Consider the following 56,900-nt stretch of genomic DNA (forward strand, 5'->3'; position numbering starts at 1 on the left):
ATGGGCAGACCGAGGTCGACCCGGTCGGGGTGGTGATGCCGCTGACCGCGTGATTCGTAGCCCGACCCCGCTGCTTAATACCAAGTTAAAGGAACTACCGAAGAACACCACGAAAAGGGACTTGACCGTCGCGAGCTCTTTTGAGCTTGGGCAATGTGAATTTCACCGTTAGAGCAAAGATCGTTGGAGGAACTTGGGTATCAACTCCGATGCACAGCAGTGCGTCAGTGGTGAACCTCGCGGTGGTCCCGCTCCTTCTCGGGTGCAATTGACCAAGACTTTGAACAATCGTCGAGGTCTCGTCATGCAGATCGGCCCCCTCAAACCCCCACCACAGTCTCCGCCCCATCCGCCACAGTCAGCCGCATCGCCGTATTCTGCTCGATGAGGTTCCATCCCTTATGGTCCAGTCCTGAGGACGACACGATCATCGCGCCGTCAGCTAAGCGCTGCCAGCTCATCCGGTAGTAGTGGTCCTTATGGTCCAACGGCAGCTCACCGCCCGTGCCCGAGGTGTCGAAGCTCTGATACGGAATCGCCGTTCCCGCGGTCGCGTGGACGACGATCATCTCCTCGGCGCTGAGCACGAGCAGGTTGATCCCCGGATGGTCGAAGTCTGCGCGCAGCATCCGCACGGTCGCGACCGTCGCATCGAACAATGTCTCGCCCTCATCCACGCGTCGAAGTATGAGTGCAAAGATGATGGCACTGTCTGTGGTCCCGCCGATGCGCTCCACCTCGGCGGACGTGACATATTCGCGCAGTCGGTCGATCGGATGAACGGAGCCGTTGTGAGCAAGAGCAATGTCTGAAGTCAGGAACGGGTGAGTGTTCTCCTCGTGCACGTCCATGCCCGCCGTCGCCATCCGCAGGTGGAAGATTCGACCGATGCTCGTCTCCGCATCAAGTGCATCCGTCAGCTGCGGATCATCGGCACCTTCACGGGGCCTACGGAAGCGCTTGACCACCTCGGCGTCGGTGGGATCAGCACTGATCCACGCTGTGCCCCACCCGTCGTCGTGCAATCTGCCCAAATCCTGCCACTGCCGGCACTCGTCGGTGCCGATGAGGTCCGCTGCGCTCGCCGGAGTGGGGGAGATGTAGCCGAGAAGTCTGCACATGTCTCCAGGCTACGTCCGGTAGATACATCGACTGCGAAGTGTGAATTGGTTAGACTATAACTAACAGATAGTTTATTAAGTGTTAATAAGGAGCTCGCGCAATGACGGTTATCGAGGTCCCGGTACCCTCGCTGGATAGTGAGGAACTGAGTTGGTCACCAGTCAATCCGGACATGCTCAGCCGTCGGGAGGTTCAGCGCCAGCCTGGTATCTATCGTGCAGCCTTAGTGCCGGAGATCGCTGGGTGGGAGGTGCATCTTCCGGCTGAAATGCATGCTGACGTCGACGATGCCACCGGAGCTTTGGCGCGGGTCGACGGATTCGCAGCAGGAAAACTGGGTGCAGGTGATCGCATCGGCAGCCCTATGCCGGCAATTCTGCTGCGGACCGAGAGCGCATCCAGCTCTCAAATCGAGCAGCTGACAACATCGGCTCTTCAGCTTGCACTTGCCGCCATCGACGAGACGACGAAGGCTAATGCCACAACCGTTCTGGGCAACGTGCATGCCATGGAGACTGCGATCGGAGTGTCGGGTGAGATTTCGCTCCAGTCGATTCTCGACATGCACCGGGCTCTGCTGAAGAGTGATCGGATGATGGCTTCCGAAGCAGGACGGTTCCGTGAACAGCAAGTGTGGATCGGGCCGGGGGGAAGCGGGCCGTTGCTCGCCGATTTTGTACCGCCGGCGCACCGTCGGATTCCACCTGCCATGGAAGATCTCGTCGAATTCATCGCGCGAGAAGATCTTCCCGTGCTGGTACAAGCCGCCGTCGCACATGCGCAGTTCGAGACCATCCACCCGTTCGCCGACGGTAACGGCAAAACCGGCCGAGCTCTGGTGCACGCAATTCTCAAGGAGAAGGGGCTTGTCACCACTTCGGTGATACCGATCTCGGCGGGACTGCTCACGGACATCGGTGCGTACTTCGCCGCGCTCGGTGCATTTCGCTCCGGTGATGCAGGACCGATCATTGCTCAGTTCACTCGTGCTGCACGGTTTGCCAGCCATACGGGCAGACAGCTTATGGACGAGCTGCTCACCATGCTGCATGAGATGGAGCAGGCGCTGGCAGGGGTGAGGCGCGACTCGTCAACATGGACATTGCTGCCCACGCTGATTGCGCAGCCAGTGGTCAATCTCAGCTTCGTCGCCGCCGAACTGGGGACCAACCAGGTGACGGCGTTGCGTGCGATCGACACATTGGTCGATCGTGGCATTCTTCTCGAGGCAACCGGACGTAGAAGGAACCGCGTCTGGCGGCAGCCGGGTGTACTCAGTGTTCTCGACGCTTTCGCGGACAGTGCGCGACGAAGCGGGCGATGACTAGACTCGAACCATGAAGATCACGGTACTCGAGGGAGACATCACCGAGGCCTCCGTGGACGCGATCGTCAACGCCGCGAACTCAAGCCTGCTGGGCGGTGGCGGTGTCGACGGAGCCATCCACAAGGCAGCCGGACCCGAACTGCTCGAAGCCTGCCGCGAAGTCCGCCGCACCAGTCACCCGCGTGGACTTTCTGCCGGCCAAGCCGTCGCAACAGACGCCGGTGCACTCAAAGCCAGGTGGGTCATCCACACCGTCGGACCGAACCGTCATCAGGGTGAGGCCGATCCTGAGGTGCTCGAGTCCTGCTTCGAATCGAGCCTCAACTTAGCCGTTGAACTCGGCGCCGCCTCGGTGGCCTTCCCGGCTATCGGCGGGGGAGTCTACGGATGGTCGGCCAGGGACGTCGCCGAGGCGGCCCATTCCGTCATCGTCGACGGCCGGGAACATGGACGCTGGGAGTCGATTCGCGAGGTCAATTTCGTCCTCTTCAGCGATTCGATGACGAGCGTGTTCTGCCAGGTCTTCGACCACGACCAATGGTGATGGCTGTGGTTATCCTGGACGTATGGGTGCAAGCTATGAAGAGACGATGACCGTCCCCATCGCCGCGGCCGATGTCGGGCAGAGGGCATTCGAGGTGCTGAGGAACCTACAGGGTGCCGCCGGGTCGATTGCGACCACGCGGCCCGGGGTGCTCAGTGCCTCGTTCAGGGCGACGTGGAGGAGTTGGGGCGAGAAGATCACCGTCCACATCGATCAGGCGTCGGACGGCACCGTCGTGCGCATCCGCAGCGCCTGTGCCTTTCCCTTTCAGTTCTTCGACTGGGGAGTGAACAGGGGAAATGTGCAGCAGATCAGGGCCGGCCTCGAGCCTCCCCACGCACCGGAGGCAGGAAGACCATGAAGATCCGCGACGTCATCCCCGACATTCCGGTATCCGACATCGAGGCATCCCGAGGATTCTACGAAGACTTCCTCGGCCTGGGCACCGAGGAATTCAACTTGGGCTGGGTGGCCCGCTTCACCTCGGCGGAGACCGGAGCCCACGTCCAACTCGTCACGAAGGACGCTACCGCTCCCATCACGCCTGTCCTCTCGCTCAAGGTCGACGACATCGATGCCGCCTACGCCGAGGCTGTCGATCGTGGCCTCGACATCGTCCATCCGCTGACCACCGAGGAATGGGGTGTGACGCGCTTCTTCGTCCGCGACCCCGACGGCAACGCCATCAACATCACCCAACACCGGGCCACCGAAGATCGGGAATGAGGAATTCCGTGACAACGAAGTCATATACGCAGGCCGTCGCCGATGGGATCTGGGACGCCGGTGCTGACCTCATCGGCTACGTTCCCTCGGTCACCATCGCTCCTGTCATCGACCATCTGGTCTCCGCCGACGGTGGCAGTGCCGGAATCTCAGAGCGAGTGAAGCCGCTCTCCCGCGAGGAGGAAGCGATCGGAGTCCTCGGTGCCCTGCCCTTGGCCGGAAAGTTCGGGGCGATCGTCATGCAGGACAACGGCTTCGGCAACAGTCTCACGGCTCTGACGACGTTCTCGCTGTCCTATCATCTGCCGCTGCTCATCTTCGCCAATACCCGTGGCGGCCCGAGGGAGTACAACTCGATGATTCATTCGATCAGCCAGCCGATGCCTGCGATTCTGCGCACTGCGGGACTTCAGGTTCTCGAGCTCGATCGTCGTTCATCGTCCGAGGATTGGGAGCAGACCGTCGCCGAGGCGGGTGTTCACGCTCGTATGACCTATCGTCCCGTCGTTGTCCTCGGCTCCTTCTGGAACACCGATGGGAAGGTGGCCTGAGATGAAGCGCATCGAAGCACTCGAGGTCCTCAACGGCCTGACCGCCGAATTGGCGGTCGTCGTGACGTGCGCGGCGACGAGCCGTGAACTGGCCTCCGTGGAGAACCGGGACAACCACTTCTACGTCCTCGACTCGATGGGCCTCGTCGGTTCCATCACCACCGGTCTCGCCCTGGCAGCCAAGGACTCGGACCTGCCCAAGGTCATCGGGCTCGAAGGCGACGGATCCCTGCTGATGAACCCGAATGTGCTGCCCACCGGAGGATTCCTCGGAGCCGAGAAGCTGTTCCTCGTCCTCCTCGACAACCAGGTGTACGGATCGACTGCAGGCCTGCCGACCTATTCCTCACGCGTCGATCTGGGCAAACTCGCCGAAGCCGCGGGCTGGACGGTCGGCCGAGCCGAAGACACAGCTCAGCTGCGCGACGAATTCGATCGCCTGTTGACGACGACCGGGCCGACGCTGCTGCATGTGAGCATCGAGGCAGGCAATGCCGCCGATATCCCCAAGCTCCTCGTCGACCCGGTCGTCCTCGCCCACCGCTTCCAATCGTGGCTGACGGCGAGGTTAGAACCTCACACCGCCGTGTAGCTGCCGTCGCCTGCTCCGTCCCTTGTCACTGCCGTCCTCCGGTGGTTGAATGGGTAGAAAGTGATTGCCAAACGCAATCACTTGTGCTCAAGGAGGAGCGATGGCAAGAGTCACATGGGGTTTCACAGCATCACTCGACGGGTTCATCACCGGCCCGAATCACGATATGTCCTGGATGTCCGGTCTCGGGTCGCTCGCCGATGGAACCGTGGAGGATCTCGCCTCCCAGGTCGCCGTCATCATCTCCGGGCGCCGTGGCTATGACGCAGCGAAGGCACAGGCAGCCGAGCGCGACGAACTGACCTCCGAGGCCTACGGCGGAGCGTGGGACGGCACCGAGTTCATCCTCACCCACCGCCCCGAGGAGCTCGCCGAGGACACGACGATCACAGCCTTGAACTGCTCCATCGCCGAGGTGGTCGATCGGGCCCGGGCCATCGCCGGTGATCGAGACATCCAGATCATCAGCGCCGACATCGGTCGGCAGGCGCTCGAGGTCGATCTCATCGACGAGATGCAGGTCTTCGTCGCGCCCATCTTCCTCGGCGAAGGCACGAGGGTCTTCGACGTGCCCGGTGGCAGGCGCGTCTATTGGGAGCTGGCTGAGGAAGACGATGCGAACAAGGGTGCCTGGTTCCGCAGGTTCCGTCCGCGACGCCAGCAGGATCTCACGCCATAAGGCTCACTCGGACTGGTTGCTCAGCTCCCAGAGGATGCGCAGCGCCTCGTCATCGAAGTCTTCGCTGGCGGTGTTGGGCTCGCTGTCGTGGACCTCGGCGTGCAGCTGCTCCATCTTGCGATCGAGCTGGCCGGCCACCTCGGCGGCCTGAGTGAGTTCATCAACCAGCCGATCGGGGACTTCACCTGCGAACTTGTAGTGGATCTTGTGTTCCAGGCTGGCCCAGAAGTCCATGGCGATGGTGCGGATCTGAACCTCACAGATGACCGGGGTCCGTCCCTGGCTGAGGAAGACGGGCACCTCGAGGATCGCGTGCAGGCTCTTGTATCCGTTGGGCTTCGGATCGGCGATGTAGTCCTTGATCTCCACGACCCGAACATCGTCCTGCGCAGTCAGCATCTCCAGGACCTGGTAGGTGTCTGCGATGAAGCTGCAGGTGATGCGGATGCCCGCGATGTCGGTGATGTTCGCGCGGATGACCTCGATGTCGAGCGGGAGCCCTCGCCGATTGACCTTCTCGAGCAGACTCCGCGGCGACTTCACCCGTGAGGTGATGTGCTCGATCGGGTTGTAACTGTGAGCGTGCTCGGACTCCTCACGCAGAATGGAGATCTTGGTCAGCAGCTCGTTGATGACGAAGCGGTGCTCCATGATCAGCTGAGAGAAATCCTGCCGCAGGGCGCGCACGCTTGCCACCTGGCCAGGGGACAGCGCCAAGCTCGAGGGGTGCTGGTGTCGGCTCATGATCCTCCGTGAGTGGCGTGGGCGGTGCCCTGCAAGTTTATCCCCGCCCGTCCCGGCCCGTCCCCGCGGCGCTCGCCCTACCGTGTGTCAGTGCCTCGGCGTACCGTAAGACCATGTGCAGGAACATCAGAACCCTTCATAACTTCGAACCCCTCGCGACCTCGGACGAAGTGCACGCCGCAGCGCTGCAGTACGTGCGCAAGATCGCGGGCACAACGAAGCCCTCCCAAGCCAATGCCGCCGCATTCGAGGCAGCCGTTGAGGAGATCGCCCACACGACTCAGCATCTCCTCGACGCCTTGGTGACCACGGCACCACCGAAGAACCGTGAGGTCGAGGCTGAGAAGCGACGAGCCAGATATGAGGCCCGTGCATGACGATCCTCGGGCTCATCCTCGCCGGGCTGGCAGCGGCCCTGCGCGTCTTCATCTTCTATCTGGAGTCGATTGCCTGGACGGGCCCGCGTGCTCGTGCGACATTCGGAACCAGTGAAGAGGATGCTGCTGCCACGAAGTCCATGGCTTTCAATCAGGGCTTCTACAATCTCTTCCTCGCCCTCGCGGTCTTCATCGGCATCATCGTCTGCCTCGCCGGTGCACCGACGGTCGGCCTCACGCTCGTCTTCACCGGAGTCGGATCGATGCTCGCAGCGGCACTCGTGCTCGTGGCTTCGTCACCCGACCTTGCCTCCTCGGCGATCAAGCAGGGCCTGCTGCCTCTGCTGGCGGTCGTGTCTCTGCTCATCGGCATCGCCGTCTGACGAACGGGGAGCCTGACACGTGAGGAGCCCGGCCCGATCAATCCATCACTGATTTCCCCTGCGCCTCGAGGTCCTTCGTGATCCCCGCCGAGGCGGTGCGCAGGGCCTGCATGATCGCCGGCCCACCCACATGGTGTTCGGAGTCGACGACGACTCCGAGGCCCGCGATCGTCAGTCCGGTGCCGTCGAAGACGGGCACCGCGATTCCCGTGGTGCCGTCATCGATATGGCCGACGAGCTCCGCGTAGTGGTAGGTCCGGATCGTGGCGAGTATCTTGCGCAGCACGGCCGGATCGGTCGTCGTCTTCTCGGTGATCGCGGCCAGCGGGCCGCGCAGATAGGCCTCGCGCACATGTTTCGGAGCGTGAGCGAGGAGCACCAGCCCACATGAGGAGGCATGGGCGGGAAGTCTCCCGGCCGTCTTCGAACGGTGGACGACGGCGGTCGGCTTCGACATCCTCTCGATGATGAGGACCTCGCGTTCGCGCAGGATCCCCAGCTGGGTGTTCTCGCCGACGAAATCGTGGACGGCCATCATATGAGGTCGGGCGAGGGTGGCCAGGTCGACGGCGTCGGAGGCGCGATTCGACAGCTCCCACATTCCTACGCCGATGCGCAGCCGCCCATTGGGGTCACGCTGCAGCAGATTGTGCCGCATCATGTCGTTGATCAGCCGGTAGGCCGTGGACTTCGGCAAGGCTGCTCGCTCGGAGAGCTCCTCGGTGCTCAGGCTCTGATGATCGGGGTCGAAGGAGCCGAGGACCCGGACCAGCCGATCGATCATGGAATCGCCCGATTGAGAGTTCGCCATAACCGCAATCGTAGCCCCGGGCGACTCGAATTCTCAATGAATGGACCCGCGATGGCTTCTCGTGGTCCGCATCACTATTGTGGCCGATAGGCGTGACATCGCCGTGCATCAGCTGTGCCCGAATCGGTCGACCTCAAGGGAGCGGCAGCCAGCGGCCGGTGAGCGCGGGACGAGACGACCACAGTCACAACCCGACCAGCGAAGGAACAGGGACGAACGACATGAGCGAGAACAGTTTCCTCGGCACCCAGTGGCACGAGAAGATCTTCACCGGCACCTGGACGAACGGCGCCGACGAGTCCTATGACGTCATCGAACCGGCAACGGGGGAGACCCTGGGCCGCATGGGCGCTGCGAACGCCGAAGATGTGAATACGGCCGCCACTCGTGCTGCCGCCGCGCAGAAGGAATGGGCGAAGACGCCACCTGCCGAACGCGCCGCCGTCCTCCGCCGGGCCGGTGCGCTGTGGGCCGAGCACGCCGAGGAGCTCTCGGACTGGATCGTCCGCGAATCCGGTGGCATCCCCGCCAAGGCAGGTCTCGAAGTCAGCTCCGCAGAGCAGATCTGCTACGAATCCTCCGCCCTGCCCAGCCACCCCAAGGGGCAGGTCCTGACCTCGAACGAGCCTCGCTGGTCGTTCGCCCGCCGAGTGCCAGCCGGAGTCGTCTCCGTCATCGCACCGTTCAACTTCCCCCCTCATCCTCTCCATCCGTTCGGTCGCCCCGCGCTGGCCCTGGGCAATGCGGTCCTGCTCAAGCCGGACCCACGCACCGCGGTCTGCGGCGGTGTGAGCCTGGCCCGCATCTTCGCCGAGGCTGGCCTGCCCGAGGGACTCCTGCAGGTGCTGCCCGGTGGCCGGGAAGCCGGCGAAGCAGTCGTCGCAGCGCCCGAGGTCTCCGTCATCTCCTTCACCGGATCAACTGCCGCCGGGCGCAAGGTCGGCGAAGCCGCCGGACGCCTCCTCAAGCGCTGCCACCTGGAACTGGGTGGAAACAATGCACTCGTCGTCCTTCCGGGGGCAGAGGTCGGCCCGGCCACCTCGGCGGGGGCATTCGGTTCCTTCATGCACCAGGGACAGATCTGCATGACCACCGGCCGCCACCTCGTCCACGATTCCATCTACGACGAGTACGTCGAACAGCTGGCCGAACGTGCCCGGAACCTGCCTGTGGGCAATCCCGCCACCGAGGAGGTCGCGCTGGGGCCGATCATCGACGACAAACAGCGGACGAACATCCGCGACATCATCGACAAGTCCCAAGCCGATGGGGCACGACTCGTTGCCGGGGGCACCGGCGAGGGCGCCTTCGTGCCGCCGACGGTGCTCGCGGATCTGAGCCCGTCGAACCCGGCCTGGACGCAGGAGATCTTCGGACCGGTGGCGCCCGTGAGCCGCTTCTCGACTCTCGAGGAGGCCGCGGAACTGGTCAACGCCAGCGAATACGGGCTGTCCGTGGGCATCCTCGGCGATGTGGGCATGGCCATCGAATTGGCCGATCTCGTCGATTCCGGCAAGGTCCACATCAATGAGCAGACCGTCTCCGATGAGGCGAACGTGCCCTTCGGCGGCACGAAGGACTCCGGCAACGGATCCCGCTTCGGTGGGGCAGAGGCCAATATCGAGGCCTTCACCGAAACCCAGTGGGTCACGATGCGCTCGCAGATCGCCCCATACCCCTTCTGATTCCTCTACCTACCGACTACTCGAACACCTGAACGACCGGAGACACTGATGTCCACACCTGCCGCATCCACTGGGGCTGCCACCACAGCTCGCGCGACCGATACTCGTTGGCCCGCGATCCTGTGCTGGCTGGCCGTCGCCCTCGAGGGCTTCGACCTCGTCGTGCTCGGGGCCGTGATCCCCGAGCTCCTGGCGACCAACGCCATCGGCTTCACCCCCGAGGCCGCGACCCTTGTCGCGACTCTGAGCCTGGTGGGTGTGGGCCTCGGTGCTGCGGCAGTGGGGCCGATCGCCGATCGCTTCGGTCGCCGCTACACGATCATCTTCTGCGTGCTCTTCTTCTCCATCTTCACGATTCTCGTTGCGTTCTCTCCCAACGTCGCCCTGTTCACCACCTTCCGGTTCATCGCCGGATTGGCTCTGGGCGCCGTGATGCCCGGCTGCCTGGCCTACATCAGCGAGCACAACAAGTCAGGCAAGACCGGCAAGGCGACGACACTGACGATGACCGGCTACCACGCCGGTGCCGTGGCGATCTCCCTGCTCGCCGTCTTCTACTCCCACAACTGGCACCTGCTCTTCATCGCCGGCGGCGTCGCCGGACTCGTGCTCGTCCCACTGCTGTGGTGGAAGCTGCCGGAATCCCAGGAATTCGTCGAAGCCCAAAGCTCGACGACCGCGGCCCCGAAGACCGGCATGGCAGGACTGTTCGTCGGCCGGTTCAAACTGGTCACGATCGGCGTCTGGGCCGCCAGCTTCATGGGTCTGCTGCTCGTCTATGGACTCAATACCTGGCTGCCGAAGATCATGGCCGATGCGGGCTATGAGGTCTCCGACTCCCTCGTCATGCTCTTCGTGATGAACATCGGCGCTGTCGTCGGACTCGTTATCGCCGGCTGGTTGGCGGACAAGCACGGCACCAAACCGATCGTGCTCATGTGGTTCCTACTAGCGGCCGTGTTCCTCGCGGCGCTGAGCATCCCGATGACCAGCCAGATACTGCTCAACATCGCCGTCTTCATCACCGGTGTCTTCGTCTTCTCCGCCCAGGTCCTCGTCTACGCGTTCGTCTCAGCGATCTACCCGCCCACCGCACGCGGAACGGCACTGGGCATGGCCTCGGCCGTCGGTCGCCTCGGCGCCATCGTCGGTCCGTTCATCACCGGCACCCTGGTCACCGCGGGCATCGCCTACCCGTGGGGCTTCTACCTCTTCGCCGTCGTCGCCGTCCTCGGCTTCGCCGCGATGGTCATCGTTCCGAAGGCCGTGGACCACGCCGGCCGATGACTCACTGGATCGATGCCGCATTCGTTCGCGGAGGCACGAGCAAGGGACTCTACTTCCGTGCCGATGCCCTGCCCGAGCTGGACACTGCGCCGGCCCCGGGAACCGACGGGGACACCTCGGCGTGGGATGCGATCTTCTGTTCCGCGCTCGGCTCCCCGGATGCCTTCGGCCGTCAGCTTGATGGCATGGGCGGAGGGATCTCCTCGCTGTCGAAGGTGATGGTCGTGTCCGCATCAACGCGGGCAGGCGTCGACCTCGACTACACCTTCGGTCAGGTCTCCGTCGCCGAGGCGGTCGTGGACTACTCCGGCAACTGCGGAAATCTGTCCTCGGGTGTCGTGCCCTTCGCACTGCTGACCGAGATCATCTCCGCAGCCGACGGGTGGCACGTCTTCCGCCTCTACAACACGAACACCGGCAAGCTCGTCGACGTCGGCCTCACCGTCGTCGACGGTCAGGCTGCGGTCGCAGGAGACTTCGAACTCACCGGTGTCAGCGGGACTGGGGCACCGATCGAACTCATCTACCCCGATCCGGCAGGCAGCCGCACCTCGGGGGTTCTGCCCTCGGGAGTGGCGTCGGAATCGATCGATGTCGATGGACGCATGTTCAACGTCTCCATGGTCGATGCGGCGCTGCCCGTTGTCATCGTTCCCTCTTCGGCGATCAGTCTCAACGGTGATGAGTCTCCGGAGTCCATCGACGCCAATCGTCCCTCGATGCTGATGATCGAGGAGCTGCGGCGCAAAGCAGCGGTGCGGATGGGGTTGTGCGAGACGCCCGAGGCCGCTCCGCAGGTCGTGCCCAAGGTTGCGGTCGTGACCTCACAGAAGCCGACGACCTTGCTCGACGGCACCAGCTTGGGTGCGAGCGATTCCGATATCGTCGTCCGAATGATCTCGATGGGCCAGACACACAAAGCGGTACCGGGTACTGGAGCCATGTGCCTGGCCGCGGCCGCGCAGATCCCCGGCACCATCGTCCACGGCATCATCGCCCGTTCCGAACATTCGGTGCCCGGCCCCGAGGTCCGCCTCGGCACACCTTCGGGAGTCGTCACCGCCTCCGCGGTTTGGGATGAGAAGGCGAAGACCGTGACGGCGACCTCCCTGTTCCGCACCGCACGGGTGCTCATGGTCGGGAAGGTCGCCGTGGAGATCCGAAACTGAGGGAGGAGAATGTCGATTCTGATCGCAGAAACGACGTTCTCCTCCCTCACAATTGGTGACCCCGCTGGCAAACGGCCCGCTGACTCCGCAGACTAGCTGCGTCCTCCCAGCTTGCGTCGCCGCACGATGACTACGATGCTCGCGCCGATGACGAGCAGTCCGGCCGCAATCGACATCATCAGCGTCGGATCGACACCCGTACGAGGCAAGTCACCGCCAGCATTGCTGTCCGAGCCGGCGTCATCCTCAGAACCACCGGAACCTGCAGCCGAGTCCGAGGAACCGCCGGCGTCTGCGCCCGCAGTCGACGAGCTGTTCGAACCGCTCGACGAGTCACTCGAAGCGCTGTCAGAAGCGGCATCCGCATTCACTGCGTCGGCATTGCTCGACGAGTCAGCGGTGTCCGACGAGTCGGAATCCGCGCTCACAGAAGCATCCGAGTTAGCACCTGCGCCGGCCTCAGCGTCAGCCTCGGTTCCATCAGCCTCAGCCTCTCCACCATCAACCCCGGCCTCCTCGGTTCCATCCGTGTCTTCTGGTTCGAAGAGTCCAACGACCACAGGGTCGTGATCGGAGGCGCGGAACTGATCCGGGGCGTAGAAGTCGCCTGCGTTGTAGTTGAAGCGGCTGTATTCGAGTGCCAGTGCTTCGACCGAATTGATGTTCCAGACATCTGCGCCGGTGATAGCGTCGAAGGAGCTCGACGGCAGCTCGGCCTGAGCACCCGAACCGCCCGAGGAGTCCAGCGCCAGCACATGGTCGAGGCTGCCGGTGCGGGATTTGAACACGTAGGTCGACTTGTCCGTCTTCTCGGATGCGACATCCTTGAACCCGGCTTCGTAGAAGACCTGCATCGGGTCCTCCTGCGTGTAGGCGTTGAAGTCACCGAGCAGGTAGACGAAGTCGGAGTCCGCTGCCTCCTTCTGCTCCCCGGCGAAGTCCACGAGCGACGTCGCCTGCTTCACCCGGTCCGCATTCGAGGCACCCTGGCCGTCGCCGCTGTCCTCATTGCCCGGGCCTGAGCCCGAACCCTTGGACTTGAAGTGGTTCGAGATCGTCACGAAGGTCTTGTCCGTATCGGCCTCACCGAACTCGTCCTTCGGTGCGAAAGCCTGTGAAAGGGGTTCACGTGCGTTCGAGAACGCGGCCTCGTCGTCAAGGATCGTCGAATCCTTCTGCGGGGCCACCTCGGCGGGCTGATAGATCAAGGCCGTGCGGATGACGTCCTCATCCGCGGGAACATCGGCGGGGGAGGGAACGAAGTCCCACTTGTCGGTGCCGGCAGCCTCGTTGAGGCGCTCGACCAGAGTCTCAAGAGCGTCATCGCGGTCCTTGTCGAACGCGGCAGAGTTCTCGATCTCCATGAGGGAGACCACCGAGGTGTCGAGCTTGTTGATGGCCGAGACGATCTTCGTCTCCTGGCGCTTGAGGCTCTCTGCGTTGGCAGCTCCGCGGGCATCGCAGCCGCCGCGAACCGTGATCGGGTTGCCCCCGCGGTCCTCATAGTAGTCACAGCCGGAGAGCTGATCGCCGGTCGTCGTGAAGTAGTTGAGGACGTTGAAGCTGGCCATGCTGACCTGCCCGCCGACGGCCTCCGGAGCCTCTGTGCGGGTGTCGGAGAAACTCGCCGGCTGAATCGCGTCGGCGTTGTCCCCGGTCAGACGCGTCGTGGGCTGGAAGCGCCACTTCTCATGGTCGAAGCCCAACACCACGGGAGAGGTCATCGTGGCGCTCGCACCGACACGCACAGGGGCGTCGTTTGAGACGTAGGGCAGAGGAACGTCCTTGTCGTTCTGCAGGTAGTTCACCGTCGCACCGTCGTCGAGGACGACCTCGCGCTCGAGGTTCTCGGCCTCGACGGCTTTGGCCTCATCGCTGTCGGGGCGGGCGACGTCGGTGGGCTGGGGGAGGGTGCCCTCACCGGTGGCCAGGACGACCTCGCCGTAGGTGTTCGTGTTGTAGTTGTCGGTCACGGTCATCTCACCGCTGGGCTGCAGGAGCATGCCCTCGAGCGCCTCACGTGCGGCAGCCTCGGTGGGTAACGCGTCCTCGACGGGTTTGACCGCCTCGGCAGGCTCATCCAGGACTGTCATCCCTGTGCTGCTGACGGAGATCTGGGTCTGACCGTAGCGCTCTGAGACCGCGCCGGTGAGTTCGAGGTGATCGCCGATGCTGATGTCGTTGACCGAGTCGGGGGAGTAGACGAAGACACCGTCCGAGGCTCCGGGGGTCTCGTCCTCGGCTCCGCCGGTTCCCGGCGTCTGCACGTGGTAGCCGTTCAACCCGCCGGTCGGGTAAGCAGCGGTGACGACACCCTGTGTCTTGACGGTGGTGCCAGCCAGGGGGCTCTCCTCGCCGGTGCCCTGAATGTCGGCAATCGGGGTGACGTCCTCGGGGGCGGGATCATCGCCGCCGCCGTCACCGGGAAGCGCGTCGGGGGTCGGGGCTGCGGACGACCAGGTGCCGTTCACGAGCTGGATCGACTGCCCGCCTGCGGCAGTGGCACCCGTGGGTTCGGCATCCTCGCCGACAACAGCCTCGGGGGTGTTCGTGTTCGCCTTGCCGGTGACTCCCTTGCCTCCGACGACCCCGCCGATCTGGGCGAATGAGACGAGCGTGCCGTCATCGTCGATGGCATAGGCGCTCGAGCCGTAGTCGCCGTCAGCGGCGGACCCTGACTTCACGGAGTTCGTGATGGGAACCTCGACCGCCAGCGCGCCGGAGTCGCCGACGGTCGTGCCCACGGGAACAGTTGTCGTATTCTCTTCGGCCTGAACGCTGCCGCCGCGAGTCACAGATCCGAAGGTCCATCCCGAGACGTCGGTGCCCGGTTCGGCCGCGATCTCGATGAAGTCGGTGTCGAGCGTGTAGCCGATCTCGCTGATGTGGGGATCTTCGGCAGCGGCTGCCGGTGTTGCCGGAAGGGTGAGGCCGATCGCCGCGACGAGGCTGAGCGCCGCGCACGAGGAGGCCGTCTTGGAGACTGTCATGGGAGCCTTTCGGAGTTTGAGCACCGTGGGAGATGACGGCGCAGACGCATGCACACTATCCGTTGTCGGGGCGTCATCGGTGACGACCTTGTGAATACGATGTGAACTGACTGTACTATGCCTCACTGGCACTGAGGCCAGCACTGAGACTGAAAGATCTAGACTGATGGCGAACCATCAATCTGCAGGGAGGCAGAAGATGCGTGTGCTGATCGTCGGTGCCGGAATCGCCGGCTCCACGCTGGCTTACTGGCTGCAGCGAGCAGGACATGAGCTCACTCTTCTCGAGCGTTCACATGATCTGCGCCGAGGTGGGTACCTCATCGACTTCTGGGGCACTGGATTCGATGTGGCAGAGCGGATGGGCCTTGTGCCCAGGCTGCGCCGAGAGGGATACGACCTCACAGAGGTCCGCGACGTCGCATCAGACGGGCACTCGGTCGCGTCGCTTGATCCCCAGCGTATTGCCGCGGGAGCCAGCGGCCGATATGTCAGCATTCTTCGATCTGATCTCGCCGCCGCGATCTATGACAGCCTCGACGGCGGAGTCGAGACGATCTTCGGAGACACCGTCACCCGGCTGATGGAGGGCGAACGGAGCGTCAGCGTCGAGTTCGACCACGCCGCCCCACGCGAATTCGACCTCGTCGTCGGTGCCGACGGGCTGCACTCACAGGTTCGGAAGCTGGCCTTCGGTGCAGAGTCCAACTTCGAGCGCGACCTTGGGATCGCGGTCGCCGCATTCGACGTCACGGGCTACCGTCCACGAGACGAACTCGTCGCCGTCATGCATGCCGAGGTCGGATTTCAGGCGATCCGCGTCGCGCTGCGAGACGACATAACTATGTTCATGCTCACCTTCCGACATCACGGCCCGGTGCCCGTCGACGATGTCAGCGCCCAACAGGAGCTGCTGCGCACAAGTCTGGCCGACGCGGGGTGGGAGATCCCAGAGATCCTGCGCCAGTTGCCGCGGGCACGGACGCTCTACCTCGACCGGGCGAGCCAGATCAGGATGCCCACGTGGACCAGCGGCAGAGTCGCACTGATCGGCGATGCCGCAGCGAGCCCGTCATTGCTGGCGGGTCAGGGTTCGGCATTGGCGATGGTCGAAGCGTATGTGCTGGCGGCCGAATTGGCTGCCACACCGGGGGACCATCGCCGAGCCTTCGACGCATACGAACGTCGGCTGACGCCGATGATAGCCAGCAAGCAGGACGCGGCCCATGGGCTCGGAATCGTCTTCGCTCCAGCGAATCGCCGCGACCTGCTGCTGCTGCGCTCGGTCGGAATGAAACTCATGAACATCCGACCGCTGGCCGGTTTGATGCTGGGGCGCAGTCTGCGGGACCAGGCCGGCCTTCCCACGTGGCCGGGCCGCTGAGGCTTCAGCGTATGTACACGATCGACGGAGTGGCACGCGCCGATCGCGCAGGGAACCGCTCAGGCCGGGAAAGTGAACCGTGTTTCGACGAGCTGATGATCGGACGGGAAACGGTTCTGCCGCTGGTTCGGGATGAGTTCGCAGCGTCCGCCGACATCGACGAAGCCGTCTTCGATCAGACCTTCGGCGCTGCAGCCACGCATCACACTGTCGACGACGTCGAGGCCGCGCGAGAAGATGAAGTCGATCCGATCACGGGGCTCGGCACCGTCGGCGCGGCCCGGTTCGGGCTTCTCCTGATGACCGGCGTGGGTGAGCGGCTCGATCGGAGACCATGTATCGGCCGGAGAGGCGACAGGGTCAGAGTGCACCGCGCGGAAGGTGTCGGTGAACCCGGCCGCCAGCAGTGCGTCGGGCGAGCGCCACGCGATATCGGGTCGATCAGTGCGCGCCGACCAGTCCCCGGTGGACGGGGTATTGAAATCACCGCAGATGACGACGGGCAGATCGGCCTGACCGTCCTGGCCGCAGATACGGTCGGTCTCAGACAGGATCTCTTCGATCTGCTCGAGGCGTGGTGCCTCCTCGGCATCGGCGACGTCCTGTCCTTCCCCCTGCAGAGCTCGGTAGACCGCATAGGGGTACGGCGCGAGGTGGACGGACCAGACGAGTATCTGCGGCGAGTCCGGCAGCGGACGCACGAGTGCTGCCTGGGCATAGGGCAGCGTGCTGGTTTCCACCACCGTCAGCTGTCCGGAACTGAGCACAGCCGTGTCCCATCCCCGCTGCGCATGGTCTGCGAGGATCTTCGGTGCCAGGTTCTCTGCGGCGCTGCCCCAGCATTCCTGCAGCGCCAGAACGTCTGCTGGGAACTGCGCAGCGATCGCGTACTGCTTCTCTTGGCCGAAGTCGACTTCGCGGCCGCCGTACCAGACGTTCCACGTCTGCAGGGTGAATGTGGTCGAAGTGGGCATGGCATCTCCTCAATGCTCGGTGTCGATGAGCAGCGAACGGGTTCGGGGATCGAAACGCAGCTGCGCGAAGTGGCGCAATCGCACCTCGCCTGCCAGCTCGATGCTGGGATCGTTGTTGACTCCGATCACCGTGCATCCGGCCGTGTGCGCTGCTTGTGACCCGACCGGTGAGTCCTCGAAGGCGACCACCGTCGAGGCGGAGAGCCCGAGCCGTCGAGCAGCCAGAAGGTAGGGGTCCGGTGCCGGTTTGCCCTGGTCGACGTCGTCGATCGTGATGATGGCGTCGAAGAAGTCGAGCATTCCGGCACGTTCGAGGAGTCCGCGGACGTCCTCGCCTCGACCGTTGCTGGCCACAGCTATCGGAATGGTCCCTGACAATGAGGCCACGAGTTCGGGAGCGCCGGGCATGGGAGCGGCGACGTGCTCGAGGGCGGCGCTGTAGGCGCGGTCGACCTCGCCTGCCGTCGGCGGTCGGACATCGCCGGGCGAGCCGGGTGCCTCGTGAATGCGCTGAAGTCGGGCCACAGCCTCGTCCGAGGTGAGTCCGCGCAGGTCCTCGGGCGAGAGGCCACTGGCGGACATCGATGTCAGGTAACCGGCCATGAGGTCGATCCAGGGGGCTTCGGAGTCGACGAGGATGCCGTCGCAGTCGAAGACGGCACCGGAGAATCCGGTGATGGAGTCGCTCATGCGGGGACTCCTTCGGCGTCGGCGTCGTTCCGGTCCAGGCGCAGCGCGGGTTCAGCGGTGACCGAGGCATCGATGCGCATGCCGGGTTGCAAGTCATCGGCGTCGACCGAGGCCAGGGAGGCCGCCCACCGCGCCTTGTGGTCTCCGGGCAGCCCGAGGTGGACCATTGTGCGCTCGCCGGTGTAGGTGCTGTGCTTGACCTCGAGGAAGCCGTCCGCGGCAGAAGTGATCGACAGGTTCTCGGGACGGACGAAAACGGTGTGATCCGGTGCGGGCTCGATGGGAAGACGGTCGCGAATCGTCCAGTCTTGGCCCACGGCGAATTCGTTGATCGAGCCGACGAACCGGGCGACGAAGGCAGTGGCCGGAGACGAATACACCTCGTGCGGGGCGGAGTACTGCTCGATCCTGCCGTCGTTCATCACCGCCACGCGGTCGGCGATCGCCAGAGCCTCTCCCTGGTCATGGGTGATGAAGACCGTCGTCGTGCCCAGCGCCTGCTGCACTCGACGAATCTCATCACGCAGCGAGGAGCGGACCGAAGCGTCGAGTGCGGATAGCGGCTCGTCGAGCAGCAGGACCTTCGGCTGAGTGGCCAGCGCGCGGGCCAGAGCGACACGCTGCTGCTGCCCGCCAGAAAGCTGATGCGGGAAGCGGGCGCCCATTCCGGTCAGGCCGCAGATCTCGAGGAGCTCCTCGGTGCGTCGACGGCGTGCTCCGGCGTCGACCTTGCGGATCCGCAGGCCGTATTCGATGTTGTCGCTGACCCCGAGATTGGGGAACAGGCTGTAGCTCTGGAACACCATGCCCATGTCGCGGCTGTTGGGTGGCAGCTTGAGGACGGATTCGCCGCCGACGAGGACATCTCCTCCGTTGACCGGTTCGAAACCGGCGAGGATGCGCAAGGTTGTCGTCTTGCCGCAGCCGGACGGTCCGAGGAAGCTGACCATGCTGCCCGCTTCGATGTCGATGTTGAAGTCGTTGAGCACCTCGGTGCCGCCGTAGGACTTGTTGACGTGTTCGAAGCGCACGGCTTCGGGCTCATCTGTGTGTTCGATGCCCGATCGTGATGGGCGAGGGCGGTTATCCGCAGTGGTCATGGGGTCTCGTCGTCCTTTCGAAAAGCACCGGCGGCCTGGGAGACGGCCGGTTCATCGGCTTCGGGCTCATCGTGCTCGCTGACAGCGCTCGGTCGATGGCCGAAGCGCGAGGCGCTCACGGTGGCGGCAGCCAGCAGCAGCCATGTGGTGAGGTTGAGCAGCACGGACAGGGTGATCGAACCGCGGAAGTTCGTGCTTGAGAGTGTATTGAGGAATACCGGCAGGGTGTTGATCGACAGAGTCGCGGCCACCGTGTACTCCGCAATGGACAGGGCGAAGGTGAAGAAGACCGAGAACATCACCGGTCCTCGGATGTTGGGAATGATGACCCGCCGCAGTGTGGTCCCGAGCCCGGCGCCGAGGATCGATGAGGACTCGAAGAGCGTGCGCAGCGGCAGGGTGGACAGCCCCGCGTCGATCGATCGGAATGTGAAGGGCAGGCACAGGATGACGTAGGTGCCGACGAGCACGAGCGGCAGATCCTGCGACTGCAGCATCGTATTCAGCTGCATGCCGAGGCTGCCCCGGCCCTGAGCCGCCAGGCTGCGCAGCACTGCTGAGAGTCCGGCGACGATCGCGATGGCCGGCACGACCAGAGGCAGGGTGCACAGGATGCTGAGCACCGACCGCAGCCGAGGCGCCCAGAGGTGGACGGCGACAACTGCAGGAACCAGCGTGACCACGAGGATGACGGCAGCGAGCACGGACACGACGAGGCTGCGCATGAGCGGGGCCACGATCTTTCCGGAGTCGGCCAGGCCGGTGAGCCCGGACGTGGTGAAGCTGCCGTCGGCGCGGAAGAACGAATATATCAGCGAGCTCAGCAGCGGAGTAAGGATGAAGATCGCCAGCGCCGCGAGCGGCAGCCACGCCAAGAATCTCTTCATCCGCGGGGAGCTGTTCAGGTGTTCAGCCACTTGGCGCTCCTCTTCATCAATGCGTTGTAGGCGATGAGGACGATCACGGCGATCGCTCCCGTCGTCACGCCCAGGGCCATCGCCACTCCTTCTCCGCCGGTGGCCGCAGAACCGGCGAGCTGGCCGGCGATCTCGAGCGGGATGAGGGGGAAGCCTCCCGTGCCGATGAGCACTGCTGCCGAGGCGTGGGTGCCGAAGGCGGAACCGAACATGAGCAGCCAGGCACCCAGCAGGGCGGGAGTGATCACAGGCAGTCCGACACGGCGCCAGAAGGTCACGCTGGTGCCGCCCAACGACGTGTTGGCCTCACGCCACTGCTGTCTGAGCGAGACGAAGCTGGGAAGCGTGAGAAGGATCATCGTGGGGATGAGGAAGTACTGGTACATGAGGATCAGACCCTTGACGCTGTAGAGCGTGAAGGTCGAATCGACCGCCGTGATCAGCGCGGTGAAGTATCCGGTGTTGCCGACCGCGACGATGAAGGAGAACGCCAGAGGAACGCCTCCGTCGTTGGCCAGCACGCTGGAGATCACGGCGGTGATGGAGTCGACGATCTTCGACTTCACGGTCGAGATCGCCCAGGCGCAGAGACCGCCGAAGATCGCGGCCACGGTGGCGGCGGTGAACGACAGGAGGAGGCTGTTGCCCAGGGCCATCGAACGCGATCCCGAGCCCAGCGCGGTGAAGTTGTCGAGGCCGAAGGTCTTCGTGCCGGGTTCGCTGCCGGGAACGAGGAGCGAGGTCGCCACCATTCCGCCGATCGGGATCACGAAGAACAGCACGATGATGACCGCGATCGGTGCCAGGGCCGTCCAGGCCGGTGAGAGGGCTCGCCTGCGCCGTGGGCCGGCCGGAGCAGGTTCTGCTTCGGCCGGCCCAGCGGTGCGGGGCAGCGACTGTGGAACTGAGGTCATCCGATGGCTTTCGCCCAGTTGTCAGCCAGGACCTTCTGCTGCGAATCCCGCTGTTCCTGAGTCGGCTGCGGCGCCGTCTGGTCGACCGCATCATCGAGCAGCTTCGACAGTGCATCGTCGTCGACGGTGTGGGCTTCGACCATGGCGTCGAGGCGACCGGGCAAGACGTAGCCTTCGAGCAGCAGGTTCTGTCCCTCGTCGCTGAAGACGAATTCCTGCCACAGGCGTGCAACCGCTGGGTGTGGTGCATCATCGTTGATCGATGCCGCGTAGTAGGAGGCGACGGTGCCGTCGGACGGGATGGAGATCGACATGTCCACCCCACCGTCAGCAAGGTCGTCCGCCCACTGCAGGAGCAGGTAGTCCCAGTTGACGGCAATCGGCGTCTCACCGGTCTCGAACGTTCCGGCCTCGGCCTCTGTCGGTACGAGGTTGCCCTTGTCCGAGAGCTCGGCGAAGTAGTCGATGCCCGGCTGAATGTCGTCGAGCGAGCCGTCGTTGGCCAGGGACGCGGCGACGACGGCCATGAAGCCGGCTTCGCCAGTCGTCGGGTTGCCGCGCATGGCGACCTTGCCCTTGTACTCGGGCTCGAGTAGCTCGGCGAAGCTCTTCGGGCACTTCTTCACGGTTTCGGAGTCACAGCCGATGGCCATGGTCCCGCCGAGGTGGTTGAACCAGGTGCCGTCCGGTGCCTTCATGTTCTCGGGGATGTCATCGGCGGTCTCGGGATAGTATTCGGCGAGCAGGCCCTCCTCTGCGGCGTCGACGGCGAAGGATTCGCCGGTGTCGAGGTAGTCGAGAGAGGTTTCCTGCCCCTGCCTGTTCTTGACCGCGTTGATGAGGTCTTGGCTCGCGCCGGTCGAGGTGTCGTTGTCGATCTCGATGTCGTACTTCTCCGAGAACGCGTCGAGCAGCCCGCCGTAGTTGGCCCAGTCGGGGTAGAGGCCCATGACATTGAGTGATCCCTCCGCCTGAGCAGCCTCGACGAGAGCGTCCATGCCCCCGCCGTCTTCGACCGACGTCGCCGATCGCCAATTGGCCGATTCCTCGGACTCGGCGCTGTCACCGCAGCCGGACAGGGCGGCCAGAGCGCCCACTGCGAGGGCAGCCGTGAGCTTTCGTGTGTGTTTGAGCATCGTCGTACTCGCCTTTCGGACTTGTGCGCAAGCGCATTGTGTTCTCATTCGAAGTGCTTCGATCCATCCCCACGATAGGGGACAGATGGAAGATAGACAACCTAGATCACTAGTGAGGTTCTAAGAGTAGAATAATCCTCACTAGTGAGCCTAACCGCGAAAATTCCGTGCGTATGAACTCTGCCGGGCTGCTCACAGCGTCGAGACAAGGTGACGGTGACGCTCCAGTGCGTGCGGCCATCGCCAGCTCGGAGCTTGCGGTAGCGTAGGTGCACGGCACTGACAGCAGTGCTGAGCGTGCTGGCTCTATTGGGAATACATCATGGGAGGACTGAAGGCGTGACCGAGTCGCAACTGCAGCCGTCTGGATCCGGCGGAGCGCGGTACGAGCAGATCGCGGAGCAGATACGCGAATCGATTCGCACGGGGGCACGGCAGGTGGGTCAGAGCCTCGAATCCGAAGCAGCTCTGGCCTCCGAGTACGAAGTCGCACCGGGCACGGTGCGCGAAGCGCTGCGACTGCTGGTCAGCGAGGGAACCGTGGGAGGTCGGCGCGGAGCTCGCAAGATGGTGCTGCGCAGGCCTCGGCCGGCGGCAGTGGCTGAGGAGTTCCGCAGCTTCGCTCAGTGGGCCAGCGCGCACGGGCGGACCCCGGGCGGCCAGGTCATCGAGCAGCGCTGGCGCATTGCGGGGGATGAGACGGCCGCGGCACTCAAAGTCGATCCTCGTGCCCGTGTGCTGCGGGTTCTTCGTGTGCGTCTACTCGACGGCGAGAAGGTCATGGTCGAACGGACGAGCTACCCCGAGGATCTCGGCGACTTGGTCGAGAAGGTTCCCAACGATGCAGCCTCGGTCAGTCGCAGCCTCGCCCAGCAGTACGGGATCGTCTTCGCCGGTGCTGATCACGTCTTCTCGGCGACCGTCTGCGGTCAGCAGGATGCAGACCTGCTGGGGGTTGCACGCGGACGACCGCTGCTGCGCCACCTGCGCCGCAGCCGCGACAGCGCGGGGCGGCCGTTGGAGATATCCGAAGACCGCTATCTGGCCAACATCCTGTCCGTGGCGATGTCGAACGGTCGCAATGTCAACCCGATCAGCTGGCTGACTGCCGACGAACCGAACTGGTTCTGATTTCGTCGCCGACACCCGAACAGCAGACAGCGGCTCGGACACCTCGATCCGAGGTATCAGAGCCGCCGTCCGCCAACCGATCGGCTGGGTCAGAGCCAGCAGGTCGGCTGGGTCAGGCCTTGAGCTCGGCCGCCAGCTCGTGGAAGTCCCGACTGGGGTTGCCGAAGCGGTGCAGGGTCATCGACACTGCCTGCTCCTGCACGTAGTACCGCATCTCCACCCGCGCCGAGGAGGTCACCGGTTCATCGATGACCGCAACTTCGGGGCGTGGTGCGGTGGCCGCCAGCAGCTCAGGTTCCTGCGGTCCGAGCACGCGGATGCGGGCACCGACGGAGTCGTCGTAGCGTCCTTCGCCGACCATGTCGGCAAAGACCGTGGCGGACTCGGTGCGAGCCGCAACCCCGGCGTTCGTCGCCGCAATCTTCACCTCGGAGGCGACGTCCTCGGCGATGGACAGCTGCACCGTTGATCCGACGGATTTCGCCGCATGCAGCGAGCGCTCCAGGTCGAACACCGTAGTCGTCGAGATCACCCGCAGTGTGACCGGACGGGGCCGGTAGCGGAAGATGTTGGCCTCTGACTGCAGGCCCGTGTGATCCTTCGCCGCGCCGAACTCCCGCGCCAGCCAACGTTCGTCGTCGGCCTTGGCCAGTTCCAGGTTCTGGCTTGCGTCAGTGGCGCCTGGCAGTGTGGAGGGATCGTCGGTGTAGTGGCCGAAGAGCATGAGGTAGTTCGGGCCACCGGCCTTCGAGCCGAGCCCGACGGAGGACTGCTTCCAGCCGCCGAAGGACTGGCGCCGAACGATTGCACCGGTGATGCCGCGGTTGACGTAGGCGTTGCCGACCTGGACATGGTCGAGCCAGGTGCGCACCTCCTCGGGGTCGAGGGAGTGGATGCCGCCGGTGAGGCCGAAGTCCACATCATTCTGGAACTCGATGGCCTCGTCGAGGTCGCGGGCGTGCATGAGACCGAGCACCGGACCGAACACCTCGGTGAGGTGGAAGAAGGATCCCGGCTTGACGCCGTCCTTGATTCCCGGGCTCCACAGCCGGCCCGTGTCATCGAGCTGCTGAGGCTCGAGCAGCCAGGACTCACCCGGTTCGAGGGAGGTCAGGGCCCGTTCGAGCTTGTCGGCGGGATCCTCGGTCAGCGGTCCCATGGTTGCCGACATGTTCGCAGGCCAGTCGACGACCATCGACGAGGCGGCATCGATGAGCTGGCGCCGGTAGCGCTCCGAATCATAGGTTGAGCCCACCATGATGCCCAGCGAGGCGGCCGAGCACTTCTGACCGGCATGGCCGAAAGCGGAGTACACGAGGTCGGCAACAGCCAGGTCCCGGTCCGCCGCAGGAGTGATGAGCAGGGCGTTCTTGCCGGAGGTCTCGGCATTGACGTGCAGGTCAGGACGGAAGGACTTGAACAGAGCGGCCGTCTCGGAGGCACCCGTGAGGATGACACGGTCGACATCCGGATGGGCGACGAGGTGACGGCTGAGGTCACGGTCGGACGGGGTGCACAGCTGCAGCACGTCCTTCGGAACGCCGGCTTGCCACAGGCAGTCGATGATGAGTGCCGAGCAGTGCTGGGTGGGGTTCGAGGGCTTGTGGATCACGGCCGAACCTGCGGCCAAAGCTGCCACGGTGCCACCGGTGGGGATGGCGATGGGGAAGTTCCACGGCGGGGTGACGACGACCATCTCATCGGGGACGAAGCTCGCCCCCTCGAGGGTCTCCAGCTCCGCGGCGTTGAGAGCGTAGTAGCGGATGAAGTCGATGGCTTCGGAGATCTCCGGATCGGACTGCGAGGGCATCTTGCCCACCTCGGCGGCCTCGACGGCGATGAACTCACCGCGGCGTGCGGCGAAGATCTCGGCCGCACGGTGGAGGATCTCGCCACGTCCGGCAGCACCGAGCTCGCGCCAGGCCTTCGCCGCCTTACGACCGCCGGCGATCATCTCATCGAGCTGCGCTGCCGAATCGACCTTCGGCGTCTTCGGGCGGTCGTCGAGGTATCCGGGAGCGGTCGCCTCGGCGATGATGGCCTTGACCCACTTCTGGTTCGCGGGCAGCGAGGGATCGGTGTCGGGCTCATTGAAGAATTCGGTCGGTGCCGTGCCCGGGACATCGCGTTCGGCCGCACGGTTCTGCCCACGGTTGGGCATGGGAGCGGAATCGCCGTCTGTCGCGAGAATGTCTTCGAGCTGCCGGACGGAGTCCTCGAAGCGGTTGGCCTCGCGGACGAAGACGTCGTTGCCGTTGGCCAGGTCGAAGATGCCCGACATGAAGTTCTCGGACGAGGAATTCTCCTCGAGCCTGCGCACGAGGTAGGAGATGGCGACGTCGAATTCCTTCGGGTGCACGGCCGGGACATAGAGGAGAAGGTCTCCGACGTCCTCCGTCACTGCGGCGGCCTGTTCCGAGGCCATGCCCTGCAGCATCTCGAACTCCACCCGGTTCGTGACCTCACGGTCGACGGACAGGTGGTGGGCGAAGGCGATGTCGAAGAGGTTGTGGCCGGCCACGCCGATGCGCAGCCCCTTCATCCGCTCGGGCGTGAAGAGCCAATGGAGGACGCGCTTGTAGTTCGCGTCGGTGGACTGCTTCGAGTCGCACGTGGTGGCGGGCCAGCCGGCGATCTCCGCGTGGACGGTCTCCATCGCCAGGTTCGCGCCCTTGACGAGGCGAACCTTGATTCCGACCCCGCCATCGGCGACGCGTTCGTTGGCGAATTCGCTCAGGCGCTGCACGGCCCCCAGGGCATCGGGCTGGTAGCCCTGGATCACGATTCCGGCCTCGAGGTTCTTGAACTCGGGTTCGGCGAGCAGGCGAGTGAAGACCGCGATCGTGAGCTCGAGGTCCCGGTACTCCTCCATGTCGAGGTTGACGAACTTGGACCCGGTCGGTGCCTTCGCCGCCTGCTGGTAGAGCGGGCGCAGGCGTTCGACGACGTAGTCGACGGTGTCGTCGAAGGCCCACATCGAGATCTGAGAAGCGACGGAGGAGACCTTGACGGAGACGTAGTCGACGTCCTCGCGCGCCAGCAGGCGGTGGGTCTCTTCGAGGTGATGATCGGCTTCGCCATCACCGAGGACAGCCTCGCCGAGGAGATTGATGTTGAGCCGGTGCCCGTCGGCGGTCAACGTGGAGACGGCCTTGCCGAACTGCTTGTCGCGGGCATCGACGACCATGTGCCCGACCATCTGGCGCAGGCGGGTGCGAGCAGCGGGGACGACGACCTGCGGCGCGATCTTGGCCAATGCCGCACCGGCCTTGATCTGGGCACGGTCGAGTGCGGACATCGTCTCGGGAGCGAGTTTGCCGACCTCGGCCAGGGCATCGGCGGCGGCGTGCACGTCATCGGTGCGCACGACCCGATCGACGAATCCGACGGTGAAGTCGAGTCCGTTGGGGTCCGAGAGCACCGCCGAGAGGCGTTCGGCAGCAGGGTTCTTCGCAGTGGTCTTGCTCGTTGCCACGCGCAGCCATTTGCGGACGGTGTCGATGGAGCGACTGGTGAGCTGATCGAGATCAGAATCTGTGTGCAACAACTGCTCGTTCCTTTTCTGTTGGACGAACTCTGGGTGAGTCTGGCTGGGCTCTGTGCCGAGTGTTCCCGCGTCGTCGTTGACCTTTGACGGGATCGTTGAGATCAGTATGCGCCGGAGCAAATGCGGAGTGAAGGGTTCGCGACTCATCGCAGACATTGTTGAGTCAGAAGTAATAGAATAGAGTGATGTATTCCTCAGAGATGCGCCGTGCCGCTGTCGCCGGGACGGCCTCATCCTCCATCGCCGAGGTGGCTGCGCAGTTCGGCGTCTCACCGTCGAGTCTGCGTCGGTGGATGTTGCGATCCGATCTCGAGGATCGCCCGCGCAGCGGCCGCCCGCAGATCCAGAGCACGGCAGATCAGGTCGTCGAGGCCTTGGTGAGCACGGCAGGGGCGAGGATCTCGGGGAAGGACTATTCGACCCGGGCGCTGGCCGAGGCCACCGGTCTGAGCCAGAGCATCGTATCTCGCGCGATGAGGGGAATGACGGTGCCGCGGGATCAGGTGCGCGGCGGCGACGAGATCACCGTTGTGGCAGGAGGATTCCCCCTGGTCATCATCGGCATTCGCGCTGCCGATCAGCGAGGCGGCGATGATAGCGCTGGCAGTGGTGGCGACGGGGGTGGAGGCTCGAGCGCAGTCTCAGCACGACGAGTTCAGCGCCGCATCGCCGGCATCGTGGCCGCCCTGCGTTCGGCCGGGGTTAAACACTGGCCGCAGCGCTTCGACAGTGAGCACCGCCAGACCGATGCCTCGGCGATGCTCGAGCTGCTTCAGGCTGGAGGTCAGCGGGAGTGCTTCCTCGTCTTTGATCCTCACAAGGAGACAAGCGGAGGGGTGGCTGAGAGTCCAGACACGGCAGAGAGCGCGGCCATCGCAGTCCATCGCGACTTCGCGGAATTCCTCGACGCCGCCAAATCTGCTCTTGCCACGTGCCGCGACGTACCCGGTTCCCTGCTCGACATGCTCGCCGCCCGAGTGCGCCACGGTTTCGAGGGGGTCATGTGGAAGGAGGCGAGCCACAACGATGCTCAGAGAAGTTCCATTAGTTCTGACTCAATGGAGATCTCTTCGTGGTTGCCGAAGGAGACGCGATCCATCACCGAGCACCTGGCGATCGCCCTGCGTGAGGAGATCATCGACTCCGGATACGAGCCTGGAGACCGAATCAATCCGCGTCTCCTGTCACGACGGATGCAGGTGCCTCGGTCGTCGGTGGATGCCGCACTGCGGCGCATGGTCGATGACAAACTCCTCGACGGTTCCCGTGGCGGAACGCGGATTCCGCTGATCACCACCCTCGACGTCCTCGACCTCTACGCCGGACGCATGGCAGTGGGCGAGGTGCTCCTGCGGTCCCTGGCACTGCGGCCCAAGCGCTACTTCGTGCCCGTGCAGCTGGCGCTGCGGCAGGTGGAGGCATCGGCGGCCACGAAGAGCGGAATCGACGTCGAAGACGCGGACCTCCACTTCCAGCAGGAACTGGCCCGAGCCTCCGGACTGCGGCAGAGCACCCGCGCCTTCGAAGCCCTGACTCTGCGTCTGCGCCTGTTCATCTCGGTCCTGCAGCTCGACTACTCACCAGCCAGCGATCGTATTCTCATCGATGACCGTGCGATCTTCAAGGCGCTGTCGCTGGGGGACGCCGACACCGCTGTGAGCGCCTGGCGGGGCAAAGTCGACAACGCGGTCAGGCACATGGCCGGACTCTTTGCTCGCCGCCGGTTCGACCAGGACCTCTGGGCACAGCTGACACGGAGCGGATGAACACACCCGCCGGACAACCTCGGCGAGGGTGACTGGTATAAATTTGGGGAAAGTCAGTGCTGGAGTTCGCAGAGTCGAAAGGGATAGTTGAACCGTGGAGACCTTGATTGTAGGCGTAGCCGGGGGCACCGGCAGCGGAAAGACGACCCTGACGCAGGCGCTGCTGGACAAGTGCGCGGGCCCGCCATCAGTACTGTTCCACGACAACTACTATCGGCGCCGGGACGAGCTGACCTACGAGGAGCGGGAGAAGGTCAACTACGACGACCTCGATGCCTTCGACAACGACCTCTTCGTCGAACACCTGCGCGCTCTGCGGTCTTCGCAGTCGGTGGAGAGTCCCGTCTACGACTTCTCGATCCACAACCGCAGCGATCGCACGACCCTCGTCGAGCCTTCACCGGTGATCATCGTCGAGGGTATCCTCATCTTCGCAGAACCCAGGATCTGCGAGCTGCTCGACATCAAGCTCTTCGTCGACACGGACGCCGACGTTCGTCTGCTGCGACGGATCAAGCGTGACGTGGTCGAGCGGGGACGCACGCTGCAGTCGGTCGAGGACCAGTACATCGGCACCGTCAAGCCGATGCATGAACTCTATGTCGAGCCCTCGAAGCGCAACGCAGACATCATCATCCCTGATGGCGGGCACAATATCGTGGCCATGGACATGGTCCTCAACCGGATTCAGAGGGACGTCGGCTAGTATCCCGCGTGGTCGGGAAATCTCGTGTCAGTGGCGACTCGTAGTGTGTTGGTATGGACGCGATACCCGTTCCGGAGGCTCCACCGGCGGATCATGATCTCATCGCCGAGATCGACCGCTTCGCTTCCATGCTGCGCGGCACCGCTACTGCGGTGACCGAGTCCGCTGCGCTCGCTCGCATCGGCGCCCTCGAGTCCCTTAAGGCAACGATCGCCTCCGTGCAGTCGACCGAGGCTGTGGCCTTCGAGGCGGCGCGCCGGCGTCGCGATGCGCTCAACCAGGTCCCGGACCGCGACTGCGGCACTCACGCCGCCGAGGAGATCGCCTTGGCGAAGAAAGTCTCACCGGGAACCGGCCGGAAGTTCCTCTCCACTTCGCGAGCAATCGTCGGCGAACTGCCCAACACCTTCAAGGCTCTGTCCTCGGGAGACATCTCCGAAGACAAAGCCCGCATCATGGTCGACGAGACCGCATGCCTGCCGACCGCCGACCGCCGCAAGGTCGACTCTCGAATGAAATCGAGCCTGGAGCCGTCCGGTCTGCGGAGTCTGCGGACCGAAGCGCGAGCCCTGGCAGAAGAGATGAACGACGAAGCAGCTGCCGAACGAGTGAAGAAGGCAACGGCCAATCGGCGTGTGACGATGACCCCGCTCGAGGACGGGATGGGACGTGTGTCTGCGATTCTGCCCATCCAGCAGGCAGTCGCAGTCTACGAAGGACTGCGAGAGAAAGCAGATTCAGCGCTGGCAGCCGGGACGGCGAAGGGGCGCAGGCACAATCAGCTCATGGCAGACACCCTTGTCGAGCGACTCACCGGACAGGCCGGCGCCGAGGCGGTTCCGACCGAAGTCCACCTGGTCATCGAGGCGGAATCCCTGTTCTCCGACGGCATGGTCCCCGCATGGCTGCCAGGATTCGGCCCCCTGCCTGCCAAGACGGCCCGCAGCTTCATCGCCGCAAATGAGGCGGAGATCTTCATCCGCCGCATGTTCACCCAGGTCACCGACGGTCAGCTGGTGGGCATGGAATCACGCTCCCGGACCTTTACCGGACGGCTCAGGCAGATGGTCGTCTATCGTGATGACGTGTGCCGGACGCCGTGGTGCGATGCCAGGATCAAGCACGCCGACCACGCCGAGGGATACGCATCCGGGGGAGCGACCTCGTGGGAGAACAGCTCGGGACTGTGCGCAGCCTGCAACTATGCCAAGGAACATCCGGGGTGGAAGCACGAGGCCACGGCCCAAGGCCTGAAGGTCACCACGCCGAGCGGCCTCGACTACGAAACGGCGACACCTCCGTTCGTCAGACGAATGAAATACCCACGACCCGGTACTGCACCACCGGATGCGAACGCCGCCGACGATTGGCGGCTGCAACTTGCTGGGTTGCTCGAACCGCAGAGAGACCCACCTGAGGCTGATTCTGATTCCGATTCGGAATCGGGCGACGTCGACGGCCGTGAGATAGAGCTGCCGTACCTTCCGATCTCGGCATCGGATGCCAGGAAGTTCGTGGACGCGAAGCCGGAAGAAGATCCTGTAGCGGAGCCGGCGGCCGAGCCCGAGTCGGCGCCTGCAGGGGAGAGCCTCGAGTGCGAGATCGCCGAGGTGGTCGACCCTCTGCTCATTCCGCCGACGGTAAGTCTTCGCTACCGTCCCCGGTCCCGTAGACCTGGCCGATCTCTGTCCTCCGGCCGACGGCGTGTGCCAGCGGCTTCGACGGGCAGCGCAGTCGAGGAAGGTCTGCGCGAGGGAATGCTCGACGCCGGGTGACGTGCTGAGACTGCAACAAATCCGACACGGCTGACACCACGATCTGCCTCAAGATTCTGAGTATGAACGTTGACGATGACAGCTCTCATGGACCTTCCGACCGAACAAGGCACCTGCGCCGGATCGCGAGTCTCCTGCCGCTGGCCACTGTCGCCGCGTGGGTGATCACGATCTTCGTGCCCATCCTCGACAGCGGCAACAATGACGGGCCGAGGATCAGGATCACGTCGCTGGGGGAGGACCCGTTCGAACCGGCGACCGCTGTTCCAGGATTCTTCGCAGTCTGGCTGTTAGTGGTCGTCTTCTCGATCCTGCCTCTGCTCTTCGGGATCTCGCGCTGGTGGTCCGGTGCGGCGATGGTCATCGCCGCACTCCTCATCATCATTCTCGTCTTCGCCGCGCTCAACCCGCCGTCTCTGTTGTGGGACGGTCAGACTCCTGATGGGATGCCGACAGGTGGCATGGAAGTCGCACTTCCCGACTTCGGCTTCTTCATAAGTTTGGTGGGAGCTTTAGCGCTTGGCGCAGCGGGGAGCGCCGGATGGTCTGCTGACAGATCTCGTCCGAGGCGACAGCCGTGAGTGCGCGCAAGACTGCAAAGAGTCGCCCACGCCAACGACCAGATGGGCGGAAGGCCCGAATCGTTGCGAGGCTGTTGCCGATTCTGGCGTTGTGCGCGTGGGTGGTCACGCTTTGGGTACCGGTCCTCGACAGCTCGCTCAACAGTCTGCACACCAAAGAGTCCACGAGGATCGTCGTCACCTCGTTGGGTGATGTTCCCCGCGACCTCAGCGACCTCGATCCCAAATTCGTCATCATCTGGAGCTGCCTGCTCGCCTGTGTGATCTCGGCATGGCTCGTCGACCGTCTGCGGATCTGGGCGTGGGCCACGGTCTGTCTCGGCGTCGCAGTCCTGGCCTTGCTGATCAACTTGATGGCCGAGCCTCCGACGCTGATGTGGGATGGCCAGGACAGCAGCGGACGGTGGATCGGCGGGATGGAAGTCGCTTCTCCTGTCTGGGGAGCCGCATTATGGGCGGTCGGGGGCTTGGCCCTGATCGCCGCGGGGATCTGCGGCCTCATCGGAGAACGTCAGCGGTCGTCTGAACGTATCCGCCAAGACGCCCGCAGCCGGCTCGTCGCTCGCCAGCACCGAACTCTGGCCGACGGCGCTGCGCGGCTGCTGCCGCTGATGAGTTTGGCTTCGTGGATCGTGATGATCTGGGTGCCCATCATGGACAACCAGGCGACGGATGAAGAGGGTGTCACACTCACATCCTTGGGACTCAACACAACCGGCCTGGTCGATATGAGCCCCGGTGTCCTGTTTGCGTGGACTTTTGTCATCCTCAGCGCGGCAGTCGGGCTGAGCATGGATCCACCAACGTGGTGGTCAGCAATCGTCGTAGCGTTCGGCGTGAGCCTGTACTTTATGCTGTACGGAATCCTGGCGTATCCGCCGACCGTCCGGTGGAGAGGCGAAACGGCGTCCGGAGAATCGATCAGCGCCAACATCGTCGGCTTCCCGGCGGCGGGAGTGAGCTTTTGGGCGTTGGGGAGCATCACACTGATCGTCGCCGGCATCAGTGGACTCATCGCCCAACGACAACGCCGACGTCTCTTCAGGTGAGGCATTCACACACTGCTGAGACGTCGGCGTCAACGGAACCGACTCGTCACTAGAACAGACCAGTGACTAGAACCTACGAGTCACTGTTCGGAGACGAACACTCCGTCGAAGAAGCTGCCGATCTCGTCATGGGCATCCAAGGGGAAGATGCCCGAGACGTACTGATCGGGACGGACCACGACCACAGCGCCGTCACGGCTGATGCCGCGCTCCTCGAAGATGTCCTCACCGTCGAGAGTTGCGTAGATCTTCTCCACATACTCAAGGTCGAACTCGCCGACGTGCGGGCGGAAGACCGTCGGCACATCCGGGAAGGAGAACTCGGTGTGACCCTGTTGGTAGATGACGCTGAGCTCGAGGAGACTGTCGAGGTCCTCGCCTGCACGGCGGTACTTGACCAACGGCGAGGCCGGGTCGGCATTGAGCCAGTCGGCCAGCTCGGTGACCTTTGACGAGGTGGCATCAGTCGGTGACGGAGCATCGGCGAAGACATAGACGCGCCAGCGGCCGTCTGCCCGCGCCCGATGGCCGAGGTGGATGTAGTTGGCGTCGCAGTTGCGCTGAACCCTGGCCGACTTGAACCGTTTGCCCACGGGGAAGCCGGTGGCCAGCTCCTGGTGTGCGGTGGACGCGGTGATCATCGACTCGGTGTACTCGGTCATGAACCCTGCGGGGAACTCAGCTGTCTTGACGTAGAAGTCCTGCAGGTAGGTCTCGTCGGGCAGCTCCTCCTGCGGAGTGGCCATCAGCGTCGACCATTCCTTGTCGAAGTCGATGAGGTTCTTCGCCGTGACCTGACGCTCTGCGGAGTAGGTCCGCAGCAGCTCCTGCGAGGAACGTCCGGACAGCACCTGGCCGAGCTTCCACGAGATGTTGAACCCGTCCTGCATCGACACGTTCATGCCCTGACCGGCCTTCGCCGAGTGCGTGTGGCAGGCGTCGCCGGTGATGAACACGCGTGGGCAGGGTGATCCGGGAGTGGTGTCATCGGTGTCGTCGAAGGCGTCGGTGAGTCGGTGCCCGACCTCGTAGACGCTGTGCCAGGCGACGTTCTTCACGTCGATGCTGTAGGGCTTGATGATGGCGTTTGCGCGATCGATGATCTCGTCGACGCTGGTCTGCCGCACCTTGCGTGCGTCATCCTCGGGGACTTCGCCGAGGTCGACGTACATGCGGAACAGGTGCCCGCCCTCGCGGGGGATGTGAAGGATGTTGCCGTGTTTGGAGGAGATGGCGCACTTATTGCGAATATCGGGGAAGTCGGAGTTTGCGAGCACGTCCATGACGCCCCAGGCGTGATTGGCCTGGTCACCGGTCATCGTGCGACCGATCGACTTGCGCACGCCCGAACGGGCTCCGTCGCAGCCGACGACATAACCGGCGCGGATGGTGCGTTCCTCACCCGCGCGCTCGCCGGTGGTATAGCGGACGGTGACGCTGACTGGATGCTTCGACGCAGAGTCCTCGTCGATCGTGAGATCGACGAACTCGATGCCGTAGTCGGGCTCGATGCGCCCGGGGGACTGCTTGGCGAACTGGGCGAAGTAGTCGAGGACTCGGGCCTGGTTGACGATGAGGTGCGGGAACTCGCTGATTCCGGTCTCATCATCCTTCGGCCGTCCCGTGCGGATGATGTGCTCGGGATTTGCCGGGTCCGGGTTCCAGAAGGACATGTCGATGATGTGATAACCCTCGCGGATGATCTCCTCGGCGAATCCGAACGCCTGGAACGTCTCGACCGAGCGTGCCTGAATGCCATCGGCCTGTCCGATGACCAGGCGCGAGTCCCGCTTCTCGATGAGTCGGGTGTTCACCCCTGGGTACTGTGACAGCTGAGCTGCGGCGACCATCCCTGCCGGTCCGCTGCCGACGATGAGGACATCGACCTCATCGGGCAGATCAGCGGGACGATCGATTCCGTAACCTGCTGCAGCTTCGATCCGCGGGTCTGCGGACACATAGCCGTGCTGGTGAAAATGCATGTCAACCTCCGGTTCATCACACGTCTTCGTGACTTCTCAATATTAGCAGTTCATATACGATCTAGTGTTACTCAGGTCATCATGACCGCACGCCTATGATCGGGATCACAGACTGTTCTTCCTCGTGAGCGGGTCCGAGAGGGATGCCTGAACGGTCGCGCAGGGCCAGTGTGGCGGCCAACGAGACGAGGGTGACGAGCGCCAGGTAGATGGCCACCGAGGTGGTCGTGCCGGTGGCCGACACCAGGGCCTTCGCGATCGTCGGTGCGAAGGCACCGCCGAGGATCGACCCGATCGCGTAGGACACCGAAACCCCCGAGAAGCGCACGCTGGAGGGGAAGAGCTCGGCATACATCGACGGCTGCTGCCCGTAGGTGAACCCGAGCCCGACAGTCAGAATGACGAGGCCGAGGAAGAGCATCCAGATGCTGCCGGTGTTGACCAGGGGGAAGAGGGAGAAGATGCCGATGAGCAGCAGCATCCAGCCCAGCAGGTAAGTATTCTTCCGCCCGATCTTGTCCGACACCGCACCGGCGACGATCGTGAAGATCAGCCATGACACCGCGGAGGCGGAGACCGCCCAGAGCACCGGACCGCGCTCGAGTCCGATCGGGCCGGCAGGGTCCGTGGCGTAGTTCTGGATGTAGCCGCCGGTGGTCATGTAGCCGGCGGCGTTGTTGCCCACGAAGACCAGCGAGGCCAGGATGACGAGGAGCCAGTGGCTCTTGAAGAGCTTGCCCAGCGGGTTGGCAACCTGCTCCTTGCGCTCGGCGATCTCGTGGAAGACGGGGGACTCCTCGACTCCGCGGCGAATCCAGTATCCGACCGCGACGAGCAGGATCGAGAGGAAGAACGGCACTCGCCAGCCCCACTCGAGGAAGGCGTCGCCGGGAGCGATCGCCGTCATCAGGGCGAGCACGCCGGAGGAGAGGATGAGGCCGATGGAGACGCCGATCTGCGGGAAGGATCCACGCAGCCCGCGGTGCTTGACCTCCGCGTGTTCGACGGCTAAGAGGACGGCTCCGCCCCATTCGCCGCCGGCCGAGATGCCCTGGATGATGCGCAGGAGGATGAGGAGGAGAGGTGCTGCGATTCCGATCGACTCGTAGGTCGGCAGGAAGCCGATCAGGGCTGTGGCTGCGCCCATTGCGATGAGGGTGATGATGAGGACGACTCGGCGCCCCAGCTTGTCGCCGTAGTGGCCGGCGAGGAAAGCGCCCAGGGGGCGAAACAGGAAGCTGATGCCCACGGTGGCGAAGGCGACCATGGTCGACAGCGTCGAACCCAGGGGGCCGAAGAAGAGCTGGTTGAAGATCAGCCCCGAGGCCGCCGCATAGAGGAAGTAGTCATACCACTCGATGCTGGTGCCGACGACGGTCGCGAATGCCACCCTGCCTTGGGTGTGCTGTTTACTCACTATGACTCCTGTGTCGCATTGAGACTGCTGCGTTAGTGCTGTCGTCACATGGGTCAGAGATCGCAGCGCAGGAACGCTGACGTGACCTCAATCATGTGACGCGGACTACTTGTTCTCCGGGACCGTATCATATACGATCTGGGTGAAAGCCAATCGAAATGAGGTGTGAGATCGATGTCGACTCCAGCTGGTCTTCCAGCCCGTCCGGGCAAGATCATTGCCGTCCATGTGGCCTACGAGTCGCGTTCTGCTCAGCGCGGCAAACGGCCGGCCCAGCCGTCCTACTTCCTCAAGGCCACCAGTTCCCTGGCCGCATCGGGAGATGCGATCGAGCGTCCGGCCGGAACCTCGCTGCTCGCCTTCGAAGGTGAGATCGCCATCGTCATCGGCACCGCGGCCCGCTGGGTCAGCGCCGACGAGGCCTGGTCCTATGTCGAAGGCGTGACCGCATCCAACGACTTCGGCCTCTACGACATCAAGGCCCCCGACAAGGGGTCGAATCTGCGATCGAAGAGCCGCGACGGCTACACGCCGATGGGCCCCAACATCATCCCCGCCGCCGAGGCGGACCCCCAGTCACTGCGCATCCGCACCTGGGTCAACGGCGAGGTCAAGCAGGACGACGGCACGAGTGCCGCGCAGCTGATCTTCCCCCTGACCCAGATCGTCGCCGATCTCAGCCAGCACATGACCCTAGAACCCGGTGATGTCATCCTCACCGGCACCCCCGCGGGATCGAGCGTCGTCGCTCCCGGGAACACGGTCGAGGTCGAGGTCAGCGCCACCTCGGCGAGCACCGGAGCAGAACTGAGCTCGGGTCGCCTCGTCACGAACGTCGTCGAGGGCGCGGGCGAATTCGATCCGAAGCTGGGCAGCACACCGGCCGTGACCGAAGCACTGCAGGCCGATGCCTGGGGATCGCGGGAGGAAGCCGGTCTGGCACCGGAGGAATCGGCCGCCAACCCGTTGAGCGAAGACCTCCGGGCCAAGCTCACCGAGGCTCCGACTGCTGGTCTCTCCGCGCAGCTGCGCGGGCGCGGACTCAACAATGTCGTCATCGAAGGCGTCTCACCCCTCGTGCCCGGCTCGAAGGTCGTCGGCACGGCGAAGACACTGCGCTTCGTGCCCAACCGTGAGGACCTGTTCAAGTCCCACGGCGGCGGGTACAACGCCCAGAAGCGGGCATTCGACACCCTGCGCTCCGGTGAGGTCGTCGTCATCGAAGCCCGCGGGGAAGCCGGCTCGGGAACTCTGGGAGACGTGCTCGCGCTGCGGGCCAAGGCTCAGGGCGCGACCGGCGTCATCACTGATGGGGGAGTCCGCGACTCCGCCGAGGTGGCCGGCATCCTTCCCGTGTTCGCGACGGCGAAGAACCCTGCCGTACTCGGCCGCAAGCATGTCCCATGGGAATCAGACGTGGCCGTGGCCTGCGGAAACGCGACTGTTCTGCCCGGTGACGTGATCGTCGGAGACGACGACGGAGTCATCGTCATCCCACGTGACCTCGTCGAGGAAGTCGTCGATGCGGCGCTGGCCAAGGAGATCGAGGACGGATGGGTGGCCGAGCAGGTTGCTGCCGGCAACCCGATCGAGTCGCTGTTCCCACCCAAGGGCGAATGGAAAGAGAAGTTCGAAGCCTGGAAAGCCGCGCGATGACCTCGGCTGGAACAGTTGACGCACCGATGGAGCCGAATTCGCTGAGCAAGGCGGAGACGGCTTACCGCTGGATCCGAAAGTGCATCGCGGATCAGACCTTCGAGCCCGGACACAAGCTGGTGTTGGCTCAGATCGCCCTCGAGCTCGACACCTCCGTCGTCCCGGTCAGGGAGGCTATCCGCCGGCTCGAAGCAGACGGACTCGTCACCTTCGAACGCAATGTCGGGGCCCGGGTCGCCATGGTCGACCAGAGCTCCTACACACAGTCGATGGAGGCCGTGGCGATCCTCGAAGGAGCCGCGACCGCACAGGCTCTTGAATTCCTGGGAGAGCATGACCTCGCCGAGGCGGATGAGATCAATGAGCGCATGCGTGACCTGCTCACCGACTTCGACCCCACCGAGTTCACCCGGCTCAACCACGAATTCCATGCGGCACTGTTCCGACGGTGCCCGAACGAACGACTGCACTCCTTGGTCGCCGTCGAATGGGACCGACTAGCCCACCTGCGCAACTCGACCTTCTCCTTCGTGCCCGAACGGGCACGCGGATCGGTCGACGAGCACGCCAGGATCGTCGCACTCATCCGAGCCCGCGCCTCGGCGGAGGAGATCGAACGGGTCGTGAGGAATCACCGCTCAACGACGCTGGCCAGCTACCAAGAAGCCCAAGCCAAAACCACCGAGACCCCTGCAAGCACAGGAAACATCGACAGAGAAGAGGACAAGTCATGACCGAGTCCACTGCAGCTCCAGCGAACCTGCCGGAGAAGATCCGTCACTACATCAACGGCGAATTCGTCGATTCGATCGACGGTGAGGAGTTCGACGTCATCAACCCGGTGACCAACGAGCCCTACATCAAGGCCGCATCGGGTAAGAAGGCCGACATCGACGCCGCCGTCGCCTCGGCGAAGCAGGCCTTCGACGAAGGCCCATGGTCGACGATGCTCCCACGTGAGCGTGCCCGCGTGCTCAACAAGATCGCCGATATCGCCGAGACCCGCAGCCAGGAACTGGCCGAGATGGAGTCCTTCGACTCCGGTCTGCCGATCACCCAGGCGAAGGGCCAGGCCAATCGTGCCGCGGAGAACTTCCGCTTCTTCGCCGACCTCATCGTCGCCCAGGTCGACGACGCGTTCAAGGTTCCCGGCCGCCAGGCCAACTACGTCAACCGCAAGCCCATCGGTGTCGCCGGACTCATCACCCCGTGGAACACGCCGTTCATGCTCGAGTCGTGGAAGCTGGCTCCGGCGATCGCGACCGGCAACGCCGTCGTGCTCAAGCCTGCCGAGTTCACCCCGCTCTCAGCGTCACTGTGGCCGGGCATCTTCGAAGAGGCCGGACTGCCCAAGGGCGTGTTCAACATGGTCAACGGCTACGGCGAGGAGGGCTTCGCCGGAGACTCCCTGGTCAAGCACCCCGACGTCCCGCTGATCTCCTTCACCGGTGAGTCGACGACCGGTCAGACGATCTTCGCCAACGCCGCTCCCTGGCTCAAGGGCCTGTCGATGGAGCTCGGCGGCAAGTCACCTGCCGTCGTCTTCGCCGATGCCGACCTCGACGCGGCGATCAACGCCACGGTCTTCGGCGTCTTCTCCCTCAACGGCGAACGCTGCACCGCCGGTTCGCGCATCCTCGTCGAAGAGTCCGTCTACGACGAGTTCGTCGAACGCTACGCCGCTCAGGCCAAGCGCGTGAAGGTGGGTCTGCCTTCGGATCCCAGCACCGAGGTGGCCGCACTGGTTCACCCCGAGCACTACGAGAAGGTCATGTCCTACGTCGAAATCGGCAAGGAAGAGGCTCGCCTCGTCGCTGGCGGCGGCCGCCCCGAAGGCTTCGACACCGGCAACTTCGTGGAACCGACCGTCTTCGCCGACGTCGCACCGGATGCGCGGATCTTCCAGGAGGAGATCTTCGGCCCCGTCGTCGCGATCACACCCTTCAAATCAGACGAAGAGGCGCTGCAGCTGGCCAACAACACGAAGTACGGTCTGGCCGCCTACATCTGGACCTCAGACCTCAAGCGGGCGCACAACTTCTCGCAGGCCGTCGAATCCGGAATGGTGTGGCTGAACTCGAACAACGTCCGTGACCTGCGCACTCCCTTCGGCGGTGTCAAGGCATCGGGCCTCGGTCACGAGGGCGGCTACCGGTCGATCGACTTTTACACGGAGCAGCAGTCCGTGCACATCAACCTCGGCGAGGTCCACAACCCAGTCTTCGGGAAGCAGTGAGAGGAAAACACATGTCCCAAACAATCCCAGTCCCATCAGTTCCGGCACCGGACATTCTGCGATGCGCCTACATGGAGCTCGTCGTCACCGATCTGAAGAAGTCGCGTGACTTCTACGTCGATGTGCTCGACCTCCAGGTCACCGAAGAAGACGAAAACACCGTCTACCTGCGGTCGATGGAGGAGTTCATCCACCACAACCTCATCCTCCGCCAGGGTCCGATTGCCGCGGTGGCCGCATTCTCCTACCGCGTGCGCAGCCCCGAAGACGTCGACGCCGCCGAGGCCTACTACCGTGAGCTCGGCTGCCCGGTTGTGCGGAAGAAGGAAGGATTCGTCGCCGGCATCGGTGATTCGGTGCGCGTGCAGGATCCCCTCGGCTTCCCCTACGAATTCTTCTACGAGGTCGACCACGTCGAACGTCTGGCCTGGCGCTACGACCTCTATTCCCCGGGCGCGCTCGTGCGCATCGACCACTTCAACCAGGTCACCCCGGACGTGCCGAAGGCCGTGAACTACATGGAGAACCTGGGCTTCCGCGTCACCGAGGACATCCAGGACGACGAAGGCACCGTCTACGCGGCGTGGATGCGCCGCAAGCCCACCGTGCATGACACGGCGATGACCGGTGGCGACGGACCACGCATGCACCACGTCGCCTTCGCCACGCACGAGAAGCACAACATCCTCGCCATCTGCGACAAGCTCGGTGCGCTGCGCCTCTCCGACGCGATCGAACGCGGACCGGGCCGCCACGGTGTCTCGAACGCCTTCTACCTCTATCTGCGCGACCCCGACGGTCACCGGATCGAGATCTACACGCAGGACTACTACACCGGCGACCCCGACAACCCACGCGTGACCTGGGATGTCCACGACAACCAGCGTCGTGACTGGTGGGGCAACCCGGTCGTTCCGTCCTGGTACACCGACGCTTCCACGGTCCTCGACCTCGAGGGCAACCCGGTGTCGCTGACGCAGCGCACCGACGACTCCGAAATGGACGTCACGATCGGCGCCGACGGGTTCTCCTACACTCGCCGTGAGGACGCCGAAAGCGACTTCGGGGCACATTCGGGTGCTGACGACGGAGAAGACGAGTTCAAACTGGGCCACCAGCTCTGAGGAGACGTGCACATGCTCGATGAGACAACGATCGCGGCCATCGCCGACGATCTGGCGAATGCGGAGAAGAACCGGTCGAAGATCGGTCTGCTCACGGCCAAATACCCCGACATGACCGTCGAGGACTCCTACGCCGTGCAGGACGAATGGCGTCGCCGAGGTGAGGCATCAGGTCGCAGGCTGATCGGTCATAAGATCGGTCTGACCTCGAAGCCGATGCAGCAGGCGACGGGGATCAGCGAGCCCGACTACGGTGCGATCTTCGCCGACCAGGTCTATGACACCGGTTCGGTCATCGACCACTCGCAGTATTCGGGCGTGCGCGTCGAGGTCGAACTCGCCTTCGTGCTCAAGGACGAGCTGCGCGGGCCCGACATCAGCCTCATCGATGTCCTGCGCGCCACCGAGTACGTGGTGCCGGCGCTCGAGGTGCTGTCGTCTCGGATCGAGATGGAGGGCCGGACCATCGTCGATACGATCTCGGACAACGCTGCGCTGGGGGCCATGGTCCTCGGCGGACGTCCGGTGGCAGTCGACGCGGTTGATCTGCGCCGCGTCGGTGCGCTGCTCTACCGCAATGAGTCGATCGAGGATTCCGGGCTTGCCGCGGCAGTCCTCGACCACCCAGCCCGCGGCATCGTGTGGTTGGCGAACAAGCTCGCCGAACACGGCGATGTCCTCCAGGCTGGCGAGACCGTGCTGGCAGGGTCCTTCACCCGCCCCATGTGGGTCAGCCCGGGCGACACCGTCCATGCCGACTACGGAGATCTGGGAGTCATCACATGCCGTTTCAAGTAGATCTGCCGCAGACGTTCACTCAGCGTGTGGCGAAGCTGGGTGCGGGGGAGCATCTGGCCGGAATGTGGGTCTGCTCCGGCTCGCCGGTGGCCGCGGAGATCGCCGCGGCCTCGGGGATGCAGTGGGTGCTCATCGACGCCGAGCATTCGCCCATCGACCTGCAGATCACGACCAGCCTGCTCCAGGCGATGAACGGATACCCCGCGACCCCTGTCGTGCGGGTACCCGTCAACGATCAGGTGCTCATCAAGCAGTACCTCGACCTCGGCGCGCAGAACCTGCTCGTGCCGATGATCGATACCCCTGCCGACGCCGAGGCGGCCGTGCGTTCCGTCTACTACCCACCGCGCGGTGTGCGCGGGGTGGGATCGGCCCTGGCACGGGCCTCCCGGTGGAACGCAGTGCCGAACTACCTGGATCGGGCCGAAGAATTTGTGTCTCTGACCGTGCAGATCGAGTCGGCCACCGCAGTCGACAATGCAGCGGAGATCGCTGCGGTCGACGGTGTCGACGCGGTCTTCGTCGGGCCCTCCGACCTGGCGGCATCGATGGGTCTCCTCGGGCAGCAGACGCACCCGGACGTCACCGATGCGGTGCTGCGGACCTTCGACGCGGTCAAGGCTGCCGGCAAGCTCGTCGGCGTCAATGCCTTCGACCCGGACCAGGCCCGGAAGTACCTCGACGCAGGTGCCTCGTTCGTCCTCGTCGGTGCCGACGTCGGCCTGATGATGAACGGTGCCCGCGCCTGGGCGAAGACGTGGGTGCAGGACTGATCGACGGCTGAGCTGCTGCTTAACAGCACGGCGCTGGCACCTACTTAATACGGTGCCAGCGCCGTTTTGCATCTGCATGAGCTTGCTCGAGCAGGCTGACGATAACTGCCAGTGAGTCCCGACTCGGGGTGACGACGGCGATCCACCCCTGTGCCCGATACACCGGATGCGGAATCACCGTATCGGTGGCAGCGAAGTCCCAGACGCTGCCGGAAGCAGTGCCGGTGCCCGAAACGTCGCGGCTCAGGCGCGGCTCCTCACCGGTGAGTAAGACGAATCGGTGCCGGCCGACATGGATGTTCAGACGCCAGCGACCCGCCCGATCCAGTTCGGAGAGCGCATCGTCCGGGTAGTCCTTCGTAACAAAGGTGGCGAAGGGCTGGCCTTGTTGGGGAGTCTGGCCATCTGGAGCGTAGTAGAAGAAATGGTCACCCCAAGCGATCTCTGGAAACGGACCACCCTCCTCTGGAGCCAACTCCAACACACCTTCGAATTCTCGGGCTCTCTCAAGGTAGTCATGCATACTCATGCTTGAAGTATGAACCTGAAGTGCTTATGTCGGGTTAGTGGGTCTTCGGGCAGGTGATTGAGAGCGAGAGACGATGAGAACCTCGAAGTTGGCGGAGGTCAGCGGGTATTCCGTGCAGCAGATCCGTCAGTTGGAAAGCCTCAGAGTGATTCCCGCCGCCACACGGCTGCCCAACGGATATCGGTGCTTCTCGTCACTTCACCTCAGTGCGCTTCTCGCCTACCGTGAGCTTGCCAGTGCAGTGGGACCGGTGCTTGCTCGAGATGTGATGTCCAAGGTCCAGCATCTGCCTCTCATCGAGTCAGCGGCACTCATCAGCGGACTCGGGTATTCCCTCGAAGAAGAACGCAGACAGGTAGTCGCAGCTAAGACGGCATTGACCTCGATTCGCAAAGAGACTGAGACCGAGATCGCCGTTGCGGAACGAGGATCGTCTGCACGCGAGTCGATGACCATCACCGAGCTCTCGCAGGCCCTCGGCGTGCCGCCTTCGACCCTGCGGTTCTGGGAGAAGGAGGGGCTGGTGAGTCCCGATCGAGTGGAAGCTCGATCCCAGACTGCCCGGGTCTATCGGGCAACGGCCATACGGGACGCCAGGATCACAGCGGCGCTGCGGGCAGGCGGTTATCGGATACCCGAGGTCGTGGAAGCGATCGGGGCACTGCACGACCTCGGTGATGCGAGCCGATCTCTGGCGGCTCTTGACGAACGGCTGGAGGCGGTGGCCCGGCGGACGCTGGCCCTGTTCCGGGCCGGAAGCGTCCTGGCCGACTTGGTCGACCTGGGCCACCGCTGATCCTTTTCAGTTGCTGACTCTCCTCACTCTCCGTTTCGACGGCTGCCGGTGATGATCAGAGCCGTGGCTCCGAGGCCGATGAGGAAGATTCCGGCTCCGATGAGCATTCCGTTGCCCGTGGTTCCTGTCCGCGGCAGCTGGGCCGGTGGAGCAGGGGCCGCAGGTGTGTCCGCGACCGGTTCGACCGGGGGCTCTGGTTCGGCTGGAGGCGCCGGTGGTGTCGGTGCCTCCGGTGGTGCTGGCGGCGCTGGCGGCGTGGTGGGCTCTTCAGGTGGGGTCGAGGGCTGCTCCGGTGGCGTCGGTTCTGGCGGTGCCGGGGGAGTGGAAGGTTCCTCGGGTGGCCTGTGCACGGTTTCGGCGGGAATACCCCATTCGCTCGTCCACGTCAGGTGATCGTCATTGCCCTGGATCGTGGTCACATAGGTGACCCAGCCGACGGGCATGTCGATGGTCTCTGAAGTCACTGTCGCGGTGCCGTTCTCGTCCCCGATGACGGTGATGTCCTGGGAGTGGATCTCTTCTCCGCTGATGTCCTTCGACTGTTCGGGTTCGGACTCCGTGTGATAGGCCGTCATCGTGATCACTGCCTCACCACCCGGGCGCAGACCGTTGACCGTGACTTCGTCGTGGACGGAGGTGACATCGAGGACCGCCTCCGTCTCGGCACTGGGGGCCCACGGAACAAAGCCGGTCTCTCGAGGTTGACCGTGGCTGCCCTTCCATTCCTTCGTGGACTTGTCACCGGCAATCGTTTCGGTGAAGTACATCCACCCGTGAAAGTCCTCAGGGACTGTGATCGCTTCTGATCGGTGCGTACCGTTGCCGACGTTCTCCGAGGTCACCTCGGCGATCACCTCGGCGTCGTCGTTCTTCTTCCCGAGCTCGGGTGTCGAGCCCGTCTGCCACAGCTCGTGCTCGACGGTGACCGTGTGGTCACCGACTAAGCCGGAGACCGTGAACGTGTCCGTGATGGAATCGCCGGGCTCGGGAGTCTGATCGGAGATTTCGGTGGACACACGAGGCTGGGAGACCAGATCGATCTTCGCCTTGGCAGAGACCTCGACTGGTTCGTCCGGAGTGATCACTCGCTGCACCCGCTTGGTCTTCTGGGGCTCATAGAGCAGGACGGTCTCTGGTGCGAGGCTGGCCGAAGCCTTGGCTGTGACAGTGCCGGGTGCCTCAGGCTTGATGACGGTGACGACGGGTTCGGCTTCGCTGGTCAGAGTTGTCGGTGCGTCCGTGGATCCGCTGACGTCGAGCTTGATGGGAACGCCGGGCACCGCGTTGCCGGAGGCGCTGGTCAGGGACACCGAGAGCGAGAGGTCACCAGTTGTGGGGAGCTGGGCCTTCTTATTCTCATCCTTGTCGTCGTCGACTCGTGCGAAATCACCGTCGCCGGGGGCATCCTTGCCGTACGGCTCGAGCACCGGCATGTCCAGGACTGGGGTCAGGGTGACGTCGAGGGTATACGGGCCCGCGAGCTTCTTCGACTCGGCGCTGATCTTCGAGAACTGCTTCGCTGCCCCCTTGAACTTCTTCCCCAGATCACCTGGCTTCTGCGGCGGTACCTTGTGATCGTGTGGGATCGTCTCATCCAGTCGCGCCAGCGCACTCAAGGCGGCTTGCACATCGGCCGATTTGGACCCGGAGTACTCGTGCAGCGCCCATGCCGTCTGCGCCGTGGTGATCTTCTCCGGTTTTGCACCCGTGAAGTATTTGGGCAGGGGCGACTGTTTGCCGGCATCGATGCAGTACGCCTGCGTGCCCTTGAACGTTCGGTAGGAGCCGTACCAGGTCTTGCCCTGCGGCGCGTGATGCCAGATGCCGGGACCATAGGCCTCGCTGGCCTTGAGCATCGGCACTTCGCCGAGCGAGGCGGGCGGCCCCTGAGCCATGGCCGGCCCGAATCCGATGAGTGAGGCCAGAGCCAGGACCATGAAGAGGAGAGCTGAGCGGAGTGTGAAGCGTCTGCGAGTAGTCATACCCTGATTCCACGGCGAGGGGGTCGAGCCTGACCAGGGCAGAAAATCTGCCTGTGAATTCACCCCGGCCCGTCCACAGGGAAACGAACATCAGTCGATGTCGACTGCAGTGTGGCTGTGGACAGACAGTCGAGTCAGCTGGTTTGCATCGTCCCAGTTCACGGCAGGTATCGTTGTGATCGATCGGGTGCCGACCGATGTTCTCGCTGATGTCCCTCGCCGAGGTGGTCCTGCGAGTGGTGATTCGTCCACAGGGCGGCGAACGTGAGTCGGCCGTCGAAAGTCAGAGACTGTTGCGGTACGGCAACACCATTCTGGGTCTGGCGTCAGCATTGGACCGTAAACTTGGCACAGCGGTGTACTCCACACGAAGAAGGACGATATATGTCGGATCAGGCGGGCCCCGGAAGCGGCCCCGACTCGCAGCAGAACGCGCACTCGGGCAATCCAATGCCTCCGCGCGCGCAACCGCCTCGGGTCGCCGACCCCCGGAACCCTGCTGTTTCGCCTCAGCAGGGAATGCCGCCCCAAGGGCCCCCGATGCAGCAAGGACAGATGCCGCCGCAGGGACAGGGACAGATGCCGCAGCAGCGTCCTCCTATGCAGCAGGGGCCTCCCATGCAACAGAGGCCGCCGCAACAGGGACCACCAATGCAGGGGCCCCCGATGCAACAGGGACCTCCGCCACAGCGCCCGAACAACGACCGATTTCGGCCTCGTCCGCAGCAGCCTGGCCCCGGGACACAGAGGCCCGGACCCGGAACACAGGGACCCGGACCGCAGCAGCCGCCTCGGCAGATTCCTCAGCCGGGGATGAACCCTGCCTCCCGAGGCCAGGGCAACCCCCACCTCGGCGGCCCAGTGAATCAGCCACCGATGAGCCAGCCACCGATGCACGGCCAGCCGCCGATGCAGCGACGCGTCTACGAGCAGGCGCGGTTCGCGCCGACCGTGACTCAGGAGATGCGCGTCCGGGCACATATGCAGGCGCCTCAGCAGGTGGTCTCGGAGACTCCGTGGACCGGGGCTGTGCGCCAATCTCAGCCGGAGGAAGAGCCCGGGTCGACCGCCAACATCATCCGTCTGGTCATCGCCATCCTCGCGGTGGTCGGCCTGTTCGTCGGTCTCTTGATCCTTGCCCTCATCGGGGGACTGAGCTTCGGCGTCAGGCTCTTCGCCTTGGTCGCGCTCTCGGCGCTTCCACTGATCGGAATCATCGCCTACGTGCTCTGGCTCGATCGCTGGAAGCCCCAGCCGAAGATCATCCTCGGCCTGTGCCTCCTCTGGGGTGCCGTCGCTGCCGTCATCCTCACACTCGTGTTCTCCATCGTCGGCCAGGTCGCACTCTTCTTCGCGGGTGTCGGTGCTCTGCCCGATGCCTACGGTGCCGTCGTCGAGGCTCCGGTCGTCGAGGAGACGACGAAGACTGTGCTGCTCGTCGTCATCGTTCTCGCCGCTCGCCGCCACTTCGAAGGCCCTCTCGACGGACTCGTCTACGGTGCCCTCATCGGCGCGGGCTTCGCCTTCACCGAAAACGTCCTCTACCTCGGCGGAGCCTGGGAACAGAGCGGCGAGAATCTTCTGCAGACATTCGTCATGCGTTGCGTACTCTCACCACTGCTGCACACGACGTTCTCCACCTGTGCTGGCGTGACGATCGGCTTCGCCGCCCGCAAGTGGCAGTGGTGGGCGATCATCCTGATGTGGCTTCCCGGTCTGTTGGTCGGAATGCTTCTGCACGCGTTGTGGAACGGCACCATGACCGCGCTCAGCCATTTCCCTGCGATCGTGTCGATCGTCGGTCTCATCATCCTCAGCACCATTCTCACGACCTTGTGGATTGTCCTCGGGCTGCTCCTGCGCAGCAGCGAACGCCTGCACACGCAGAACATGCTCGGTGACTACGCGAACACAGGATGGCTCACCCATTCCGAGGTCGACATGCTGGCCACGTGGAAGGGTCGTAAGTTCGGCAAGCGCTGGGCCGACAGCTTCCCCGGCGGCAAGGAGGAGATGCGCACCATGATCCGTACGTCTGGAGATCTCTCGACGACTCGGATGCGACTTCTGGCCGGAGTCGGCGGCCAGAAGGAACGCGATATCGAGAGCTTTCAGCTGAAGAAGTTCTCCTCCGCCCGCGATCGTCTTCTCGCCGCCTCGAGAAGCGTGGTCCGCTGACTCCCGTGGCACTCGTCGACGTCATCATCATCGTCCTGGGGATCGCTGCGCTCTTCTCCGGGTTCCGCCAGGGGTTCATCATCGGCCTCGGCACAGCCGCCGGCTTCGTGGTCGGCTGGATCGTCGGTCGGCTGCTCTCGCCGCTGGTCGAGAGCCTGAGCGAAGGCACCCAGGCCATGGAGAACCCGGGCGTCGTCACTCTTCTCGCATCGATGCCGCTCGTTCTCAGCGTCCTGTTCGCCTTCTCCGGCAACGGGGTCGGCGCGTGGATCAAACGATCCATGGACTCAGAACTCGGGCAGGGCATCGACTCGATCGGCGGCACGGTCACCGCCGGCGTTGTCTATGTCCTCGTCATCTGGCTGGCGGCAGGTTTCATCCGCACCACTCCGTGGGTCGAACCGAACCGGTGGGTTGCCGACTCATCGGTCATCGCAGCCTTCGACCAGACGATCCCGTACTCTTCACAGAACGCGCTGGGCGATATCTCCAAGGGTCTCAAAGCCACAGGGTTCCCGCAGGTCTTCGCCGGTCAGGCGGAACAGATCCGTGGAGTCGGCGAACCCGACTCCGCGATGGTCGACGTCGGCCGCGGCGTCGAGGAATCGGTCGTCAAGATCACGACCGCCGCGACTACCTGCCCGGCAGGATCCGGAGGTTCAGGATTCGTCTACAGCGACGGGCTCATCGCCACCAATGCTCACGTCGTGGCCGGTTCGACTGAGCTCGCCGTCCAAGTCGGCGGCAAGGGCCGGCCCTACTCCGCCGAGGTGGTGGAATTCGATCCCGAAGCCGACGTGGCCGTCCTGCGGGTTCCAGACCTCGACGCTCCGGCCCTGGACTTCGGCAATGCGCTGGGACCAGGAGATGACTCCGTGGTCGCCGGCTTCCCGCAGAATGGGCCCTACACGATTTCTCCCTCGCGAGTGCGCGAGAAGATCGACGCCCGCGGCCTCGACATCTACGATTCGAATTCCGTGGTGCGCGAGGTGTATTCGGTCCGCGGCATCGTTCGCGAAGGAAACTCGGGCGGTCCGCTGCTTGATGACAATGGAGACGTCGTCGGGATGGTCTTCGCCCGGTCCGCCACCGATGACGAGACCGGATATGCCCTCACCCGCGCGGAGATCAGCGATGAACTGCAGGCGGGTGCCCAGAGCCAAACCCCGCAGCCGACGGGCCAGTGCACCGGTTGAGGCAGTGCACCGGCTGAGCCGGCTACTTCAGGTCGAGCCCGGCCACGACTGCACGGTGGTCGCTTGAGCCGCGATCGAGAACCTCATCTGAGGTGGCGTCGAACCCGCGGTAGAGGACATGGTCGAGCCGGGTGACGGGGAAACGAGCAGGCCAGGTGAAGCCGAATCCACCGCCGGCTTCGACCCGAGTGTCCTCCAGTGGGGGAGAGAGGGTCGAGAAGTTGGTGTCCGTCGTGGCGGTGTTGAAGTCACCGGCGACGATGACGTGCTCGGCCTCATCGGTTTCGACTTCTGTGGCCAATCGGCGGATCGCCGCATTGCGCATGGCCTCATGGCCGGGGCGCACCGAAGGCATGTGCACGGAGTAGAACCTGATGTCGCCATGGTCTGTGGACACTGTGGTGGCGAAGGCGCGCGGCCACTGCAGTCCCAGGTCCACCTCTTCGGGCTCGGACATCGGCCATTTCGACCACACCCCGATCGTGTCGACGACCCGCGAATGCTCGAACGAGGAATCGAGTTCCTTGTGGATGATCTTGCCCGACAGTGACTCCAGCTCCTGGATCGTGACGATGTCCGGGTCGGCATCGACGAGGCTTTGCGCCGCCGCTGTGGGTTCAGGCAGTCTGGCACCCACATTGTGTGTGGCGACAGTGAGATCAGCTCCGCCGCTGTCTCCGGCAGGAATCACCGCGGATCCGAACATCGAGGCCCAGACCACTGTCGGCACCAGGAAGCCGATCGCTGAGAGCACCGAGAAGCGGATGAGGAACATGAGCAGCACGAGGGCCAGGAAGACTCCCGTCCACGGCAGGATGCTCTCGATGAGCAGCGCAATACCCATCCTGGCGGGCAGCAGGTGGTGGAGCAGGAGAAACGCCGCATAGGCTACGCCGAAGATCAGCGCAGTGATCCCCTTGGCCGGGCTATGCGTTTTTCTGGGGTGAGGATATTCCTGGTTCATCGATTAAGAATCTTAACCGCTGAGTCTGTCCTCATGCTGGGTACATCATGCGACGTGTCTCACTTGCACCCGAAAACGACGTTCACCGGTGGGCCGTGGCCGACCACACGGTGACATCTGGGTGTGTGTCGTAGCGGTAGCCGGAGCCCCGCATCGTGCGAATCACCGAGGAGTACTCACCCAAACGCCTGCGCAGGCGTCGGATATGCACATCGACAGTCCTCTCATCAGGAACTTCGCCGCCCGACCAGACGGCTGTGATGAGTTCCTCGCGAGGCAGCGTGGAGTCGGCATGGGAGACGAGAGTCGCCAGGAGGTCGAACTCCTTGGTGGTGACATCGATGAGATCGCCGTCGATGCGAACCTCGCGTCGAGGGATGTCGATGCGCAGGCGCTCGGCAGTCCTGTTCTGGAAGTTCCCATCGAATCGGGAGCCGAATCCACCGGTGGGTGCGGCCTCGCCGACACCCGACTCAGCCTCGCGGCGCAGGGCCGGAGGGTGGACGCGGTTGGGGATGCGCGAGCGCACAGGACCGTGAGTTCCCGCCGGGGTGCCTGTGGCTGCGGGGGAGCCGTTGGCTACGGCACGAACGGCGTCGATGTCGTTGCCGCGGCCTTCAGGAGCCAGCGCGATGACCGCCTGGGTCTCAGCCTGGGAGGCCAATTCCTTGGCGTAGGCCTGCAGCTCACCTGCGATGGCGGAGAGATTCGTGCCATCGGCGGCTGCCTTTGACTCATCGAGACCGATGTAGACGATGATTCCGCGCGCTGCCTTCGGTGAGGGCACGACACCGGCGGGACCGAAGGTATGGGGCGGGTTCTGCGGATCTACTGCACTCAACCGGGCTCCTGCGCGACGGATGGCAGCTGCGCTGCGTGGATGTGCGTACGCTGGTTCTGGATTCGACATGGCTGTCCTTTGCTTCGACCCGAAGGGCCGTTGTGACTGAATGAGTCCGCTGCGGAGTCTGCGTGTACTCGTTCGAGGCCGGACAGCGGAGAGACGGTCACCGACAACGAACGCAGGGCATACACATGCCTGCGGGGCACATTCGCGTCGAGTGAGTCGTAGAAGTCATAGCTTCATTATTTGTCACAAAACTCGCCGGTTGCAAAGGAAAGCCTGAAAATGAGACGAGTGTGACGAAATATGACGCCGAATTCTTCGTCATCCGGCGTCATCCAGCCTGAGTCAGTCGACGATTCCGTACATTCGGTCACCGGCATCGCCGAGCCCGGGGACGATGTAGCCCTTCTCGTTGAGCTTCTCATCCAGTGCTGCCGTGTAGATTTCGACGTTCGCGGACTGTGCGTAGTCCTTCTCGATTCGCTCGACGCCTTCCGGGGCACTGACGAGGCAGACCGCGGTGACATCCCTCGCGCCTCGGGCCAGGAGGAAGTCGATGGCCATGGCCAAGGTTCCGCCCGTGGCCAGCATCGGATCGACGACGAAGATCTGGCGACCGCTGAGGTCATCGGGCAGACGATCTGCATAGGCACTGGGCTCAAATGTCTCCTCATCGCGGACCATCCCCAGGAAGCCCACCTCGGCGGTGGGGAGGATGCGCAGCATTCCATCGAGCATGCCCAGGCCCGCGCGCAGAATCGGGACGACGACCGGGCGCGGTTCGGCCAGGCGGGTGCCGGTGAACGTAGTGACCGGCGTCGTGATCTCCTTGTCCTCGATCGCCACCGAACGGGTGGCCTCGTAAGCGAGAAGCATCACGAGCTCTTCGGTGAGCTGGCGGAAGCGGGCGGAGTCGGTGCTCTGGTCACGCAGGACGCTGAGTTTGTGGGCGATGAGCGGGTGATCGGCTACATGAAGGCGCATAGGAGAAATGGTACGGAACTTTTCATCTTCGCGCGTGGAGCTGTGGTGAAAGGTCGCCCGAAGCGTCACAATGGAGGCATGTCCTACTTCACTGAGATCCTTGCCGAAACAAGCGATGGTTTTCGTGCGCTCGATGTCGATGTTCGGGATGCCTCCGATCTCGACAGCCTTGTCGAGATGATGCAGGCCGCCGGGTCGGAAGACGGCGAATCGGTCGCGGTCATCGAGCACGAGGACGAATGGTTCGGCCTCGTGCGAGTCTGCACGGACAACGAGATCCGCGTCTTCCTGTCCGACCTGCGTGCCGTCGAGCTCAGCCCCTTCGCGGTTATATTCGCCGACTTCCTCGATTCGCAGCCCGATGCCTATGAAGCCGAACCCGAAGAGGAATTCGGTCTCGAAGAGGAACCTGCTGGCGACGACGAAGACGAGGACGAAGAAGTCGAGATGCTCGAGTTCGACGCCGATGCCGAATGGGGCGGCGACGCCGAAATCTACGCCGACCGCGGGGTCCTTGCCGCCGACCTCATCGAACAGGTGGAGAAGTACCGTTCGGATCCTGCCCGCGTCGTTGCCCATGTCGGTGAGACCGTGGGATTCGCCGATCAGCTCCAGGCCGCCCGCTGAGCTCACCGGAGGAGGCTTCGTCTGAGCAGGGCGCGGAGCTCGGCTTCGGCGGGCACCTGCAATTTCAGGAGTGGATGGCACTCGCCCTCGCCGAGGCGGCCCTGGCCAGCGAGCATGACGACGTTCCCGTCGGTGCCGTTGTCATCGACGGCAACGGAGCGGTGATCGGGCGCGGTCACAATCGTCGCGAAGTCGATCAGGATCCACTCGGGCACGCCGAGCTCATGGCCATGCGCAATGCCGCCGAGGTGACCGGACGGTGGCGCCTCGACGATGCCACCCTTGTCGTCACCCTCGAGCCCTGTGCAATGTGTGCAGGGGCTGTGGTCGGGTCGCGGATTGCGCGAGTCGTCTATGGGGCCTTCGATGAGAAGGCCGGAGCCGCCGGTTCGGTCTGGGATCTGCTGCGAGATCGCGCCGCGCTCCACCACCCAGAGGTCTACTCCGGAGTTGCCGCGAGCAGATGCCGTGAGCTGCTCAGCGAGTTCTTCGCCGCGAAACGGGTGAATCCCGGTGGCCGAAGCACGCCGAGGGAGTGAGTCGGCACAGTGGCTCAGGTCACGCCCGCTCGATTTGGACGCCGCCTGGGGCTGACTGTAATGTTGTCCGCGGTGGCGTGTCCGAGCGGCCGAAGGTGCAACACTCGAAATGTTGTGTAGGGTAACCCCCTACCGTGGGTTCAAATCCCACCGCCACCGCGTTTTGCCTGAGCCGTGACATCGTTGGGAGACGGTGTCACGGCTCAGGTTTTTCTGTGCTCGAAGACGAGCGATGACCCTCATTCCTTCCCTCGGCGCCGACTGCGGTCGTGAGCCGCGGACCGCCACCCCGATGGCGGGGGGCAAGCGTGTGGTTTGCGATGATTGCGTGTGGTCGAGGCGGACGACTTGGCCATGGTCAGCAGCGTAATCAGAGTGTGATCGTTGACACATTATGCAAAACAGACTTAACTGGTCAGTCGGAACGGAAGTGTCTTTCCATGATGCGAAAAGAATTTTCTATTGTGAGAGCAGGCTCCGTTTCTCTGCGCATGTTCAAGGCGCATGGTCGCTGACGATGATGTCGGTGACTGATCAAATCGAACAACTTGAGGTGGTCCATGAAAATGGCTGACAACGACCAACAGCGGGACACGAAGACCGCTGACAACAGCAGCGGGAGTCCCGGTCTGCTCGACAGATTCTTCGAAATCACATCACGTGGGTCCTCGATCAAACAGGAGATCCGCGGAGGCATCGTCGCCTTCGTGGCCATGGCCTACATCGTCGTCCTCAACCCGCTCATCCTGGGCGGATCACAGGACGTCGCCGGCAACTCACTCGACTTCGCCCAACTGACCGCCGTCACCGGCCTCGTCGCCGGTGTCATCACGATCCTCTTCGGCGTCGTCGCGAAGCTTCCCTTCGCGCTCGCCGCGGGACTGGGCATGAACAGCTTCCTGGCAGTCTCCGTGGTGCAGGAAGTCACCTGGGTCGAAGCCATGGGGCTCGTCATCATCAACGGCATCATCATCGTCGTCCTCGGAGCCACCGGCATCCGGACAGCGATCTTCAATGCTGTGCCCCACGCGCTGAAGGTGGCGATCACGGTCGGCATCGGCCTGTTCATCGCATTCATCGGCTTCGTCAACTCCGGCTTCGTCACCCGCACCCCGGCAGGACCTCCCGTCCAGCTGGGACAGGACGGCTCGATCGCATCGCTGCCGACTCTGGTGTTCGTCGTGGCGCTGATCCTCATCGGCATCCTCGTCGCACGCAACATTCCGGGCGGAATCCTCATCGGCATCATCGTGGCTACGATCCTGGCCATGATCATCCAAGCATTTGCGAAGCTGGGCACCGTGGGTGACCCGGTCAGTCCGGATCCGAGGGGCTGGAACCTCGCCGCGCCTGAGATTCCCGCCCAGGTCGTCGCCTTGCCCGACTTCTCCCTCGTCGGAGCCTTCGACCTGTTCGGAGCCTTCGAGCGCATCGGTGTCCTCGCGGCCACAATGCTCGTCTTCACCCTGGTGTTCACGAACTTCTTCGACGCCATGGGCACGATGACCGGTCTGGCCCGCAGCGCCGGTCTGCAGACGAAGGACGGAATGTTCCCCCGCATCCGCGGTGCATTCATCGTCGAAGGCATCGGTGCCGTCGCCGGTGGTGGAGCCTCCGCCTCGTCGAACACTGTGTTCGTCGACGCGGCAGCCGGCATCGCCGAAGGTGCCCGAACGGGACTCGCCGCCTGCATCACGGGCGTGCTGTTCCTGGTGTCGATGTTCTTCGCACCGCTCATCGGCGTCATTCCGATGGAGGCCGGCGCCGCGGCGCTCGTCGTCGTCGGCGCCATGATGGTCACACAGATCCGCGAGATCGACATGAGTGACTTCAGGACCTCGCTGCCGGTGTTCCTGACCATGGTCACCATGCCGCTGACCTATTCGATCGCCAACGGAATCGGCGTCGGATTCATCTCCTGGGCACTCATCCACGCGATGAGCAAGCGCGGCCGGGACGTGCACTGGCTTCTCTGGGTCGTCTCCGCCGGATTCGTTCTGTACTTCGTTCGCGGACCGATTTCGGCTATCTTGGGAGGATGACGAATATGTCTGAGATCACAGCTTGGTCGAAAGGCCAGATCGCACACGGGTGCTGAGAACGATTGAGTCGACGGCCGCGGGTGCCAGACCCGTGCCGCGACACCACGTTCTTCGCTGCTGTTCGCATGGATAACCAGAAGTTTCGAAGAACGAAGCAAATGTTCTAACCATGCACTGTGCGCCGCATAGACGAGGCGCAGGAGGTAAGTGCGATGTCTGCTCCGGCAACTCAACGTTCCACCGCCCAGGTTTCAGTGAACTCAGACGTTCACGAATTCGACGGGCCACCACATACAAATGCTCTCGACTTCCTCCGCGGAGTCGGCCTCACCGCAGCCAAAGAAGGCTGCGCCGAAGGCGAATGCGGGGCCTGCGCGATCATGGTCGCCCGCCCCGATGCCGATGGCTCAACCCGCTGGACATCGATCAACTCGTGCCTGCTGCCTGCCGCCGCACTCGACGGCCAGGAAGTCATCACGGCAGAAGGCCTCGCCGACGGTGAGTCCGTCCACCCCGTCCAGGAAGAGATGGCCGTGCGCGGCGGATCCCAATGCGGATACTGCACCCCCGGCTTCATCTGCTCGATGGCCGCCGAATACTACCGCCCCGAACGCGCCGACGACGCCGCAGAGGCCACCGCTGACGCAGGCGAGCACGAGCATCACTGCGGTCCCAACGGCTTCGACATCCACTCCCTGTCCGGCAACCTCTGCCGCTGCACCGGCTACCGCCCCATCCGCGACGCCGCCTACGCACTCGGCCAGCCCGAACCCGGCGACACGATCGCCCAGCGACAGCAGAACCCGGCACCCGCCTCGGCGAGCACCGACATCCATCGCGCGGACACAGCCACCGGTGAGACCGGACGTTTCCGTCGCCCCTCCACCCTCGCCGAGGCGCTGGATATCTTGGCGAGCGAACCCGAGGTTCTCGTGGTCGCCGGCGCCACCGACTGGGGTGTGGAGGTCAACATCAAGGGGGCACGGGCGAAGTCGATGCTCGCCATCGACCGTCTGCCCGAGCTGCGCGGCATCCGCCGCACTCCCGAGTACATCGAACTCGGTGCCGCTCACACCCTGAGTGAACTCGAACGCGAACTCGCCGGTTCGATCCCGCTGCTGGGCAAGCTGATCCCGCAGTTCGCCTCCCGCCTCATCCGCAACGCCGCCACCATCGGCGGCAACCTCGGCACAGGCTCACCCATCGGCGACACCCCGCCGGCACTCCTGGCCCTGGACGCGCAGCTCGTGCTCACCTCGGCGATGGGATCTCGGGTCGTGGAGCTGGCTGAGTACTTCACCGGCTACCGGCAGACCGTGCGCGAGGCCGGTGAACTCATCACCGCCATCCGCATTCCGCTGCCGCTGGCACCCATGACCTCATTCCAGAAGATCGCGAAGCGCCGCTTCGACGACATCTCCTCGGTCGCCATCGGCTACGCGGTCACCGTCGACGGCGGGATCGTGACCAAGGCCAGACTGGGACTCGGGGGAGTCGCAGCCACCCCGCTGCGCGCCACTGCCACCGAAGCCCAGCTCGAAGGCTCACCCTGGAGCCTCGAAACTGTCCATGC

General features: G+C 64.0%; 50 protein-coding genes and 1 tRNA gene (1 of these 51 running past the window's edge). 33 read left to right on the forward strand and 18 right to left on the reverse strand.

The annotated features are described in order from the left end of the window. Positions 1–320: 320 nt before the first annotated feature. Positions 321–1,121, reverse strand: a complete 801-nt coding sequence (locus BAUR9175_RS05945; protein ID WP_096146532.1) for a class II glutamine amidotransferase — start codon at positions 1,119–1,121, stop codon at positions 321–323. A gap of 101 nt (positions 1,122–1,222) precedes the next feature. On the opposite strand from BAUR9175_RS05945, the gene BAUR9175_RS05950 reads away from it, so the two are divergent. The 7 genes from BAUR9175_RS05950 to BAUR9175_RS05980 all read left to right on the forward strand — a co-directional run bounded on the left by BAUR9175_RS05950 (position 1,223) and on the right by BAUR9175_RS05980 (position 5,541). After that, positions 1,223–2,446 carry a Fic family protein gene (locus BAUR9175_RS05950; RefSeq protein WP_101583222.1) on the forward strand — a complete coding sequence of 408 codons (1,224 nt, stop codon included), beginning with the start codon at positions 1,223–1,225 and terminating at the stop codon, positions 2,444–2,446. Positions 2,447–2,459: 13 nt separating this feature from the next. Continuing rightward, complete coding sequence (locus BAUR9175_RS05955; protein ID WP_101583224.1) at positions 2,460–2,993, forward strand: O-acetyl-ADP-ribose deacetylase; 534 nt, start codon at positions 2,460–2,462, stop codon at positions 2,991–2,993. A 22-nt stretch (positions 2,994–3,015) separates the two neighbouring features. After that, entirely contained in the window at positions 3,016–3,354 is a 339-nt protein-coding gene (locus tag BAUR9175_RS05960) for a DUF1499 domain-containing protein (protein ID WP_101583225.1), read from the forward strand. Next, positions 3,351–3,719: a VOC family protein gene (locus tag BAUR9175_RS05965; RefSeq protein ID WP_009883927.1), complete on the forward strand. Its 369-nt coding sequence runs from the start codon at positions 3,351–3,353 to the stop codon at positions 3,717–3,719. The genes BAUR9175_RS05960 and BAUR9175_RS05965 overlap by 4 nt, the downstream gene beginning before the upstream one ends. Before the next feature lie 8 nt (positions 3,720–3,727). Continuing rightward, the gene (locus BAUR9175_RS05970) at positions 3,728–4,270 is read left to right on the forward strand and encodes a thiamine pyrophosphate-binding protein (RefSeq protein ID WP_069599557.1); all 543 of its coding nucleotides are present in this window, start codon (positions 3,728–3,730) and stop codon (positions 4,268–4,270) included. Position 4,271: 1 nt separating this feature from the next. Beyond that, positions 4,272–4,862, forward strand: a complete 591-nt coding sequence (locus BAUR9175_RS05975) for a thiamine pyrophosphate-dependent enzyme (protein ID WP_069599558.1) — start codon at positions 4,272–4,274, stop codon at positions 4,860–4,862. A gap of 100 nt (positions 4,863–4,962) precedes the next feature. Then, positions 4,963–5,541, forward strand: a complete 579-nt coding sequence (locus BAUR9175_RS05980; protein ID WP_069599559.1) for a dihydrofolate reductase family protein — start codon at positions 4,963–4,965, stop codon at positions 5,539–5,541. A gap of 3 nt (positions 5,542–5,544) precedes the next feature. Here BAUR9175_RS05980 and BAUR9175_RS05985 read toward each other — a convergent pair whose 3' ends face one another. Continuing rightward, the gene (locus BAUR9175_RS05985) at positions 5,545–6,285 is read right to left on the reverse strand and encodes a GTP pyrophosphokinase (RefSeq protein ID WP_069599560.1); all 741 of its coding nucleotides are present in this window, start codon (positions 6,283–6,285) and stop codon (positions 5,545–5,547) included. A gap of 113 nt (positions 6,286–6,398) precedes the next feature. Between BAUR9175_RS05985 and BAUR9175_RS05990 the strand changes: the two genes are divergently transcribed. Then, positions 6,399–6,662 carry a DUF2277 domain-containing protein gene (locus BAUR9175_RS05990; protein ID WP_096160322.1) on the forward strand — a complete coding sequence of 88 codons (264 nt, stop codon included), beginning with the start codon at positions 6,399–6,401 and terminating at the stop codon, positions 6,660–6,662. Then, entirely contained in the window at positions 6,659–7,045 is a 387-nt protein-coding gene (locus tag BAUR9175_RS05995) for a DUF1304 domain-containing protein (RefSeq protein WP_101583227.1), read from the forward strand. Before BAUR9175_RS05990 ends, BAUR9175_RS05995 begins: the two co-directional genes overlap by 4 nt. Positions 7,046–7,082: 37 nt before the next feature. On the opposite strand, the gene BAUR9175_RS06000 is transcribed toward BAUR9175_RS05995, so the two are convergent. Next, positions 7,083–7,856, reverse strand: coding sequence for an IclR family transcriptional regulator (locus tag BAUR9175_RS06000; RefSeq protein WP_096160321.1), 774 nt, complete (start codon positions 7,854–7,856; stop codon positions 7,083–7,085). 221 nt (positions 7,857–8,077) lie between these two features. Between BAUR9175_RS06000 and BAUR9175_RS06005 the strand changes: the two genes are divergently transcribed. The 3 genes from BAUR9175_RS06005 to BAUR9175_RS06015 are packed head-to-tail and all read left to right on the forward strand — an operon-like array spanning position 8,078 to position 11,997. Further along, positions 8,078–9,541 carry a benzaldehyde dehydrogenase gene (locus tag BAUR9175_RS06005; protein WP_101583228.1) on the forward strand — a complete coding sequence of 488 codons (1,464 nt, stop codon included), beginning with the start codon at positions 8,078–8,080 and terminating at the stop codon, positions 9,539–9,541. A gap of 48 nt (positions 9,542–9,589) precedes the next feature. Continuing rightward, positions 9,590–10,828, forward strand: a complete 1,239-nt coding sequence (locus BAUR9175_RS06010) for an MFS transporter (RefSeq protein ID WP_101583230.1) — start codon at positions 9,590–9,592, stop codon at positions 10,826–10,828. Beyond that, complete coding sequence (locus tag BAUR9175_RS06015) at positions 10,825–11,997, forward strand: PrpF domain-containing protein (protein WP_009883942.1); 1,173 nt, start codon at positions 10,825–10,827, stop codon at positions 11,995–11,997. The genes BAUR9175_RS06010 and BAUR9175_RS06015 overlap by 4 nt, the downstream gene beginning before the upstream one ends. Before the next feature lie 92 nt (positions 11,998–12,089). Here the strand turns inward: BAUR9175_RS06015 and BAUR9175_RS06020 are convergent, their stop codons facing one another. Beyond that, positions 12,090–14,987 (reverse strand): ExeM/NucH family extracellular endonuclease, encoded by a 2,898-nt coding sequence (locus BAUR9175_RS06020; protein ID WP_096162286.1) that lies wholly within the window; start codon positions 14,985–14,987, stop codon positions 12,090–12,092. A gap of 199 nt (positions 14,988–15,186) precedes the next feature. On the opposite strand from BAUR9175_RS06020, the gene BAUR9175_RS06025 reads away from it, so the two are divergent. Then, positions 15,187–16,371 carry an FAD-binding domain gene (locus BAUR9175_RS06025; protein ID WP_165771797.1) on the forward strand — a complete coding sequence of 395 codons (1,185 nt, stop codon included), beginning with the start codon at positions 15,187–15,189 and terminating at the stop codon, positions 16,369–16,371. A 59-nt stretch (positions 16,372–16,430) separates the two neighbouring features. On the opposite strand, the gene BAUR9175_RS06030 is transcribed toward BAUR9175_RS06025, so the two are convergent. Genes BAUR9175_RS06030 through BAUR9175_RS06055 form a run of 6 tightly spaced genes read right to left on the reverse strand, consistent with a single transcriptional unit; the run spans position 16,431 to position 22,102 of the window. Continuing rightward, positions 16,431–17,345 carry an endonuclease/exonuclease/phosphatase family protein gene (locus tag BAUR9175_RS06030; protein WP_096160317.1) on the reverse strand — a complete coding sequence of 305 codons (915 nt, stop codon included), beginning with the start codon at positions 17,343–17,345 and terminating at the stop codon, positions 16,431–16,433. 9 nt (positions 17,346–17,354) lie between these two features. Beyond that, positions 17,355–18,035 (reverse strand): HAD family hydrolase, encoded by a 681-nt coding sequence (locus BAUR9175_RS06035; protein ID WP_096160316.1) that lies wholly within the window; start codon positions 18,033–18,035, stop codon positions 17,355–17,357. After that, complete coding sequence (locus tag BAUR9175_RS06040) at positions 18,032–19,135, reverse strand: ABC transporter ATP-binding protein (protein WP_096160315.1); 1,104 nt, start codon at positions 19,133–19,135, stop codon at positions 18,032–18,034. The genes BAUR9175_RS06035 and BAUR9175_RS06040 overlap by 4 nt, the downstream gene beginning before the upstream one ends. Next, positions 19,132–20,052, reverse strand: coding sequence for an ABC transporter permease (locus BAUR9175_RS06045; RefSeq protein ID WP_096160314.1), 921 nt, complete (start codon positions 20,050–20,052; stop codon positions 19,132–19,134). The genes BAUR9175_RS06040 and BAUR9175_RS06045 overlap by 4 nt, the downstream gene beginning before the upstream one ends. Then, on the reverse strand, positions 20,037–20,966 hold the full coding sequence (locus tag BAUR9175_RS06050; RefSeq protein WP_198398052.1) for an ABC transporter permease: 930 nt from the start codon (positions 20,964–20,966) through the stop codon (positions 20,037–20,039). Before BAUR9175_RS06050 ends, BAUR9175_RS06045 begins: the two co-directional genes overlap by 16 nt. Beyond that, positions 20,963–22,102, reverse strand: a complete 1,140-nt coding sequence (locus tag BAUR9175_RS06055; protein WP_096162225.1) for an ABC transporter substrate-binding protein — start codon at positions 22,100–22,102, stop codon at positions 20,963–20,965. The genes BAUR9175_RS06050 and BAUR9175_RS06055 overlap by 4 nt, the downstream gene beginning before the upstream one ends. Positions 22,103–22,441: 339 nt before the next feature. Here BAUR9175_RS06055 and BAUR9175_RS06060 point away from each other — a divergent pair, with 339 nt between their 5' ends. Beyond that, a complete protein-coding gene (locus BAUR9175_RS06060) occupies positions 22,442–23,233 on the forward strand; it encodes a GntR family transcriptional regulator (RefSeq protein WP_125187783.1) in 792 nt (263 codons plus the stop codon). Between the two features lie 112 nt (positions 23,234–23,345). Here the strand turns inward: BAUR9175_RS06060 and BAUR9175_RS06065 are convergent, their stop codons facing one another. Beyond that, positions 23,346–26,927: a bifunctional proline dehydrogenase/L-glutamate gamma-semialdehyde dehydrogenase gene (locus BAUR9175_RS06065; RefSeq protein ID WP_101583314.1), complete on the reverse strand. Its 3,582-nt coding sequence runs from the start codon at positions 26,925–26,927 to the stop codon at positions 23,346–23,348. Positions 26,928–26,965: 38 nt separating this feature from the next. On the opposite strand from BAUR9175_RS06065, the gene BAUR9175_RS06070 reads away from it, so the two are divergent. The 5 genes from BAUR9175_RS06070 to BAUR9175_RS06090 all read left to right on the forward strand — a co-directional run bounded on the left by BAUR9175_RS06070 (position 26,966) and on the right by BAUR9175_RS06090 (position 32,657). Further along, positions 26,966–28,546 carry an FCD domain-containing protein gene (locus BAUR9175_RS06070; protein ID WP_101583232.1) on the forward strand — a complete coding sequence of 527 codons (1,581 nt, stop codon included), beginning with the start codon at positions 26,966–26,968 and terminating at the stop codon, positions 28,544–28,546. A 94-nt stretch (positions 28,547–28,640) separates the two neighbouring features. Then, positions 28,641–29,252 (forward strand): uridine kinase, encoded by a 612-nt coding sequence (gene udk / locus BAUR9175_RS06075; protein WP_101583234.1) that lies wholly within the window; start codon positions 28,641–28,643, stop codon positions 29,250–29,252. Positions 29,253–29,305: 53 nt separating this feature from the next. After that, the gene (locus tag BAUR9175_RS06080; protein ID WP_101583235.1) at positions 29,306–31,027 is read left to right on the forward strand and encodes an HNH endonuclease; all 1,722 of its coding nucleotides are present in this window, start codon (positions 29,306–29,308) and stop codon (positions 31,025–31,027) included. Positions 31,028–31,089: 62 nt separating this feature from the next. Continuing rightward, positions 31,090–31,608: a hypothetical protein gene (locus BAUR9175_RS06085; RefSeq protein ID WP_101583237.1), complete on the forward strand. Its 519-nt coding sequence runs from the start codon at positions 31,090–31,092 to the stop codon at positions 31,606–31,608. Between the two features lie 101 nt (positions 31,609–31,709). Continuing rightward, the gene (locus tag BAUR9175_RS06090; protein WP_101583238.1) at positions 31,710–32,657 is read left to right on the forward strand and encodes a hypothetical protein; all 948 of its coding nucleotides are present in this window, start codon (positions 31,710–31,712) and stop codon (positions 32,655–32,657) included. A gap of 80 nt (positions 32,658–32,737) precedes the next feature. On the opposite strand, the gene BAUR9175_RS06095 is transcribed toward BAUR9175_RS06090, so the two are convergent. Both BAUR9175_RS06095 and BAUR9175_RS06100 read right to left on the reverse strand, forming a co-directional pair. Next, positions 32,738–34,639 (reverse strand): FAD-binding monooxygenase, encoded by a 1,902-nt coding sequence (locus BAUR9175_RS06095; protein ID WP_101583240.1) that lies wholly within the window; start codon positions 34,637–34,639, stop codon positions 32,738–32,740. A 79-nt stretch (positions 34,640–34,718) separates the two neighbouring features. Continuing rightward, positions 34,719–36,056 (reverse strand): MFS transporter, encoded by a 1,338-nt coding sequence (locus BAUR9175_RS06100; protein WP_236850646.1) that lies wholly within the window; start codon positions 36,054–36,056, stop codon positions 34,719–34,721. 174 nt (positions 36,057–36,230) lie between these two features. Between BAUR9175_RS06100 and BAUR9175_RS06105 the strand changes: the two genes are divergently transcribed. From BAUR9175_RS06105 to BAUR9175_RS06130, 6 genes are read left to right on the forward strand one after another with little or no spacing between them, the layout of a single operon-like run. Continuing rightward, entirely contained in the window at positions 36,231–37,712 is a 1,482-nt protein-coding gene (locus BAUR9175_RS06105) for a fumarylacetoacetate hydrolase family protein (RefSeq protein ID WP_101583243.1), read from the forward strand. Continuing rightward, positions 37,709–38,446, forward strand: a complete 738-nt coding sequence (locus BAUR9175_RS06110; RefSeq protein WP_009883954.1) for a GntR family transcriptional regulator — start codon at positions 37,709–37,711, stop codon at positions 38,444–38,446. Before BAUR9175_RS06105 ends, BAUR9175_RS06110 begins: the two co-directional genes overlap by 4 nt. Further along, positions 38,443–39,948 carry a 5-carboxymethyl-2-hydroxymuconate semialdehyde dehydrogenase gene (hpaE, locus tag BAUR9175_RS06115; RefSeq protein ID WP_101583245.1) on the forward strand — a complete coding sequence of 502 codons (1,506 nt, stop codon included), beginning with the start codon at positions 38,443–38,445 and terminating at the stop codon, positions 39,946–39,948. The genes BAUR9175_RS06110 and hpaE overlap by 4 nt, the downstream gene beginning before the upstream one ends. Before the next feature lie 11 nt (positions 39,949–39,959). Further along, positions 39,960–41,072 (forward strand): 3,4-dihydroxyphenylacetate 2,3-dioxygenase, encoded by a 1,113-nt coding sequence (gene hpaD, locus BAUR9175_RS06120; RefSeq protein ID WP_096146554.1) that lies wholly within the window; start codon positions 39,960–39,962, stop codon positions 41,070–41,072. 12 nt (positions 41,073–41,084) lie between these two features. Then, complete coding sequence (locus tag BAUR9175_RS06125; RefSeq protein WP_101583247.1) at positions 41,085–41,870, forward strand: fumarylacetoacetate hydrolase family protein; 786 nt, start codon at positions 41,085–41,087, stop codon at positions 41,868–41,870. Then, positions 41,855–42,643 (forward strand): HpcH/HpaI aldolase family protein, encoded by a 789-nt coding sequence (locus BAUR9175_RS06130; protein ID WP_101583248.1) that lies wholly within the window; start codon positions 41,855–41,857, stop codon positions 42,641–42,643. Before BAUR9175_RS06125 ends, BAUR9175_RS06130 begins: the two co-directional genes overlap by 16 nt. Positions 42,644–42,683: 40 nt before the next feature. On the opposite strand, the gene BAUR9175_RS06135 is transcribed toward BAUR9175_RS06130, so the two are convergent. After that, positions 42,684–43,172, reverse strand: coding sequence for a DUF6194 family protein (locus tag BAUR9175_RS06135; protein WP_101583250.1), 489 nt, complete (start codon positions 43,170–43,172; stop codon positions 42,684–42,686). A gap of 73 nt (positions 43,173–43,245) precedes the next feature. Between BAUR9175_RS06135 and BAUR9175_RS06140 the strand changes: the two genes are divergently transcribed. After that, the gene (locus BAUR9175_RS06140; RefSeq protein WP_096146558.1) at positions 43,246–43,968 is read left to right on the forward strand and encodes a TioE family transcriptional regulator; all 723 of its coding nucleotides are present in this window, start codon (positions 43,246–43,248) and stop codon (positions 43,966–43,968) included. 23 nt (positions 43,969–43,991) lie between these two features. Here BAUR9175_RS06140 and BAUR9175_RS06145 read toward each other — a convergent pair whose 3' ends face one another. Beyond that, on the reverse strand, positions 43,992–45,950 hold the full coding sequence (locus BAUR9175_RS06145) for a hypothetical protein (protein ID WP_101583252.1): 1,959 nt from the start codon (positions 45,948–45,950) through the stop codon (positions 43,992–43,994). An 876-nt stretch (positions 45,951–46,826) separates the two neighbouring features. Here BAUR9175_RS06145 and BAUR9175_RS06155 point away from each other — a divergent pair. After that, positions 46,827–48,128 (forward strand): PrsW family intramembrane metalloprotease, encoded by a 1,302-nt coding sequence (locus BAUR9175_RS06155; RefSeq protein ID WP_257944283.1) that lies wholly within the window; start codon positions 46,827–46,829, stop codon positions 48,126–48,128. 5 nt (positions 48,129–48,133) lie between these two features. Next, positions 48,134–49,324: a MarP family serine protease gene (locus BAUR9175_RS06160; protein WP_101583255.1), complete on the forward strand. Its 1,191-nt coding sequence runs from the start codon at positions 48,134–48,136 to the stop codon at positions 49,322–49,324. A gap of 22 nt (positions 49,325–49,346) precedes the next feature. Here BAUR9175_RS06160 and BAUR9175_RS06165 read toward each other — a convergent pair whose 3' ends face one another. The 3 genes from BAUR9175_RS06165 to upp all read right to left on the reverse strand — a co-directional run bounded on the left by BAUR9175_RS06165 (position 49,347) and on the right by upp (position 52,119). After that, the gene (locus tag BAUR9175_RS06165) at positions 49,347–50,288 is read right to left on the reverse strand and encodes an endonuclease/exonuclease/phosphatase family protein (RefSeq protein WP_009883964.1); all 942 of its coding nucleotides are present in this window, start codon (positions 50,286–50,288) and stop codon (positions 49,347–49,349) included. Positions 50,289–50,370: 82 nt separating this feature from the next. Then, on the reverse strand, positions 50,371–51,198 hold the full coding sequence (locus tag BAUR9175_RS06170) for a winged helix-turn-helix transcriptional regulator (RefSeq protein ID WP_009883965.1): 828 nt from the start codon (positions 51,196–51,198) through the stop codon (positions 50,371–50,373). A 282-nt stretch (positions 51,199–51,480) separates the two neighbouring features. After that, positions 51,481–52,119, reverse strand: a complete 639-nt coding sequence (gene upp, locus BAUR9175_RS06175) for a uracil phosphoribosyltransferase (protein ID WP_009883966.1) — start codon at positions 52,117–52,119, stop codon at positions 51,481–51,483. A gap of 78 nt (positions 52,120–52,197) precedes the next feature. On the opposite strand from upp, the gene BAUR9175_RS06180 reads away from it, so the two are divergent. The 5 genes from BAUR9175_RS06180 to BAUR9175_RS06200 all read left to right on the forward strand — a co-directional run. Continuing rightward, positions 52,198–52,746 carry a tRNA adenosine deaminase-associated protein gene (locus BAUR9175_RS06180; RefSeq protein WP_101583257.1) on the forward strand — a complete coding sequence of 183 codons (549 nt, stop codon included), beginning with the start codon at positions 52,198–52,200 and terminating at the stop codon, positions 52,744–52,746. 74 nt (positions 52,747–52,820) lie between these two features. After that, entirely contained in the window at positions 52,821–53,285 is a 465-nt protein-coding gene (gene tadA, locus BAUR9175_RS06185; protein WP_101583259.1) for a tRNA adenosine(34) deaminase TadA, read from the forward strand. A 71-nt stretch (positions 53,286–53,356) separates the two neighbouring features. Further along, positions 53,357–53,444, forward strand: a tRNA-Ser gene (locus tag BAUR9175_RS06190). 407 nt (positions 53,445–53,851) lie between these two features. Then, positions 53,852–55,327 (forward strand): NCS2 family permease, encoded by a 1,476-nt coding sequence (locus tag BAUR9175_RS06195; RefSeq protein ID WP_101583261.1) that lies wholly within the window; start codon positions 53,852–53,854, stop codon positions 55,325–55,327. 212 nt (positions 55,328–55,539) lie between these two features. Beyond that, positions 55,540–56,900 carry the 5' portion of a xanthine dehydrogenase small subunit gene (locus BAUR9175_RS06200; RefSeq protein ID WP_101583263.1) on the forward strand. 127 nt of this gene lie beyond the right edge of the window, so only the first 1,361 of its 1,488 coding nucleotides appear in the window; the start codon lies at positions 55,540–55,542; its stop codon lies off the right edge, out of view.

Source organism: Brevibacterium aurantiacum (genome assembly GCF_900169065.1).
GTDB classification, from domain to species: domain Bacteria; phylum Actinomycetota; class Actinomycetes; order Actinomycetales; family Brevibacteriaceae; genus Brevibacterium; species Brevibacterium aurantiacum.

Bases quoted from the DNA above. Each gene is read 5' to 3' on its own strand.
- BAUR9175_RS05985 (WP_069599560.1), bottom strand. From the start codon at position 6,285: ATGAGCCGACACCAGCACCCCTCGAGCTTGGCGCTGTCCCCTGGCCAG.
- BAUR9175_RS06020 (WP_096162286.1), bottom strand. From the start codon at position 14,987: ATGACAGTCTCCAAGACGGCCTCCTCGTGCGCGGCGCTCAGCCTCGTC.
- BAUR9175_RS06025 (WP_165771797.1), top strand. From the start codon at position 15,187: ATGCGTGTGCTGATCGTCGGTGCCGGAATCGCCGGCTCCACGCTGGCT.
- BAUR9175_RS06180 (WP_101583257.1), top strand. From the start codon at position 52,198: ATGTCCTACTTCACTGAGATCCTTGCCGAAACAAGCGATGGTTTTCGT.
- BAUR9175_RS06095 (WP_101583240.1), bottom strand. From the start codon at position 34,639: ATGCATTTTCACCAGCACGGCTATGTGTCCGCAGACCCGCGGATCGAA.
- BAUR9175_RS05945 (WP_096146532.1), bottom strand. From the start codon at position 1,121: ATGTGCAGACTTCTCGGCTACATCTCCCCCACTCCGGCGAGCGCAGCG.
- BAUR9175_RS06010 (WP_101583230.1), top strand. From the start codon at position 9,590: ATGTCCACACCTGCCGCATCCACTGGGGCTGCCACCACAGCTCGCGCG.
- BAUR9175_RS05975 (WP_069599558.1), top strand. From the start codon at position 4,272: ATGAAGCGCATCGAAGCACTCGAGGTCCTCAACGGCCTGACCGCCGAA.
- BAUR9175_RS06055 (WP_096162225.1), bottom strand. From the start codon at position 22,102: ATGCTCAAACACACACGAAAGCTCACGGCTGCCCTCGCAGTGGGCGCT.
- BAUR9175_RS05995 (WP_101583227.1), top strand. From the start codon at position 6,659: ATGACGATCCTCGGGCTCATCCTCGCCGGGCTGGCAGCGGCCCTGCGC.
- BAUR9175_RS06155 (WP_257944283.1), top strand. From the start codon at position 46,827: ATGAGCCAGCCACCGATGCACGGCCAGCCGCCGATGCAGCGACGCGTC.
- BAUR9175_RS05960 (WP_101583225.1), top strand. From the start codon at position 3,016: ATGGGTGCAAGCTATGAAGAGACGATGACCGTCCCCATCGCCGCGGCC.
- BAUR9175_RS06000 (WP_096160321.1), bottom strand. From the start codon at position 7,856: ATGGCGAACTCTCAATCGGGCGATTCCATGATCGATCGGCTGGTCCGG.
- BAUR9175_RS06005 (WP_101583228.1), top strand. From the start codon at position 8,078: ATGAGCGAGAACAGTTTCCTCGGCACCCAGTGGCACGAGAAGATCTTC.
- BAUR9175_RS06035 (WP_096160316.1), bottom strand. From the start codon at position 18,035: ATGAGCGACTCCATCACCGGATTCTCCGGTGCCGTCTTCGACTGCGAC.
- BAUR9175_RS06085 (WP_101583237.1), top strand. From the start codon at position 31,090: ATGAACGTTGACGATGACAGCTCTCATGGACCTTCCGACCGAACAAGG.
- BAUR9175_RS06165 (WP_009883964.1), bottom strand. From the start codon at position 50,288: ATGAACCAGGAATATCCTCACCCCAGAAAAACGCATAGCCCGGCCAAG.
- BAUR9175_RS05950 (WP_101583222.1), top strand. From the start codon at position 1,223: ATGACGGTTATCGAGGTCCCGGTACCCTCGCTGGATAGTGAGGAACTG.
- BAUR9175_RS06135 (WP_101583250.1), bottom strand. From the start codon at position 43,172: ATGAGTATGCATGACTACCTTGAGAGAGCCCGAGAATTCGAAGGTGTG.
- BAUR9175_RS06130 (WP_101583248.1), top strand. From the start codon at position 41,855: ATGCCGTTTCAAGTAGATCTGCCGCAGACGTTCACTCAGCGTGTGGCG.
- hpaD (WP_096146554.1), top strand. From the start codon at position 39,960: ATGTCCCAAACAATCCCAGTCCCATCAGTTCCGGCACCGGACATTCTG.
- BAUR9175_RS05955 (WP_101583224.1), top strand. From the start codon at position 2,460: ATGAAGATCACGGTACTCGAGGGAGACATCACCGAGGCCTCCGTGGAC.
- BAUR9175_RS06030 (WP_096160317.1), bottom strand. From the start codon at position 17,345: ATGCCCACTTCGACCACATTCACCCTGCAGACGTGGAACGTCTGGTAC.
- BAUR9175_RS06070 (WP_101583232.1), top strand. From the start codon at position 26,966: ATGTATTCCTCAGAGATGCGCCGTGCCGCTGTCGCCGGGACGGCCTCA.
- BAUR9175_RS06105 (WP_101583243.1), top strand. From the start codon at position 36,231: ATGTCGACTCCAGCTGGTCTTCCAGCCCGTCCGGGCAAGATCATTGCC.
- BAUR9175_RS05965 (WP_009883927.1), top strand. From the start codon at position 3,351: ATGAAGATCCGCGACGTCATCCCCGACATTCCGGTATCCGACATCGAG.
- BAUR9175_RS05980 (WP_069599559.1), top strand. From the start codon at position 4,963: ATGGCAAGAGTCACATGGGGTTTCACAGCATCACTCGACGGGTTCATC.
- BAUR9175_RS06140 (WP_096146558.1), top strand. From the start codon at position 43,246: ATGAGAACCTCGAAGTTGGCGGAGGTCAGCGGGTATTCCGTGCAGCAG.
- BAUR9175_RS05990 (WP_096160322.1), top strand. From the start codon at position 6,399: ATGTGCAGGAACATCAGAACCCTTCATAACTTCGAACCCCTCGCGACC.
- BAUR9175_RS06110 (WP_009883954.1), top strand. From the start codon at position 37,709: ATGACCTCGGCTGGAACAGTTGACGCACCGATGGAGCCGAATTCGCTG.
- BAUR9175_RS06080 (WP_101583235.1), top strand. From the start codon at position 29,306: ATGGACGCGATACCCGTTCCGGAGGCTCCACCGGCGGATCATGATCTC.
- BAUR9175_RS06145 (WP_101583252.1), bottom strand. From the start codon at position 45,950: ATGACTACTCGCAGACGCTTCACACTCCGCTCAGCTCTCCTCTTCATG.
- BAUR9175_RS06170 (WP_009883965.1), bottom strand. From the start codon at position 51,198: ATGTCGAATCCAGAACCAGCGTACGCACATCCACGCAGCGCAGCTGCC.
- tadA (WP_101583259.1), top strand. From the start codon at position 52,821: ATGGCACTCGCCCTCGCCGAGGCGGCCCTGGCCAGCGAGCATGACGAC.
- upp (WP_009883966.1), bottom strand. From the start codon at position 52,119: ATGCGCCTTCATGTAGCCGATCACCCGCTCATCGCCCACAAACTCAGC.
- hpaE (WP_101583245.1), top strand. From the start codon at position 38,443: ATGACCGAGTCCACTGCAGCTCCAGCGAACCTGCCGGAGAAGATCCGT.
- BAUR9175_RS06040 (WP_096160315.1), bottom strand. From the start codon at position 19,135: ATGACCACTGCGGATAACCGCCCTCGCCCATCACGATCGGGCATCGAA.
- BAUR9175_RS06125 (WP_101583247.1), top strand. From the start codon at position 41,085: ATGCTCGATGAGACAACGATCGCGGCCATCGCCGACGATCTGGCGAAT.
- BAUR9175_RS06015 (WP_009883942.1), top strand. From the start codon at position 10,825: ATGACTCACTGGATCGATGCCGCATTCGTTCGCGGAGGCACGAGCAAG.
- BAUR9175_RS06195 (WP_101583261.1), top strand. From the start codon at position 53,852: ATGGCTGACAACGACCAACAGCGGGACACGAAGACCGCTGACAACAGC.
- BAUR9175_RS06065 (WP_101583314.1), bottom strand. From the start codon at position 26,927: ATGAGTCGCGAACCCTTCACTCCGCATTTGCTCCGGCGCATACTGATC.
- BAUR9175_RS06050 (WP_198398052.1), bottom strand. From the start codon at position 20,966: ATGACCTCAGTTCCACAGTCGCTGCCCCGCACCGCTGGGCCGGCCGAA.